44 protein-coding genes and 2 pseudogenes (2 of these 46 cut by a window edge) are annotated in these 57,671 nt (G+C 71.2%); 35 read left to right on the top strand and 11 right to left on the bottom strand.

Annotated elements, in window-relative coordinates; translation table 11 throughout:
- Together IEY86_RS19610 and IEY86_RS19605 are read right to left on the bottom strand one after the other, a co-directional pair.
- On the bottom strand, positions 1-1,317 hold the 5' portion of the coding sequence (locus IEY86_RS19610; RefSeq protein ID WP_189133052.1) for a bifunctional serine/threonine-protein kinase/glutamate ABC transporter substrate-binding protein. It extends 567 nt beyond the left edge of the window; the window shows 1,317 of its 1,884 coding nt (coding positions 1-1,317); it begins with the start codon at positions 1,315-1,317; its stop codon lies beyond the left edge, outside the window.
- 182 nt (positions 1,318-1,499) lie between these two features.
- Entirely contained in the window at positions 1,500-2,531 is a 1,032-nt protein-coding gene (locus IEY86_RS19605) for a TAXI family TRAP transporter solute-binding subunit (protein ID WP_189133051.1), read from the bottom strand.
- Positions 2,532-2,636: 105 nt separating this feature from the next.
- Here IEY86_RS19605 and miaB point away from each other — a divergent pair, with 105 nt between their 5' ends.
- Together miaB and IEY86_RS19595 are read left to right on the top strand one after the other, a co-directional pair.
- Positions 2,637-4,154 (top strand): tRNA (N6-isopentenyl adenosine(37)-C2)-methylthiotransferase MiaB, encoded by a 1,518-nt coding sequence (miaB, locus tag IEY86_RS19600; protein ID WP_189133050.1) that lies wholly within the window; start codon positions 2,637-2,639, stop codon positions 4,152-4,154.
- A 33-nt stretch (positions 4,155-4,187) separates the two neighbouring features.
- Complete coding sequence (locus IEY86_RS19595) at positions 4,188-4,901, top strand: class III extradiol dioxygenase subunit B-like domain-containing protein (protein ID WP_189133049.1); 714 nt, start codon at positions 4,188-4,190, stop codon at positions 4,899-4,901.
- Between the two features lie 155 nt (positions 4,902-5,056).
- On the opposite strand, the gene IEY86_RS19590 is transcribed toward IEY86_RS19595, so the two are convergent.
- Both IEY86_RS19590 and IEY86_RS19585 read right to left on the bottom strand, forming a co-directional pair.
- The gene (locus tag IEY86_RS19590) at positions 5,057-5,257 is read right to left on the bottom strand and encodes an antitoxin (RefSeq protein ID WP_189133048.1); all 201 of its coding nucleotides are present in this window, start codon (positions 5,255-5,257) and stop codon (positions 5,057-5,059) included.
- Positions 5,257-5,565 carry a hypothetical protein gene (locus IEY86_RS19585; protein ID WP_189133047.1) on the bottom strand — a complete coding sequence of 103 codons (309 nt, stop codon included), beginning with the start codon at positions 5,563-5,565 and terminating at the stop codon, positions 5,257-5,259. The genes IEY86_RS19590 and IEY86_RS19585 overlap by 1 nt, the downstream gene beginning before the upstream one ends.
- A 344-nt stretch (positions 5,566-5,909) precedes the next feature.
- On the opposite strand from IEY86_RS19585, the gene miaA reads away from it, so the two are divergent.
- The 6 genes from miaA to hflX all read left to right on the top strand — a co-directional run bounded on the left by miaA (position 5,910) and on the right by hflX (position 14,685).
- Positions 5,910-6,836 carry a tRNA (adenosine(37)-N6)-dimethylallyltransferase MiaA gene (gene miaA / locus IEY86_RS19580; protein WP_373287056.1) on the top strand — a complete coding sequence of 309 codons (927 nt, stop codon included), beginning with the start codon at positions 5,910-5,912 and terminating at the stop codon, positions 6,834-6,836.
- A 128-nt stretch (positions 6,837-6,964) separates the two neighbouring features.
- Complete coding sequence (locus tag IEY86_RS19575) at positions 6,965-7,561, top strand: hypothetical protein (protein ID WP_373287055.1); 597 nt, start codon at positions 6,965-6,967, stop codon at positions 7,559-7,561.
- A gap of 228 nt (positions 7,562-7,789) precedes the next feature.
- Entirely contained in the window at positions 7,790-8,695 is a 906-nt protein-coding gene (gene dapF, locus IEY86_RS19570; RefSeq protein WP_189133044.1) for a diaminopimelate epimerase, read from the top strand.
- A 145-nt stretch (positions 8,696-8,840) separates the two neighbouring features.
- Positions 8,841-11,120, top strand: coding sequence for a RelA/SpoT family protein (locus IEY86_RS19565; RefSeq protein ID WP_189133043.1), 2,280 nt, complete (start codon positions 8,841-8,843; stop codon positions 11,118-11,120).
- Between the two features lie 267 nt (positions 11,121-11,387).
- Complete coding sequence (locus IEY86_RS19560) at positions 11,388-13,004, top strand: M1 family metallopeptidase (protein WP_189133042.1); 1,617 nt, start codon at positions 11,388-11,390, stop codon at positions 13,002-13,004.
- A gap of 160 nt (positions 13,005-13,164) precedes the next feature.
- On the top strand, positions 13,165-14,685 hold the full coding sequence (gene hflX, locus IEY86_RS19555; RefSeq protein ID WP_189133041.1) for a GTPase HflX: 1,521 nt from the start codon (positions 13,165-13,167) through the stop codon (positions 14,683-14,685).
- Between the two features lie 132 nt (positions 14,686-14,817).
- Here hflX and IEY86_RS19550 read toward each other — a convergent pair whose 3' ends face one another.
- Positions 14,818-15,969 (bottom strand): trypsin-like serine peptidase, encoded by a 1,152-nt coding sequence (locus tag IEY86_RS19550; protein WP_189133040.1) that lies wholly within the window; start codon positions 15,967-15,969, stop codon positions 14,818-14,820.
- A 340-nt stretch (positions 15,970-16,309) separates the two neighbouring features.
- Between IEY86_RS19550 and IEY86_RS19545 the strand changes: the two genes are divergently transcribed.
- The 5 genes from IEY86_RS19545 to IEY86_RS19525 are packed head-to-tail and all read left to right on the top strand — an operon-like array spanning position 16,310 to position 23,213.
- A complete protein-coding gene (locus IEY86_RS19545; RefSeq protein ID WP_189133039.1) occupies positions 16,310-16,579 on the top strand; it encodes a hypothetical protein in 270 nt (89 codons plus the stop codon).
- 14 nt (positions 16,580-16,593) lie between these two features.
- The gene (locus IEY86_RS19540) at positions 16,594-18,411 is read left to right on the top strand and encodes an IucA/IucC family protein (protein WP_189133038.1); all 1,818 of its coding nucleotides are present in this window, start codon (positions 16,594-16,596) and stop codon (positions 18,409-18,411) included.
- Positions 18,408-19,205 (top strand): GNAT family N-acetyltransferase, encoded by a 798-nt coding sequence (locus tag IEY86_RS19535; protein WP_189133037.1) that lies wholly within the window; start codon positions 18,408-18,410, stop codon positions 19,203-19,205. Before IEY86_RS19540 ends, IEY86_RS19535 begins: the two co-directional genes overlap by 4 nt.
- A gap of 19 nt (positions 19,206-19,224) precedes the next feature.
- Positions 19,225-21,063, top strand: a complete 1,839-nt coding sequence (locus IEY86_RS19530) for an IucA/IucC family protein (protein WP_373287054.1) — start codon at positions 19,225-19,227, stop codon at positions 21,061-21,063.
- Positions 21,060-23,213 carry an ATP-dependent DNA helicase gene (locus IEY86_RS19525; RefSeq protein WP_189133036.1) on the top strand — a complete coding sequence of 718 codons (2,154 nt, stop codon included), beginning with the start codon at positions 21,060-21,062 and terminating at the stop codon, positions 23,211-23,213. Before IEY86_RS19530 ends, IEY86_RS19525 begins: the two co-directional genes overlap by 4 nt.
- A gap of 127 nt (positions 23,214-23,340) precedes the next feature.
- Here IEY86_RS19525 and lexA read toward each other — a convergent pair whose 3' ends face one another.
- On the bottom strand, positions 23,341-24,132 hold the full coding sequence (gene lexA, locus IEY86_RS19520) for a transcriptional repressor LexA (protein WP_189133035.1): 792 nt from the start codon (positions 24,130-24,132) through the stop codon (positions 23,341-23,343).
- A gap of 704 nt (positions 24,133-24,836) precedes the next feature.
- On the opposite strand from lexA, the gene nrdR reads away from it, so the two are divergent.
- Positions 24,837-25,358, top strand: coding sequence for a transcriptional regulator NrdR (nrdR, locus tag IEY86_RS19515; RefSeq protein ID WP_189133034.1), 522 nt, complete (start codon positions 24,837-24,839; stop codon positions 25,356-25,358).
- A gap of 113 nt (positions 25,359-25,471) precedes the next feature.
- Positions 25,472-28,366 (top strand): vitamin B12-dependent ribonucleotide reductase, encoded by a 2,895-nt coding sequence (locus IEY86_RS19510; RefSeq protein WP_189133033.1) that lies wholly within the window; start codon positions 25,472-25,474, stop codon positions 28,364-28,366.
- 636 nt (positions 28,367-29,002) lie between these two features.
- On the opposite strand, the gene IEY86_RS19505 is transcribed toward IEY86_RS19510, so the two are convergent.
- Together IEY86_RS19505 and IEY86_RS19500 are read right to left on the bottom strand one after the other, a co-directional pair.
- Positions 29,003-29,533 (bottom strand): TerD family protein, encoded by a 531-nt coding sequence (locus tag IEY86_RS19505; RefSeq protein WP_189133032.1) that lies wholly within the window; start codon positions 29,531-29,533, stop codon positions 29,003-29,005.
- Between the two features lie 173 nt (positions 29,534-29,706).
- Entirely contained in the window at positions 29,707-30,609 is a 903-nt protein-coding gene (locus IEY86_RS19500; RefSeq protein WP_229698581.1) for a LysR family transcriptional regulator, read from the bottom strand.
- A 269-nt stretch (positions 30,610-30,878) separates the two neighbouring features.
- On the opposite strand from IEY86_RS19500, the gene IEY86_RS19495 reads away from it, so the two are divergent.
- The 7 genes and pseudogenes from IEY86_RS19495 to IEY86_RS19465 all read left to right on the top strand — a co-directional run bounded on the left by IEY86_RS19495 (position 30,879) and on the right by IEY86_RS19465 (position 37,919).
- Positions 30,879-31,511, top strand: a complete 633-nt coding sequence (locus IEY86_RS19495) for a histidine phosphatase family protein (RefSeq protein WP_189133031.1) — start codon at positions 30,879-30,881, stop codon at positions 31,509-31,511.
- 103 nt (positions 31,512-31,614) lie between these two features.
- Complete coding sequence (locus IEY86_RS19490; protein ID WP_189133095.1) at positions 31,615-32,514, top strand: ADP-ribosylglycohydrolase family protein; 900 nt, start codon at positions 31,615-31,617, stop codon at positions 32,512-32,514.
- 285 nt (positions 32,515-32,799) lie between these two features.
- Positions 32,800-33,078: pseudogene (locus tag IEY86_RS19485) on the top strand (aldehyde dehydrogenase family protein); the annotation flags it as partial.
- A gap of 89 nt (positions 33,079-33,167) precedes the next feature.
- Positions 33,168-34,796 carry an APC family permease gene (locus tag IEY86_RS19480; protein ID WP_189133029.1) on the top strand — a complete coding sequence of 543 codons (1,629 nt, stop codon included), beginning with the start codon at positions 33,168-33,170 and terminating at the stop codon, positions 34,794-34,796.
- A 60-nt stretch (positions 34,797-34,856) separates the two neighbouring features.
- Positions 34,857-36,419 (top strand): GMC family oxidoreductase, encoded by a 1,563-nt coding sequence (locus IEY86_RS19475; RefSeq protein WP_189133028.1) that lies wholly within the window; start codon positions 34,857-34,859, stop codon positions 36,417-36,419.
- Positions 36,420-36,512: 93 nt separating this feature from the next.
- Positions 36,513-37,199, top strand: a complete 687-nt coding sequence (rnhB, locus tag IEY86_RS19470; protein WP_189133027.1) for a ribonuclease HII — start codon at positions 36,513-36,515, stop codon at positions 37,197-37,199.
- Between the two features lie 213 nt (positions 37,200-37,412).
- Entirely contained in the window at positions 37,413-37,919 is a 507-nt protein-coding gene (locus tag IEY86_RS19465) for a hypothetical protein (RefSeq protein ID WP_308425153.1), read from the top strand.
- A 13-nt stretch (positions 37,920-37,932) separates the two neighbouring features.
- On the opposite strand, the gene IEY86_RS19460 is transcribed toward IEY86_RS19465, so the two are convergent.
- On the bottom strand, positions 37,933-38,523 hold the full coding sequence (locus IEY86_RS19460; RefSeq protein ID WP_189133025.1) for a hypothetical protein: 591 nt from the start codon (positions 38,521-38,523) through the stop codon (positions 37,933-37,935).
- A 559-nt stretch (positions 38,524-39,082) separates the two neighbouring features.
- On the opposite strand from IEY86_RS19460, the gene IEY86_RS19455 reads away from it, so the two are divergent.
- Both IEY86_RS19455 and IEY86_RS19450 read left to right on the top strand, forming a co-directional pair.
- A complete protein-coding gene (locus IEY86_RS19455; protein WP_189133024.1) occupies positions 39,083-41,242 on the top strand; it encodes a RecQ family ATP-dependent DNA helicase in 2,160 nt (719 codons plus the stop codon).
- A gap of 300 nt (positions 41,243-41,542) precedes the next feature.
- Complete coding sequence (locus IEY86_RS19450; protein ID WP_189133023.1) at positions 41,543-42,721, top strand: DUF4192 domain-containing protein; 1,179 nt, start codon at positions 41,543-41,545, stop codon at positions 42,719-42,721.
- 13 nt (positions 42,722-42,734) lie between these two features.
- On the opposite strand, the gene IEY86_RS19445 is transcribed toward IEY86_RS19450, so the two are convergent.
- Positions 42,735-44,045 (bottom strand): alpha/beta fold hydrolase, encoded by a 1,311-nt coding sequence (locus tag IEY86_RS19445; protein ID WP_189133022.1) that lies wholly within the window; start codon positions 44,043-44,045, stop codon positions 42,735-42,737.
- Positions 44,046-44,230: 185 nt separating this feature from the next.
- Between IEY86_RS19445 and IEY86_RS19440 the strand changes: the two genes are divergently transcribed.
- The 9 genes from IEY86_RS19440 to IEY86_RS19400 all read left to right on the top strand — a co-directional run bounded on the left by IEY86_RS19440 (position 44,231) and on the right by IEY86_RS19400 (position 53,890).
- Positions 44,231-44,974, top strand: coding sequence for an NUDIX hydrolase (locus IEY86_RS19440; protein ID WP_189133021.1), 744 nt, complete (start codon positions 44,231-44,233; stop codon positions 44,972-44,974).
- Positions 44,975-45,114: 140 nt separating this feature from the next.
- A complete protein-coding gene (locus IEY86_RS19435) occupies positions 45,115-47,010 on the top strand; it encodes an ATP-binding cassette domain-containing protein (protein WP_189133020.1) in 1,896 nt (631 codons plus the stop codon).
- A 151-nt stretch (positions 47,011-47,161) separates the two neighbouring features.
- Positions 47,162-48,028 carry a FadR/GntR family transcriptional regulator gene (locus IEY86_RS19430; RefSeq protein WP_373287058.1) on the top strand — a complete coding sequence of 289 codons (867 nt, stop codon included), beginning with the start codon at positions 47,162-47,164 and terminating at the stop codon, positions 48,026-48,028.
- A 410-nt stretch (positions 48,029-48,438) separates the two neighbouring features.
- Positions 48,439-50,019, top strand: coding sequence for an RNA polymerase sigma factor (locus tag IEY86_RS19425; RefSeq protein WP_189133018.1), 1,581 nt, complete (start codon positions 48,439-48,441; stop codon positions 50,017-50,019).
- Positions 50,020-50,136: 117 nt separating this feature from the next.
- The gene (locus IEY86_RS19420) at positions 50,137-51,033 is read left to right on the top strand and encodes a tyrosine-type recombinase/integrase (protein WP_189133017.1); all 897 of its coding nucleotides are present in this window, start codon (positions 50,137-50,139) and stop codon (positions 51,031-51,033) included.
- Between the two features lie 381 nt (positions 51,034-51,414).
- Positions 51,415-51,693, top strand: a complete 279-nt coding sequence (locus IEY86_RS19415) for a hypothetical protein (protein ID WP_189133016.1) — start codon at positions 51,415-51,417, stop codon at positions 51,691-51,693.
- A 64-nt stretch (positions 51,694-51,757) separates the two neighbouring features.
- Positions 51,758-52,180, top strand: coding sequence for a radical SAM protein (locus IEY86_RS19410; RefSeq protein WP_229698579.1), 423 nt, complete (start codon positions 51,758-51,760; stop codon positions 52,178-52,180).
- A 241-nt stretch (positions 52,181-52,421) separates the two neighbouring features.
- Positions 52,422-53,084, top strand: coding sequence for a radical SAM protein (locus IEY86_RS19405; protein WP_229698578.1), 663 nt, complete (start codon positions 52,422-52,424; stop codon positions 53,082-53,084).
- Between the two features lie 35 nt (positions 53,085-53,119).
- Entirely contained in the window at positions 53,120-53,890 is a 771-nt protein-coding gene (locus tag IEY86_RS19400) for a cupin-like domain-containing protein (RefSeq protein WP_229698577.1), read from the top strand.
- A 60-nt stretch (positions 53,891-53,950) separates the two neighbouring features.
- Here IEY86_RS19400 and aspS read toward each other — a convergent pair whose 3' ends face one another.
- Complete coding sequence (gene aspS, locus IEY86_RS19395) at positions 53,951-55,261, bottom strand: aspartate--tRNA(Asn) ligase (protein ID WP_189133015.1); 1,311 nt, start codon at positions 55,259-55,261, stop codon at positions 53,951-53,953.
- A 460-nt stretch (positions 55,262-55,721) separates the two neighbouring features.
- On the opposite strand from aspS, the pseudogene IEY86_RS38130 reads away from it, so the two are divergent.
- A pseudogene (locus IEY86_RS38130) lies at positions 55,722-55,874 on the top strand (GNAT family N-acetyltransferase); the annotation flags it as partial.
- 188 nt (positions 55,875-56,062) lie between these two features.
- Positions 56,063-57,671, top strand: the beginning of a protein-coding gene (locus IEY86_RS19385) for a DEAD/DEAH box helicase family protein (protein ID WP_189133014.1). The gene runs 1,982 nt beyond the window's last position; the window shows 1,609 of its 3,591 coding nt (coding positions 1-1,609); its start codon is at positions 56,063-56,065; its stop codon lies off the right edge, out of view.

Genomic DNA, 57,671 nt, shown 5'->3' with positions numbered 1-57,671 from the left:
GTATTCACGGCTGGCCGTGTTCACCACCTGGAAGTCGACCTGGTCCTCCCGGAAGCCGAGCCGCTTGGCGATGGCGTGGGCGATATCGATGTCGAAGCCCCGGTAGGTGACCTCCTTGTCGTTGACCACCTCGCTCAGGCCCGGCTGGTCGGACTTGACGCCGATCCGCAGCAGGCCGAGCTGCTTGGCCCGCCGGTAGGTGTCGGACTGGTGCAGGGAGGGGGCGGAGTCGCTGCCGAAGACATTCACGGCTACCCAGCCGGTCCCCGCCAGCAGCGCGACGGCCAGGGCGCCGGCGCCCGCGGCCCGGCGGACCCTGCGGGAGGGACGGCCGACCGCCCGCAGCCGGGAGGTCTCCGACCTCGGGGGGTCCGGTGCGGCGGAGGGGTCGTAGAACTGATGGGGGATCGAGTGCGCCGTGGAGGGGGTCTCCTGGGCGACGTGCTGGAGCAACTCCTCGGCCCGCTCGGCGGAGAGCCGTTTCTCCGGATCCTTGACCAGCAGCCCCTCGATCAGCGGGCGCAACGGGCCCGCGTGCACCATCTCCGGGGGCTCCTCCTCGCGCACCGCCTCCAGGACCTCGAACGGAGTCGGCCCGCGGAACGGCGCCCGCCCCTCGACCATCTCGTACAGCGTCACACCCAGGGACCACAGATCGGAGGCGGGAGTCGCCGTCCTCTGCTCCCTGGTCCACGGCACGGCCAGCTCCGGCGGCAGGTACTGCGGTGTGCCCACCGTCTCATGACGGCGTGTCACCTGTGCCGCGCCCTCGAACGTGGCGATGCCGAAGTCCATCAGCACCGCCCGGCCGTCCTTGCGGAAGAGCACATTGTGCGGTTTCACATCGCGGTGCAGCACCCCGGCGGCGTGCACCGCCCGCAATCCGCGCAGCACTTCGAGACCCACACGGGCGGCGCTGGCCACGGGCAGGCGCTCATGGTCGCGCAGAAGATCCGACAGGGAGCGGGGGTTGACCTGCTCCATGACGATCCACACCTGGCCGTCGTCCTCGATGACGTCGTGCACCGCGACCACGTGCTCGTGCCCGATCCTGGCGATCGCCTGTGCCTCGCGCCTGGCCCGCTCCACCCATTGGGCCTGCGTCTCCGGGTCGACCGCGCCGCGGAAGAGCAGCTCCTTGATCGCCACCTGGCGGTTGAGCCGGGTGTCGAGGGCCTCCCAGACGACGCCCATGCCGCCGCGGCCCAACGGGCGTTGCAGCTCGTAGCGGTTGTCGATGAGGGCATGCGGCGACCCCGTCCCCGTACCGGCGTGCCCGCGCGGATCTCCGCCCGGCGTCGGTCCCACGGTTCGCATGCGCAAGCCCCCTGAAGAATTGTAGGGGTTCAGGTTAGGGGGATCAGTGCTGTCTGAACATGACGGCACTGATCCGTAACCTCACCGTGCCCCCGCGCCAACGGCGCTGAATCATATGGGAATGTCCGTTATCGGCAGCCCCGCGGTGGGTGGCGGGACTTCGGATGTGACCTGAGGTGACCTCAGGGCTTGACCGAGCGGTAGTAGCGGCGGGCGCCCTCGTGGAGCGGCAGCGGATCGGTGTAGACGGCGGTGCGCACGTCCACGAGCTGGGCGGCGTGCACCTGGCGGCCGATGGTGTCCCGGCTGTGGATCACGCTGCGGGTCAGCCGCTCGACCAGCGAGGCCTGGACGCGGTCGGTGGTCACGAGGAGGTTGGACACGGCGATCGTCGAGACCGACTTGCCGTAGGGGTAGGCGTTCGGATAGGCGTCACCGGGCATGGTCGCCTGCCGGTAGTAGATGGCGGCGTCGGTCTCCTCCTCGCGCAGGTGCTTCGCCAGCGGGCCGAGCGGCACCAGCCGGATCGGGAGCTCCTTGGCCAGGTCGCTGACCGCGGCCGTCGGCAGCCCTCCGGACCAGAAGAAGGCGTCCAGCTTCCCCTCGCGCAGCAGCCGCGGCGCCCGGTCGATCCCCGCCTTGACCGGGCGGATCGAGTCCTTGCGGCCGAGACCCGCGGCGTGCAGGAGGCGGTTGGCCAGCAGGTACACCCCGGAGCCCTGCGCGCCCACCCCGACGCGCAGCCCCTTGAGGTCCTGCGGCGAGCTGACCGGGGAGTCGTTGGGGACCACGAGCTGCACGTAGTCGTCGTACAGCCGGGCGCAGGCACGCAGCCGCCCGGCCCCCGGCCCGCTGTAGTCGGCCACAGCGTCCGCCGCCGCGATGGTGAAGGTGTCGCGTCCCTGGGCGACCCGTTGGACGTTGTCGACGGAGCCCGCGCTGGGGTGCAGCGTCATGTGCACCCCGGGCAGATCCCGCTCCACTCGCGGCTTGAGGAGGTCGCCGTACTTGGCGTACACGCCCTTGGAGACGCCGGTGGCGAGGGAGATCGTGCCCTTGCGGTAGGGGGTGGCATCGGAGGGGACGAGCCACCAGGCGAGCATTCCCGTGAGCACCAGTCCGACCACGGCCCAGCGCGCGGCCGGCGAGCGCAGCGGGCGGCGCCACGCGCGCCACTGGAGGCGCCGTCGGCTGCCTGATTCGACCTGGGACATGTGCGGCATCCTGCCAGGCCACCCGGCCCACGGAAAGCGCGGACCGGGCGGGGGCCGGAGTCGGGCGGGCGCCGGTTCGCGCACCGCGTACTCTGGTTGATTGAGATGAGTGCCAGAACTTACGCCGTGCGGACATACGGCTGTCAGATGAACGTCCACGACTCCGAGCGCCTGTCCGGTCTTCTGGAGGGCGCGGGGTATGTACGGGCGTCCGCCGAGGACGACGCCGACATCGTGGTGTTCAACACGTGCGCGGTGCGCGAGAACGCCGACAACCGCCTCTACGGCAACCTCGGCCGGCTCGCCCCGGTCAAGGCCGCGCGCCCGGGCATGCAGATCGCCGTCGGCGGCTGCCTGGCGCAGAAGGACCGCGACACGATCGTGAAGCGCGCCCCCTGGGTGGACGTGGTCTTCGGCACCCACAACATCGGCCACCTGCCGACGCTGCTGGAGCGCGCCCGGGTCCAGGACGAGGCCCAGGTGGAGATCCTGGAGTCCCTGGAGACCTTCCCCTCCACGCTGCCGACCCGCCGCGAGTCCGCCTACGCGGCATGGGTGGCGATCTCCGTCGGCTGCAACAACACCTGCACCTTCTGCATCGTCCCGGCGCTGCGCGGCAAGGAGAAGGACCGCCGCCCCGGCGACATCCTCGCGGAGGTGGAGGCACTCGTCGACGAGGGCGTCATCGAGGTGACCCTGCTCGGGCAGAACGTCAACGCGTACGGCTCCGACATCGGCGACCGCGAGGCGTTCTCCAAGCTCCTGCGCGCCTGCGGCCGTGTCGAGGGCCTGGAGCGGGTCCGCTTCACCTCCCCGCACCCCCGCGATTTCACCGACGACGTCATCGCCGCCATGGCCGAGACGCCGAATGTGATGCACCAGTTGCACATGCCGCTGCAGTCCGGCTCCGACGCGGTGTTGAAGGCCATGCGCCGCTCGTACCGCCAGGACCGCTACCTCGGCATCATCGAGAAGGTCCGCGCCGCCATGCCGGACGCGGCCATCTCCACCGACATCATCGTGGGCTTCCCCGGCGAGACCGAGGAGGACTTCGAGCAGACCCTGCACACGGTCCGCGAGGCACGCTTCGCCCAGGCCTTCACCTTCCAGTACTCCAAGCGCCCCGGCACACCGGCGGCCGAGATGGACGGGCAGATCCCCAAGGAGGTCGTGCAGGCCCGCTACGAGCGCCTGGTCGCCCTCCAGGAGGAGATTTCCTGGGAAGAGAACAAGGGGCAGGTCGGCCGCACCCTCGAGGTGCTCGTCGCCGAGGGCGAGGGACGCAAGGACGAGCGCACCCACCGCCTGTCCGGTCGCGCCCCCGACAACCGCCTCGTCCACTTCGACCCGACTGCGCGCGGCCGCGACGGCCTGCCCGCCGGCGACCCCGGCGGCCGGGTCCGTCCGGGCGACATCGTCACCGTCGAGATCACCTACGCGGCCCCGCACCACCTGCTCGCGGAGGGCCCGGCCCACGCCGTGCGCCGCACCCCCGCCGGTGACGCGTGGGAGAGGCGCACCTCGGCCCCCAAGCCGCAGGGGGTGCTGCTCGGACTGCCGTCCGTCGGCGCTCCCGCCCCTTCCCCGTCTCCGGCTTCGGCCTGCGGGCCGTGCATGGACTGACCGCAGGACCGGCCGCACACTAGGGTTCCCATCATGTTGGTCGCCGCCGCCGTCTGCCCAGCCCCGCCGATGCTCGTCCCCGAGGTCGCCGCGGGCGCCGCTCCCGAGCTCGACTCCCTGCGCGAGGCCTGCGCCGAGGCCGTGGAGGGGCTCGCGGCGTCGGGGGCGGAGCGACTCGTCGTCGTGGGTCCCGTCGAGGAGGACGGGAGCGGGATGCACGACCAGGGCGCCGTGGGCTCCTTCCATGCCTTCGGAGTGGACCTCGAGGTGACGCTCGGCCCGCCCATGGAGACCGCGCCCGCCCGCCCGCTGCCCCCTGCGCTGGCCATCGGGGCGTGGCTGCTGCGCGAGAGCGGCTGGTCGGCCGGGCCCTGCCAGGGGCTCGGCGTCGGGGAGCCGTTCGATCCGTCCGAGTGCGTCCGTGTGGGCCATGACCTCGCCGCCGCCAAGGAGCGGCTGGCCCTGCTCGTCATGGGCGACGGCAGCGCCTGCCGGACGGTGAAGGCACCCGGCTACTTCGACGAGCGGGCCGCCGCGTTCGACGGGACGGTCGCCGCCGCGCTGGCCACCGCCGACACCGCGGCCCTGATCGGGCTGGACGCGCGGCTGGCCTCGGAGCTGATGGCGCTCGGGCGCGCTCCCTGGCAGGTCCTCGCGGGGGCGGCCGAGGGGGCGGGGCTCAAGGGGCGCCTGCTGAGGGAAGAGGCGCCCTACGGGGTCGGCTACTTCGTCGCCCTCTGGAGCTGACGGGCGGACCCCGCCCTTGCGGCGGTGCGACGAGCGCTGTGACCGCACGTGCGGCGGCCGTGGCGCGATGTTCGCCGCCACGGCCGCCGCTTCGTGTCTTCTGTTCACCGGTGTGCGTGCCCGGGGCGTATCCGGGGCACTTCGTCCGCGAGGAGTCAGGCGGGCGTGGAGTCGTCCGGGCCCCGCTCGTCGCCGAGGCCGAGCCTGTCCTTGCCCTTGTCGACGCCGGTGTCGATCCGGGAGCCGTACTTCTCCCCCGTCCGCTCGTCGATCATGTCGCCGGCCTTGTCCATGCCCCGCGACGTCTCGTCCTTGTGGCCGCCGAACATCTCCTTGACCTTGTCCATGAAGCCCATTACCCATCTCCTTCGTCGGAGGGCCCGCGGGTGCTCTCACCGGTGGCGTCCGCCCGCGCGGGCGCCTCTGCCCGCGCCGTCCCGTTGCCTCGGTCCGCCGTCCCCGTCCCGGCTCGCTCAGCGGCCTCCTGTGCGGCCTGAGCGGCCGCGGCGACCGCGCTGTCGACGGCTTCTCCCTCGGCGGCACTCTGCTGCCTCGGGATACCGGAGGCGGCCTCCGCAGCCTCGTCACCGGCCGCGACCGGAGCCTCGGCGTCGGGCGCCGCAACCAAGGTGACGGCCCCGGCGGCCTTGGTCGGCTCAGTCAACTGACGGCGCCGAAACCAGTCCAAAACACCCATATCTCCTCCAGATCGTACGCTCGGTGATGGAAATCCGCGCTGTGTGCGGCCCAGGGCCACGGTCCCGGAACGGGGCCCCGCACAGAACGGGAGACTCCGAGGAACGGAGCCCGCCTTCGGGGACACCGCGGACGGGGACACCGAGGACGGGGACGCCGCGGACCGGAAGCCCCCCAACGGGCAACGACGGCCCGCCCGGCCCGTCACGTCGCTCGTTCGGTTCCGGACCCGCGCGGGGTTGCCGGGGCCGCGGCCGCCGGGCGCGAGCGGCGCGCGACCGGAGGGGTCCGCGCATTTGGGAGACTGGGTTGGTGAGCAGCGCAACCCTCCCTCGTGTCATCGCGGTCGTCGGGCCGACCGCGGCAGGCAAGTCCGACCTCGGCGTGGCCCTGGCGCAGGAGCTGAACGGGGAGGTGGTCAACGCGGACTCCATGCAGCTGTACCGCGGCATGGACATCGGCACCGCGAAACTGAACGACGAGGAGCGCCGCGGCGTGGCGCACCACCTGCTCGACATCTGGGACGTCACCGAGACCGCCAGCGTCGCCGAGTACCAGCGCCTGGCGAGGGTCGAGATCGACCGCCTGCTGGAGGCCGGGCGCACACCGATCCTGGTGGGCGGCTCCGGGCTCTACGTGCGCGGGGCCATCGACGCCCTGGAGTTCCCCGGCACCGACCCTGACGTGCGCGCCCGTCTCGAGGCGGAGCTGGAGGAGGGCGGCTCCGGCGCGCTGCACGCTCGCCTGGCCACCGTGGACCCCGAGGCCGCCAGGGCGATCCTGCCCAGCAACGGCCGCCGGGTGGTGCGCGCCCTGGAGGTCGTGGAGATCACCGGCCGCCCGTTCACGGCGAACCTGCCCGGCCACACCTACGTCTACGACGCCGTCCAGATCGGGGTGGACGTGCCCCGGCCTGAGTTGGACGAGCGCATCACCCTGCGGGTGGACCGCATGTGGGAGGCGGGCCTGGTCGGCGAGGTGCGGGCGCTGGAGCGGGTCGGACTGCGGGCCGGGCGCACCGCCTCGCGGGCGCTGGGCTACCAGCAGGTGCTGGCCCAGTTGGCGGGGGAGTGCTCGCAGGAGGAGGCGCGGGCGGAGACGGTCCGCGCGACGAAGCGGTTCGCCCGCCGCCAGGACTCCTGGTTCCGCCGGGATCCCAGGGTGCACTGGCTGGGGGCCCGTGGGGCGGAACTGTGTGAGCAAGCCATGAAGTTGGTCGAACAGGCGGTCACAGCCTGATCACGTGATGGCCACGGGACGTTCTGCGGCGGCTGCGCGACACCGGAGGCGTGCCATCATCAACTCGGCGAGACGGCCCTTGCGGGGCGCCGCCGGTTCAGCTACGGATGTCGAGGTCGGGAGGGCGCGTGGCAATGGAGGCCGGCCCTCGCGACAGACCGCACGACGGTGAACCGGGACCGTGCGCGATCGAGCCCTCCAGGGACTCCTCTCCGCTGGAAACAGGGCTCGACCCGGTCCTGGAACCAGTCCTCGAGCCGGTACTCGACGAGCCGGTACCCGACCCGGTCCTGGAACCGGGCCTGGAACCGGTCCTCGAGCCGGGCCCGTACGCCGGGCCGGGCGCCGATCCCCTCTCCGCGGACGGCCCCCTCGACGATGTGCCCGGCCCCGACGAGCACGAACTGCGCCCCCAGCGGCGGCTGCGCATCTGGCAGCTCGCGCCGATCGTCGCGCTCGGGGTGCTCGGTTCGCTGATGTTCGCCTTTCCGCTCGCCTTCGAATTCGGTGACGGGGGCGCGGTCGTGGCGATGCTGGGACTGCTCACCAGCGCCGCCACTGCGGGCTGGGGGATCATGGCCGGACGCCGGGTCGGCCATGTCTGGCCCGGACTTCCCGTCCGCGGGTCCGGGGACCGGCCGGACTGGCGCTACATCGTGGGCTACGCCCTGCTCAGCGTGCTGATCGGAGTGCTCGCCATCTGGCGGGTGGCCCGTCTGCGCTGAGTGGCCCCCTCTGAGGTGAGCGGCCCAATCTGAGGTGAGCGGCCCCTCTGTGCGGCGTGGCGGGGCTGCGCCGGGCGGCGGGGCTGTGCCGAGAGGGTGGGCCGAGTGTGCGGGGTGAGTGCGTGGGGTGAGTGCGTGGGGTGAGTGCGTGGGCCGCGCTGAGGCGCGGGGCGGCAGGGGCGGACACCTCGCCGGGGCGGCACGGCGCCGGACGCGTAGGCTTGGCGCGTGACCCGCGCACAGCAGCCCAGCCCCGTGCCGTTCCTCAAGGGACACGGCACCCAGAACGACTTCGTGATCGTCCCCGACCCGGACGGTCTCCTCGACCTGTCCGCCGAGGACGTGGCGCTGCTGTGCGACCGCCGCGCCGGCATCGGCGGGGACGGCCTGCTGAGAGTCGTGCGCTCCGCCGCCCACCCCGAGGCCGAGTCGATGGCCGCGCAGGCCGAGTGGTTCATGGACTACCGCAACGCGGACGGCAGCATCGCCGAGATGTGCGGCAACGGCAGCCGCGTCTTCGCCAGGTATCTCGTGGAGGCCGGATACGCCGACCCGGGTGACCTGGCCATCGCCACCCGCGCCGGGGTCAAGCGCGCCCACGTCGCCAAGGACGCCGCCGACGGCACCCCCGGGGACGTCACCGTGGACATGGGCCGTGCCCTGCTGCCCGACGTCGACGGCATCGTGGTCGCCGTCGGGGACCGCCAATGGCCCGTGCGCAGCGTCAACATGGGCAATCCGCACGCCGTCGCCTTCGTGGACGACCTTGCCCACGCGGGCGATCTGCTGTCCGCCCCGCGGGTGACCCCCGAGGATGCCTATCCGGCCGGCGTCAACGTCGAGTTCGTGGTCGACCGCGGTCCCGGCCATGTGGCCATGCGGGTCCACGAGCGCGGATCCGGCGAGACCCGCTCCTGCGGAACCGGCGCCTGCGCGGTGATGGTGGCCGCCGCCCGGCGCGATGGGCGGGACCCGGCTGCCACCGGCCGTCCGGCGACCTATACCGTGGATCTCCCGGGTGGTCGACTGGTGATCACCGAACGGGTGGACGGCGGCATCGAGATGACCGGGCCCGCCGTCATCGTGGCCCGGGGCGAGATCGACGGCACGTGGCTGACGTCAGGTACGCGCTAACCCCCGGCATTTAACCGCATGTTCGCTCGAACGGGTGATGTGAGTCACTCCGGGCGAGAGCCGAGTCGCCGTGCGTGGTGGGGTCGGTAGCATCAAGCACCGGGCGGTGGCCGCCCATCGCCGGTGATCGCAGCCGGAGGTGCCCATGGGCGTCGTTGACCGCAATGCCGCGGGAGCGCCGGACGCTGCCGCCGCGCCGCCGCCCGAGAGCGCGCAGGAGGGCGTTCCCGCCGACCGCAGGCGCGGTCGCGGCTGGCCGCCGCCCGCGATGTGGGCCCGCCGGGCCGAGTTGCGCAGGCTGGGCCGCGCGGCCGTGCTGGGACCGGCCCGCCCGCCGCGGATGCCCGAGCCGCTGGAGCACATCGTCAAGGTGCACCGCGTCCACCATCCTCGCGCCGACCTCGAAGCCCTCCGCCGCGCCTACCTGTTGGCGGCCTCCTCGCACAGCGGGCAGATGCGCAAGAGCGGTGAGCCGTACATCACGCATCCGCTCGCCGTCACCATGATCCTGGCCGAACTGGGCGCCGAGACCACGACATTGGTCGCCTCCCTGCTCCATGACACCGTCGAGGACACCGAAGTGACCCTCGATCAGGTGCGCGAGCAGTTCGGCGAGGAGGTCCGCTACCTCGTCGACGGCGTCACCAAGTTGGAGAAGGTCGACTACGGCGCGGCGGCCGAGCCGGAGACCTTCCGCAAGATGCTCGTCGCCACCGGCAACGACGTCCGGGTCATGGTGATCAAGCTCGCCGACCGGCTGCACAACATGCGGACCATCCGTCATATGCGGCCCGCCAGCCAGGTGCGCATCGCGAAGGTCACCCGGGATGTGCTCATCCCGCTCGCGGAGCGCCTCGGTATCCAGGTCATCAAGACCGAGCTCGAGGACATCGTCTTCGCGACCCTCCACCCCGAGGAGTACGCCCGCACACGGAAGCTGATCGAACGTCATGAGGCGGGCCCGCGCCCCCTGGAGGCGCTGGCCGAGCGGATGCGTCAGGTGCTGCGCGAGGCCAGGATCGGCGGCGAGGTGACGATCCGCGCCCGGCACTGCGTGTCCGTGCACCGGGTCCGGCTCAAGCGCGGCCGCGGCGGTGAACACGACGGCGGGATCGGCGAGTACGACTTCGGACGGCTGCTCGTCGTGGTCGAGGAGGACGCGGACTGCTACGCGGTGCTCGGCGAGCTGCACACGTGCTTCACTCCCGTCATCGCGGAGTTCAAGGACTTCGTCGCCGCCCCCAAGTTCAACCTGTACCAGTCCCTGCACACCGCCGTCGCCACCCCCGAGGGAGGCGTCGCCGAGGTGCTCGTGCGCACCCGCCGCATGCACCGCGTGGCGCAGACCGGTGTCGTGGCGCTCGGCGACCCCGACCACTCGGCGGCGGGGGCCGACGGCGAATCCGCCGCCGACCTCCTGCGCGCGGACGAGCCCAGAGGCGAAGGGGAGCGCGGCGACCCCACCCGGCCCGGCTGGCTCTCGCGCCTGCTGGACTGGCAGAGCGTCACCCCCGACACCGACGCCTTCTGGTCGGCGCTGCGCGAAGAGCTGGCGGAGGACCGGGAGATCGCGGTGTTCACCACCGACGGCCGCACCGTGGAACTGCCCGCGGGGGCGAGCTGCGTGGACGCCGCCTACGCGATGGGGGAGGCAACCGGCCACCGCTGTATCGGCGTGCGTGTGAACGGCAGCCTGGTCACCCTGGCGACGGTGCTGCGGGCGGGGGACGTCATCCAGCTCCTCGTCTCCTCCGACGAGTCCTCGGGGCCCTCCGCCGACTGGCTGGAGTACGCGCGCACCCCGCTGGCCAGGATCGCCATCGGGCGCTGGTTCGAGACGCACCCCGCGCCCGAGCAGGCCCCCACCTCTGCCTCGGACCCGCCCCGTCCGCGTGGCGGCGCGGCCCGCCGGGGCCGCGCGGTCATCGGCGCCCACCCGCAGACCTCCGGCTCCGGCCCGTCCGTCACTGTCGCCGACCGCCCCGACGCGGTGGTCCGGCTGGCCCGCTGCTGCACCCCGGTACCGCCCGACTCGGTCACCGGCTTCGTCACCCGGGGCGGCACCGTGGCCGTGCACCGGGTCGAGTGCGCGGTCGTACGCGACATGCGGGGGGACGGACGGGACCCCGTGGACGTCGACTGGCTGCGCGGCGAGAGCACCGGCTACCGGGCGACGCTGCTGGCGGAGGCGCTGGGCAGGCCGCGACTGCTGGCGGACCTCACCGAGGCCATCGCGTCGGCCGGCGTGGGCATCGTCTCGGCGGCGGTGGAGCCCCCGCAGGAGCTGCGCGTACGGCACACCTACACCGTCGAACTCCCCGACGCGGACGCCCTGCCCGCGCTGATGAAGGCGATGAGGGACGTCCCCGGCGTCTACGACGTCTACCGCGCCCACCACCGCCCCCACATGACGACCGCCCCCTGAGCGTCCAGCGACGAGGGAGACGAGGGAGCGGACCTCGCGAAAGGGAGCGGGACCCAGCCAAGGGGCGCCGGACCCAGCCAAAGGGCGCCGGACCCAGCCAAAGGGAGCGGGACCGGGTCAAGGGAGTGTCGAGGGGGCGCGACAGAGGGAGCCGGGCCTCGGCGCAGGTCGACGGCGGCTCGCACGGCGTACCCCCGTTCGGGTGATGGCCGGGCCTCGCTGACGCGTCGCGGCTGCCTCGCGCGGCCGCGCTGATAAGCCACCTTTATGCCCACCCGCATCGACTCAGTCCGTGTCATCGCCGCCCGTCTCCTGCCCTCCCGCGGGGCCTCGGTCAGGCGCACCGCCGCCGCCGTCATCGCGCTCGCCGCGTTCGCCCCGGCCGCCTTCGTTCCGGCCGCCTCCGCCGTCACCGCTACCGCCCCTCCCGTCGAGGTCCCCGGCCCCGGCGCCGCCGGGGTCGGGGACCGCCTCTATCCCCAGCTCGGCAACGGCGGCTACGACGTGCGCTCCTACGACATCTCGCTCGACTACCGGGACAAGGACCGCCCGCTCGACGCCGTCACCCGGATCTCCGCGACCGCGACCCGCGCCCTGAACCGGTTCAACCTCGACTTCGCCCGCGGCGAGGTCCGCGACCTGCGCGTCAACGGCCTGCCCGCCGCCTTCCGCAGGGAGGGCGAGGAACTGGAGATCAGCCCCGTCCTGCCCATCGCCAAGGACGGCACCATCCGGATCGAGGTCCACCACACCAGCGACCCCGCCGTCGACGTCCGCCAGGGCGGCTGGCTGCCCACCGGCGACGGACTGGCCATGGCCAACCAGGCCGATGCCGCGCACCGCGTCTTCCCGTGCAGCGACCACCCCTCCGACAAGGCCGTCTTCACCTTCCACGTCACCGCCCCCAGGGCCCTGACCGTCGTCGCCAACGGCACGCGGCGCGACCACGCCTTCGTGGGCGACCGCGCCACCTGGACCTACCGCACCGCCCACCCCATGGCCACCGAGCTCGCCCAGGTCTCCATCGGCGACTCGGCCGTCGTCCGCAGGACCGGCCCACACGGCCTGGAGCTGCGCGACGTCGTGCCCAAGAAGGACGCCGCCGCCCTCGAGCCGCGCCTGGCGATGACCCCCGGCCAGATCGCCTGGATGGAGCGCCGCGTCGGCCGCTTCCCGTTCGAGACCTATGGCGTGCTGTCGGCCGACGCCACCACCGGCTTCGAGCTGGAGACCCAGACCCTGTCCCTCTTCGAGCGGCAGGTCATGCTCATGCGCGAGGAAGTCGTCGCCCCGCTGATGGTGCACGAGCTGGCCCACCAGTGGTTCGGCGACAGCGTCAGCCCCGCCGACTGGTCCGACCTGTGGCTCAACGAGGGCCATGCCACCTGGTACGAGTGGACCTACGCCGCCGACAAGGAGGGCGTCGACCTCACCGCCTTGCTGCGCGCCGCCTACGCCGCCGACCCCAAGCTGCGCCGCCAGGGCGGCCCGCCCGCCGCCCCGCTGGCACCGGGCGCGGACGGCAAGCTGGGGATCTTCCGCGGCAATGTGTACTCCGGTGGCGCCCTCGTCCTGTACGCCCTGCGCCAGCGCATCGGCGTCGCGGCCTTCGAGAAGCTGGAGCGCGCCTGGGTGGCGGACCACCGCGACGGCACCGCCTCGACGGCGGACTTCATCGCGCTGGCCTCGAAGGTCTCGGGCAGCGACCAGAAGGCATTCCTGCGCGACTGGCTCTACGGCACGGACACCCCGCCCATGCCCGGACACCAGGACTGGACCGCGGACAGCGGCGACGCACCGCCGGCCGCGGCCGGGCAGCCGCCCCGCTCGGGTCACCGGAGCGCCCCCGCGGGCCCGGCCGGGTCGGAGGGCAAATCCGAGTGACGCGTGTGCCGCGCCGTGCGACCATCGTCGAGACGGCGCGGCCCGGTCCTCCGGCCCGGAACGCGGACCGCCCAGGGGAATCTCCAGGCCCTCGGCATGGTTGTATTCCTCGGCGGGCAGACCCGTCGACCTGGACGTATCCACTGAGCCAAAGGACACAATGACCTCCGCTTTTCACGACAGCCACAGCAGCAGCAACGACGGCGCAGCAGCCGATGAGCGCCGCGGTCGGCTCCCGGAGGACCTTCGTGCCGAGGCCCTGATGGACGAGGAGCTGGCCTACGCCGACGCGGACGACCGCGACGGCGACCAGTACGACCGGACCGACCGTGCGGCCCTGCGCCGTGTGGCGGGACTGTCCACCGAGCTCGAGGACATCACCGAGGTCGAGTACCGCCGACTCCGCCTGGAGCGTGTGGTGCTCGTGGGTGTGTGGACCTCCGGGACCGCCGAGGAGGCCGAGAACTCCCTCGCGGAGCTCGCCGCCCTCGCCGAGACCGCGGGCTCCGAGGTGCTCGAGGGCGTCATCCAGCGCCGTGACAAGCCGGACCCGGCCACGTACATCGGCTCCGGCAAGGCGCAGGAGCTGCGCGACATCGTCTCCGCCACGGGCGCGGACACCGTCGTGTGCGACGGTGAGCTGACGCCCGGCCAGCTGATCCACCTCGAGGACGTGGTCAAGGTCAAGGTCGTCGACCGGACCGCGCTCATCCTGGACATCTTCGCCCAGCACGCCAAGTCCCGGGAGGGCAAGGCGCAGGTCTCCCTGGCGCAGATGCAGTACATGCTCCCGCGTCTGCGCGGATGGGGTCAGTCCCTGTCCCGCCAGATGGGCGGTGGCGGCTCCGGGTCGTCCGGCGGCGGCATGGCCACCCGTGGTCCCGGTGAGACCAAGATCGAGACGGACCGGCGCCGTATCAACGAGAAGATGGCCCGCCTTCGCAAGGAGATCGCGGCCATGAAGACCGGCCGTGACCTCAAGCGCCAGGAGCGCAAGCGCAACAAGGTGCCCTCGGTGGCCATCGCCGGGTACACCAACGCGGGCAAGTCCTCGCTCCTCAACCGGCTCACCGGCGCGGGCGTGCTGGTGGAGAACGCGCTGTTCGCCACCCTCGACCCGACCGTGCGCCGGGCGCAGACCCCCACGGGGCGGCTGTACACGCTGGCCGACACGGTCGGCTTCGTACGCCATCTGCCCCACCACCTCGTGGAGGCCTTCCGCTCCACGATGGAGGAGGTCGCGGACGCCGACCTCATCCTGCACGTGGTGGACGGGGCGCACGCCGAGCCCGAGGCCCAGCTGGCCGCCGTCCGCGAGGTGTTCCGCGACGTGGGCGCGATCGATGTGCCCGAGATCGTCGTGGTCAACAAGGCGGACGCCGCCGACCCCGAGGTCCTGCGGCGGCTGCTGCGCCAGGAGAGCCACGCCATCGTGGTCTCCGCACGCACCGGCCGGGGCATCGAGGAGCTTCGGGCGCTGATCGACGCCGAGTTGCCGCGCCCGTCGATCCTGGTCGAGGCACTGGTGCCGTTCACCCGGGGCGACCTGGTCTCGAAGCTGCACGCCGACGGCGAGCTGCTCCACGAGGAGCACACGCCGCAGGGCACCCGGATCAAGGCCATGGTGCACGAGCTCCTGGCCGCCGAGCTGGAGCCGTTCACCCTGGCGGTGCAGCGCTAGGCACCGAAGGTCCGGGCTCTGCCCGAAGGCGCGGCAAACCGGTACGTGAAGCGGCCCGCCGCCCCCGTTGTCGAACGGGGGCGGCGGGCCGCTTCCGTCGGCCGGGACCGACGCCGACGAGTTCCGCTGCGCCTACTGGTTGGCGAACTTGTCGCTGAGCGCCTTGAAGACGCTCCGCGCGGTGCTGCCCAGGTAGGGGCCGGCCAGCCAGGTGTTGGTCACCGGGCCGATCGAGGTGTTGCTGACGAGCGCGGGCTTGCCGTCGGTGCCGCGGGTGTACCAGCCACCGCCGCTGGAGCCGCCCGTCATCGTGCAGCCGATCCGCAGCATGGTCGGCGCGGAGGCGTCCATGGACAGGCGGGTGGCGCTGTCGGTGCACTGGTGCATCAGCTGCCCGTCGAACGGGGGAGCGGCGGGGTAACCGTAGGCGCTCACACCCTTCTGGAGCGCGCCGCGCGGGGCGTTGAACCAGACGGGGAGCGCGTTGCCGACCGTCTCCTCGAGGGACTTGCCGCCCCGGAGCGGGGTGACCTTGAGGATGGCGAAGTCGTACGCGGCCGCGGGGCCGCCGGTGTGGCCGCCGCCCTCGATCCACTGCGAGGAGGTCTGCGCCCACTCGGCCCAGTACTCACCGTAGGGCGCGACGTCCTGCTGGGTCGCCGACTCGCCCTTGTTGAGGTCCTTGCCGTTGTCGTTGTACGCGGGCACGAACTGGATGTTGCGGTACCAGCCGCCGTCCTTGCCGCCGTGCACGCAGTGGCCCGCGGTCCACACCAGGTTGCTCTTGCCCGGGTGCGCCGGGTCCTTCACGAGGGTGCCGGAGCAGACCATCGAGCCCCGGGGGGAGTCGAAGAAGATCTTGCCGGGGGGAGCGGCGTGGTCGTGGTAGGGCGTCGGCACCCTCTTGGCCTCGACCGGGCTCGGCTCGGGGTCGGTGACGCCCTGGTCGTCCTGCGGGGCAGCCTTGACCTCCTGGTCGAGCGGCTTGGCCTTCGCCATGCGGGACGCGTCCCACAGGTCCTTGACGAGCGGGTTCTTGAAAGCGCTCTGGGCGTGCTGGTCGGCCCAGTTCTTCCAGTCGTCCCACTTCCAGTTCTTCAGCTGCTGAAGGCTCGTGGGCAGGCCCTCGGGCAGCTTGAAGCCGTCCTTTCCGTCCGCCTTCCCCGCGGAGGCGCTGGGCGTGGGGTCCGAGGCCGCACTGTCGTCGGAAGGCCCGCAGGCCGTCACGACGAGCAGCGCGGTGACCGCGCCACAGGCTGCGGCGAGTCGGCGTATCGATGACATCGGGTCAATTCCCCCTGTTGAGACGTGATCCATTCCCCGGCGTGGGGAAACGCGCCACCACTATGCCGGTGATGCTCTGGACGGTTTCGGTCGGGTCCTCGGTTCCATGACGGTGGCCCCCGGTACATGGACGGTCGCCCCCCCGGTACGCGGGCGCTCGCCCCCCGGTACGTGGAGGGTCCGCCCGTGATCGTGCGGGCCTTCGGTCGTTGGACCTGCGGGGCCACGCCACCACAACTACGGCTCGTCGGCGTAAAGTTGCCGGTGGTAGTTGGAGTAAGGCGACCCTTACTTTTCCCTCGTTCCCCGCTCCGGGGATACCGGCGGTTCAGGAGGCGTCGTGATCGGTTCCGCGGAAGGCGCCGGCCCGGTGCGCGCCCACGGCACGACGGCCGACGGCGCCTTCGGCCCCCACCACCTCGACCGCCCTCGCGGTTCCGGCACGGCATCGGCCGCCGCCGATGACCCCGCCGTGAGCCTGCGCGCGGACCCCGTCGAGTCACCGATGGACGGCCACCTCGTTCACCACACCGGCAACCAGCGGTCCTGCGGCGGCTTCACCGGGCAAGGTTGTACGCAGCGCGGAACGCACTCCCCGAAGAGCAGTTGAGGAATGACGAACGCATGAACACCGCACCTGACGCCACGGCAGTCGGCGTACCCGCACAGCTCCCCCGTGCCGCGGCCCCGACCGCCGACCACGATCCGCTGTGCCACCCGGACGCCTACACCGCGGCCGACGCGGCCGCCACCGAGAGCCTTCTGCGCTGCTGGATCCGCGAGACCGGCGTCGAACGCCCCACGGGCGGCACCCTGCGTCTGCCACTGCCCGCCAGCGGCACCGCGCTGCACGCCCCCGTCCGCCACTGGTCGCCCACCGGAGGCCACCGCTTCGGGCGGATCAGCCTCGAGGGCGGCACCGCCGCCGACGCCGTGACCGTCGCCGCCCTGCTGTCCAGGGAAGCCGCGGCGACCGCCCAACTGCCCCCGGCCCAGCGGGACGGCGCCGACCTCGTGGCACGAGTCGCCGACTCCGTACGCCGCACCGAGTCCTTCCTCGCCTACCGCCGCTCCCGGCCCCGCGCCGATCCCGGCACCCACCCGTTCCTCGACGCCGAGCAGTCCCTCGTCCTCGGCCACCCCCTGCACCCGACGCCCAAGAGCCGCGAAGGGCTCGACCACGACGAGAGTGCCGCCTACTCACCGGAGTTGCGGGGCGGCTTCCCGCTGCACTGGTTCGCCGTCGACCGCTCCGTGCTCCTCGCCGACTCGGCCTTCACCCGCGGCGGCCGCCCCGTCACCGCCGACGCCCTCACCGCCGAACTCGCCGGGCCCGCCCTGACGCTGCCGCCCGGCACCGCCGCCATGCCGGTCCACCCATGGCAGGCCGGGCACCTCTCCCGGCAGCCGGCCGTGCGCGAACTCCTCGACGCCGGGCTCCTCCACGACCTCGGGCCCCTCGGCGAGCCCTGGCACCCCACCTCCTCCGTGCGCACCGTCCACCGCGCCGGGGCGCCCGTCATGCTCAAACTCTCCCTCGCCCTGCGGATCACCAACTCCCGCCGGGAGAACCTCCACAAAGAACTCCAGCGAGGAATCGAGGTGCACCGCCTCCTGCGCGGCGGACTCGCCAAGCAGTGGCACGCGGTCCACCCCCGCTTCGACATCGTCCGCGACCCCGCCTGGCTCGCCGTCGCCGCGCCCGAACCGCTGCCCGGGTTCGACGTGGTGCTGCGCCACAACCCCTTCGGTCCCGCGGACGACGCCGCCTGCGTCGCCGGGCTCACCTGCCCGCGCCCCTGGCCGGGACGGCCCGCCACGGCCCTGCGCTCCCGCCTGGCCGACATCGTGGACAAGCTGGCGGGCCGTACCGGACGCCCTGCCGACGCGGTCGCCGCCGAGTGGTTCCTGCGCTACCTCGACGCCGTGGTGCGGCCCATCCTCTGGCTCGACGGCGAGGCCGGAATCGCCCTGGAGGCCCACCAGCAGAACACCCTGGTGCTGCTCGACGCCGACGGCTGGCCAACCGGCGGCCGCTACCGCGACAACCAGGGCTACTACTTCCGTGCCTCGCGCCGGGCCGAACTGGAGGCGCGGCTGCCCGGGATCGGCTCCGCCAGTGAAACCTTCGTCGCCGACGAGGTGGCCGACGAACGCCTCGCCTACTACCTGGGCATCAACAACGTCCTCGGCCTGATCGGGGCGTTCGGCGCCCAGAGGCTCGCCGACGAACGCGTCCTGCTCGCGGGACTGCGCCGCTTCCTCCAGGGCGCTTCCTCCGGCCGCTCCGCACTGCCCCGCCACTTCCTCGACTCACCCACGCTGCGGTGCAAGGCGAACCTGCTGACGCGGCTGCACGGCATGGACGAACTCGTCGGCCCGGTCGACACCCAGTCCGTCTACGTGACCGTCCCCAACCCCGTCGTCCTGGACGCCTCATGACCCCCGAAGGGCCGCCACCGCCGCGTGACCGCGCCGACGACACCCTCGACCTGCACCTGGGGGCGGAGACCGTCGCCGTACTGCCCCGCGCCCCCGTGGACATGGCAGCCCCACCCGGCGACCTGCTCGACCACGTCGCGGCGTGGGGTCCGGCCGCCACCGACGCGGGCGAGTTCGAGTTCGTCCCCGTCGACCTCGACCGGGACCTCGGCATGCTCGCGCGCTGGATGAACGACCCCGCCGTGGCGCAGTTCTGGGAGCTCGAGGGCCCCGCCGCCGCCACCGAGCGCCATGTGCGGGCCCAACTGGACGGCGACGGCCGCAGTGTGCCCTGCCTCGGCGTCCTCGACGGCGTTCCCATGAGCTACTGGGAGGTCTACCGCGCCGACCTCGATCCGATCGCCCGCTACTACCCGGCAAGGCCCCAGGACACCGGGCTCCACCTGCTGATCGGGGCAGTGCGCGACCGCGGCAGGGGACTGGGCGCCACTTTGCTGAGGGCCGCCGCCGACCTCGTCCTCGACAACCGGCCCGCCGGCACGCGTGTGATCGCCGAACCCGACCTGCGCAACACCCCGTCCGTCGCGGCCTTCCTCACCGCCGGGTTCCGCTTCAGCGCCGAGGTGCGACTGCCCGAGAAGACGGCCGCCCTGATGATCCGCGAGCGCGCCCTGCGCCACCGCCTCGGCCCCCCGGTGAGCCCGCCGACAACCCCCCGGAAAGCGGGGAGCGCACCGCGGAACTCCCCCGCGAGCCCCCCGACCAGCTCCGTCCAGCCCACGCCCAGCAACTGAGCCTTCCGAGGAGAAGCCCGTGCCGTTGTTCCGCCCAGCCCACCTCACCGGTACCGCCTGGCGCACCGCCGGAAGGGGGATGCTCGCCAAAGCCCTCTCCGAGTTCGCCTACGAGGAGCTGCTGACCCCGCGGCCCGCAGGCGGCGGGGAGTACAGGGTGCTCCTGGAGTCAGGCACCGAGTACCGCTTCGGGGCCCGGCGGACCGCCTACGGGAGCTGGCGGATCGACCCCGCGTCCGTGCGCCGGGACGGGGCGGAGGCGGACGACCCGCTCACCTTCCTCCTCGACGCCCGCACCACCTTGGGCATCGGTGACGACACCGCGGGCCACCTCGTGCGTGAGCTGTCCGCCACCCTCACCGCCGACACCCGGCTGCTCGCGGACACCCCCACCGCCGCCCAACTGGCCGAGTACGACTACGCGGACCTCGAGGGCCGGCAGACCGGCCACCCCTGGATCGTCCCCAACAAGGGCCGTATCGGCTTCTCCGCGACCGACGCCGACCGCTGGGCCCCGGAGGCCGCCCGCCCCACCAGCCTCCCGTGGATCGCCGTCCACCGCGATCTCGCCGAGTACCGGGGCGTCCCCGGGCTCGACGCGGAGCGGCTGTACCGGGAGGAGCTGACCCCCCGCACACGGGAGGTGTTCGACACGGCCGTACGGGACCGCGGCGGCCGTCCCGAGGACTACCTCTGGCTGCCCGTCCACCCATGGCAGTGGGCAGAAACGCTCCTGCCGCTGTTCGCCGCCGAGATCGCCGCCGACCGGATCATCCCGCTGCCCGAGGATCCGGACCTGCGCCTGCCGCAGCAGTCGGTCCGCACCTTCCTCAACGTCAGCCACCGGCACCGCCGCACGGTGAAGCTGCCGCTGTCCGTCCTCAACACCCTGGTGTGGCGCGGACTGCCCACCGAACGCACCCTCGCCGCCCCGGCGGTGACCTCCTGGATGCTCTCCCTGCGCGGACGCGACCCGTTCCTGAGCGAGGAGTGCCGGGTGATCCTGCTCGGCGAGACCGCCTCCGTCACCGTCCGCCACCCGGTGCTCGAGGCCATCCCCGCCGTCCCGTACCAGTACCGCGAACTCCTCGGCGCCATCTGGCGCGAGCCCGTCGCAGCCCACCTCGAACCCGGTGAGCGCGCCCGCACCCTGGCCGCGCTCCTGCACACCGACGGGGCGGGCCGCTCGTTCACCGCCGAACTGGTCGAGCGCTCCAAACTCAGCCCGGCCGACTGGCTGCGTGCCCTCTTCCACGCCCTGATGCCGCCGCTTCTGCACTTCCTCTACCGCTACGGCGTGGTGTTCTCCCCGCACGGCGAGAACGCCATCGTGGTCTTCGACGAGTACGACGTCCCCGCGCGCCTGGCGGTCAAGGACTTCGTGGACGACGTGAACGTGAGCGCGGAGCCCGTCCCCGAGCTCGAGGCCATGCCCGAGGACGTCGCCGGCATCCTGCTGCGCGAGCCGCCTCGGTTCCTCACGCAGTTCATCCACTCCGGGCTGTTCGTCGGGGTCTTCCGCTACCTCGCCCCGCTGCTGGAGGAACAGCTCGCTCTGCCGGAGGAGGAGTTCTGGCGGCTGCTGCGCGAGGAGATCACCGCCCACCACGACCGCTTCCCCGAGCTCGCCGACCGCTTCGCCACCTTCGACCTGCTCACCCCGCGCATCGAGCGCCTGTGCCTGAACCGCAACCGGCTCCTGCTCGACGGCTACGGCGACCGGCCCGAACGCCCGCACGCCGCCGTTCACGGCACCGTCGCCAACCCCTTGCACACCCCCGCGGTCGTGGCACCCCGTACGCGAATCCCGAGCGGGACCTCGATGTCGGTGGAGGCACGTAGAGTGAAGGAGCTATGACTCGACCTCCTCTCCCCGACCTCCTCCACGCCGCCGTCACCGCGGTCGGCGGCGTTGAGCGCCCCGGCCAGGTGACCATGGCGCAAGCCGTCGCCGACGCCGTCGACCACGGCGAGCACCTGATCGTCCAGGCGGGCACCGGCACCGGTAAGTCCCTGGCCTACCTGGTCCCGGCCCTGGCCCACGGCGAGCGTGTCGTGGTCGCCACCGCGACCCTCGCGCTTCAGCGTCAGCTCGTCGAGCGGGATCTGCCGCGCACGGTGGAGGCCCTGCATCCGCTGCTGCGGCGGCGTCCGGAATTCGCCATGCTCAAGGGCCGGTCGAACTACCTGTGCCTCCACCGGGTCCACGAGGGCGTGCCCGACGAGGAGGAGGCGGGCCTGTTCGACCCCATGGAGGCCATGGGCGGCCCCAGCAGCAAGCTCGGCAAGGACCTGCTGCGGCTGCGCGACTGGGCCGACGAGAGCGAGACCGGCGACCGAGACGATCTGACTCCCGGAGTCTCCGACAAGGCCTGGGCCCAGGTCTCCGTCACCTCACGCGAGTGCGTGGGCGCCACCAAGTGCGCCTACGGGGCCGAGTGCTTCGCCGAGGCGGCCCGTGAGCGCGCCAAGCTCGCCGATGTCGTGGTGACCAACCACGCGCTGCTCGCCATCGACGCCATCGAGGGCGCCCCCGTCCTGCCCAGCCATGAAGTGCTCATCGTGGACGAGGCACATGAGCTGGTCTCCCGGGTCACCGGGGTGGCCACCGGCGAGCTGACCCCGTTCGCGGTGAACCGCACGGTGAAGCGGGCCGCCCGACTGGTCAATGAGAAGGCGGCGGACGCCCTGCAGAGCGCCTCCGAGGGGTTCGAGCGGATCATGGAGCTCGCCCTGCCCGGTCGGCTCGAGGAGATCCCGGAGGACCTGGGCTACGTTCTGGCCGCCCTGCGGGACGCCTGCCGGCTCTGCATCACCTCGCTCGGGGAGGTGCGCGACAAGTCCGTGACCGATGAGGACGTCGTCCGCAAGCAGGCCCTGGCGTCGATCGAGAGTGTGCACGGCACGGCGGAGCGGATTCTCGAGGAGTCCGAGTACGACGTGGTGTGGTACGAGCGCCACGACCGCTACGGGGCCTCCTTGCGGGTCGCTCCGCTCAATGTCTCCGGGCTGTTGCGGGAGAAGCTCTTCGAGGACCGTTCGGTCGTGCTGACGTCCGCGACCCTCAAGCTCGGCGGCGACTTCACGGGGGTGGCGGCGTCGGTAGGGCTCAGCGCGGAGCACCGCCTGCCGGACGAGCCGGTCCGGGCGGCCGCTTCCGGGGCCGGGGCCGTTGAGGCTGAGGTGGAGGAGGAGGCGGAGTCCGCCGACGGGGAGGGCGCGGAGGGCGACGCGGGAGAGGACGGCGGGGGAGAGGATGCCGGGGGCGGGGACGACGGGGGAGGGGAGCCCCAGTGGCGCGGGATCGATGTCGGCTCGCCGTTCGACTACCCCCGGCAGGGCATCCTCTATGTGGCCAGGCATTTGTCCCAGCCGGGCCGTGACGGCTCACGCAAGGACATGCTGGACGAGCTCGCCGAGCTGATGGAGGCCGCGGGCGGACGCACCCTGGGGCTGTTCTCCTCGATGCGCGCCGCCCAGGCGGCGGCCGAGGAGATGCGCGGGCGTCTGGAGCTGCCCGTCCTCCTCCAGGGAGAGGACACCCTCGGCGAGCTGATCCGGGCCTTCGCCTCGGACAAGGAGACCTGCCTGTTCGGCACCCTGTCACTGTGGCAGGGCGTGGACGTGCCCGGCTCCGCCTGCCAGTTGGTGGTCATGGACCGTATCCCGTTCCCGCGCCCCGACGACCCGCTGATGAGCGCGCGGGCCAAGGATGTCGAGCAGCGCGGGGGCAATGGCTTCATGGCCGTCTCCGCCACGCATGCGGCCCTGCTGATCGCCCAGGGGGCGGGCCGCCTGGTGCGGGCCGCGGACGACCGCGGTGTGGTGGCCGTGCTCGACCCCAGGCTGGCCAACGCCCGTTACGGCAGCTTCCTTCGGGCCTCGATGCCGGACTTCTGGTACACGGTGGACCGCAATCAGGTGCGCCGCTCGCTGGCCGCCATCAATGCCTCGGCGCCGGAGCCCCGCCCCGTGGCATCGCGCACCCTGACCGCTCCGGCCCCCTGATCACCGGGGGCGTACGCCTCGACGCACGGCGGGCCCCAGCCGCTTTCGCGGCTGGGGCCCGCCGTCGGCGTGCGACTCCGATGCCGTCGTAAGGGGGTGCCGTCACGGGGCCATCGGAGGATCGGCGTCAGATGCGCCGCAGAACCGCCACGACCTTGCCGAGGATCGTCGCCTCGTCACCCGGGATGGGCTGGTACGACGCATTGTGCGGCATCAGCCAGATGTGCCCGTTCTCCCTCTTGAACCGCTTCACGGTGGCCTCGCCGTCGAGCATGGCGGCCACGATGTCACCGTTCTCCGCGACCGGCTGGCGCCGCACGGTGACCCAGTCCCCGTCGCAGATCGCGGCCTCCACCATGGAGTCGCCGACCACCTTGAGCACGAACAGGTCGCCGTCACCGACGAGCTGGCGGGGCAGCGGGAAGACGTCCTCGACGGACTCCTCGGCCAGGATCGGACCACCGGCGGCGATCCGGCCGACGAGCGGCACATAGGAGGCCGCGGGCTTGCCCGTCGTGTCGGGGGCCTGGGTGTGCGGCGCGTCGGCGCCCCGGACCTCGTAGGCACGGGGCCGGTGCGGATCCCGGCGCAGGAAGCCCTTGCGCTCCAGCGCCATCAGCTGGTGCGCCACGGACGAGGTGCTGGACAGCCCGACCGCCTGGCCGATCTCCCGCATGCTCGGCGGGTAGCCCCGGCGCTGCACGGAGTCGCGGATGACCTCGATGACCCGGCGCTGCCGGTCCGTGAGCCCCGAACTGTCCGCGCGGATGCCTGGTGGACGCCCCGGCATCGAGCGTGCGGGCTTCATCGAATCGTCGTGCCCCTGGGCGACCTGTTCGTGCGTGCGGTCGTGGGCATCGTGCGCACGGTCGTGGGAATGGTCCTGGACGGTCATGGTGGCGATGTCCGCGGTGGTCATTGCGGCCCCTCTCGAGAAGTTCTCCCGCTCAGACAACGGTAGTTGGTTTCGAAAGGTTGCGCCAAACACACGTTCGAGTGAATTTCCAAAAAGATACTGACTCGATCAAGGTATCGGGTGTATTGATCGAAACGATGTTCGAATATCTCGCGTGGTCCGAGCGTCAGAGCGAGAGGCCCGGTGGCCACCGTATCGGGTGTGCGGCGGCTCGGCGCGCGGTCTCGGAATGTCGTCCGGCGTGCCGTCCTCGGGGCGCCCGGCACGACACCCGGCACGACACCGAGCACGACACCCGGCACGACACTCGACGCGACACCCAGCGTGACATCGCGGCCCCCGCCCGCGAGGGCGCGACACGGTTCGCTAGGCTCTTGCGGGCTCTCGGGCAGACCCTCGGCACGCCGCGGCGCACCCGCGACACGCGCTTGCCGAATATCTCCCCCTCCACCAGATCTAGTGGTTACATAGGCGGCGACAGCCCACAAGTTGTGGTCCCGGAGGGTGTGAGCCCTCCACGATCGCCTATGCTTGGGGGTACCCCGCGAGGGCCGGACACGGCTCCCAGGGGCTGCGCAGCCGTGCCCTCTCCGTGTGCCCGCATGCACACGGAGTGAGGGCTGCCGCGCCCACGTGAAGAAACGCTCACGGACCATCGTGATGCCGATGCCGTACATCCGGCCGTCGGCGGGGAGGAGGGAGAGGTCGTGCACTGCCCCTTCTGCCGGCACTCCGACAGCCGCGTCGTCGACAGCCGCACCACCGACGACGGCACATCGATCCGCAGACGCCGCCAGTGCCCCGACTGCGGCCGCCGCTTCACCACGGTGGAGACGGCCTCGCTGATGGTGATCAAGCGCAGCGGCGTCACCGAACCGTTCAGCCGCGACAAGGTCATCGCCGGAGTGCGCAAGGCCTGCCAGGGCAGACCGGTCACGGAGGACGCCCTCGCCCAGCTCGGCCAGCGGGTCGAGGAGGCGGTGCGGGCCACGGGGAGCGCCGAGCTGTCCACCCACGACGTGGGACTGGCGATACTCGGCCCGCTCCAGGAGCTCGACCTCGTCGCCTACTTGCGCTTCGCGTCCGTCTACAGAGCCTTCGACACGCTCGAGGACTTCGAGGCCGCCATCGCGGAACTGCGTGACGCGCGGCCCACCGGTCAGACGAAGGACCCCGGCGGGGCCGAAGAGGACGCGTCCGTCCTCGCACCCGCCCAAGCCGCGGAGTAGGCCTCCGCGCGCGACAGACGACTTGCCGGGCGGTGGCCCAGTCCCGGCGAAAGACACCGTGCTTCCGGGAAGAACCGTGGCACATCAGGGCGTTTTGCCCAGAGGGAGGCGGCATGACAGAGACGGCGAGCGGTCCGGCACGCGGTTCCAAGGCGCGTGGTTCGAAGACCGCTGGAGCATCCCCCAAGGGGGGCCTGCGGGCGGAGCGGATCCACACGACCCCCGGCGTCCACCCGTACGACGAGGTGGTCTGGGAGCGTCGTGACGTCGTCATGACCAACTGGCGCGACGGCTCGGTCAACTTCGAGCAGCGCGGCGTCGAGTTCCCCGACTTCTGGTCGGTCAACGCGGCCAACATCGTCACGAGCAAGTACTTCCGGGGCGCCGTCGGCAGCCCGCAGCGCGAGAGCAGCCTGCGCCAGCTCATCGACCGCGTGGTCAAGACCTACCGCGCCGCCGGCGAGTCCAACGGCTACTTCGCCTCCCCGGCCGACGCCGAGATCTTCGAGCACGAGCTGGCCCACGCCCTGCTGCACCAGGTCTTCAGCTTCAACTCGCCGGTGTGGTTCAACGTCGGAACCCAGCAGCCGCAGCAGGTCAGCGCCTGCTTCATCCTCTCGGTCGACGACTCCATGGAGTCGATCCTCGACTGGTACAAGGAAGAGGGGATGATCTTCAAGGGCGGCTCGGGAGCGGGCCTGAACCTCTCCCGCATCCGCTCCTCCAAGGAACTGCTCTCCTCCGGCGGCAACGCCTCCGGCCCGGTGTCCTTCATGCGCGGCGCCGACGCCTCCGCCGGGACGATCAAGTCGGGCGGCGCCACCCGCCGCGCGGCCAAGATGGTCGTGCTCGACGTCGACCACCCCGACATCGAGGACTTCATCCAGACCAAGGTCAAGGAGGAGGAGAAGATCCGCGCCCTGCGCGACGCGGGCTTCGACATGGACCTGGGCGGCTCGGACATCACGTCCGTGCAGTACCAGAACGCCAACAACTCCGTCCGGGTGAACGACACGTTCATGAAGGCCGTGGAGAACGGCACCGAGTTCGGCCTCACCGCCCGGATGACCGGTGACGTGATCGAGAAGGTCGACGCCAAGGAGCTCTTCCGCAAGATGGCGGAGGCCGCCTGGGCGTGCGCCGACCCGGGCATCCAGTACGACGACACCATCAACCACTGGCACACCTGCCCGGAGAGCGGCCGCATCACCGCCTCCAACCCGTGCAGCGAGTACATGCACCTGGACAACTCCTCGTGCAACCTGGCCTCGCTGAACCTCATGAAGTTCCTGCGCGACGACGAAGAGGGCAACCAGAGCTTCGACGCCGAGCGCTTCGCCAAGGTCGTCGAGCTGGTCATCACGGCGATGGACATCTCCATCTGCTTCGCCGACTTCCCCACGGAGAAGATCGGCGAGACCACCCGCGCCTTCCGCCAGCTGGGCATCGGCTACGCCAACCTCGGCGCCCTGCTGATGGCCACGGGGCACGCCTACGACTCCGAGGGCGGCCGTGCGCTCGCCGGCGCCATCACCTCCCTGATGACCGGCACCGCCTACAAGCGCTCCGCCGAACTCGCCGGTGTCGTCGGCCCGTACGAGGGCTACGCCCGCAACGCCGAGCCGCACAGGCGCGTCATGCGCCAGCACTCCGACGCCAATGGCACGGCCCGGCGCATGGACGACCTCGACACCCCGGTGTGGGCGGCGGCCACCGAGGCATGGCAGGACGTCATCCGCCTCGGCGGGAAGAACGGCTTCCGCAACGCCCAGGCGTCGGTGCTCGCCCCCACCGGCACCATCGGCCTGATGATGGACTGCGACACCACCGGCGTCGAGCCCGACCTGGCGCTGGTCAAGTTCAAAAAGCTCGTCGGCGGCGGCTCGATGCAGATCGTGAACAACACGGTCCCGCGCGCCCTCAAGCGCCTCGGCTACCAGAACGAGCAGGTCGAGGCGATCGTCGCCCACATCGCCGAGCACGGCAATGTGCTCGACGCCCCCGGGCTGCGTCCCGAGCACTACGAGGTCTTCGACTGCGCGATGGGCGAGCGGTCCATCTCGGCGATGGGCCACGTGCGGATGATGGCGGCCGTCCAGCCGTGGATCTCCGGCGCGATCAGCAAGACCGTCAACATGCCGGAGAACGCCACCGTCGACGAGGTCGAGGAGATCTACTTCGAGGCGTGGAAGCTCGGGGTGAAGGCGCTCGCGATCTACCGCGACAACTGCAAGGTCGGCCAGCCGCTGTCCGCCAAGAAGAAGGAGGAGGCCAGGACCGAGGTGTCCGAGGCCGCCCCGGCGGCGGTGGAGAAGAAGGTCGTCGAGTACCGCCCGGTCCGCAAGCGGCTGCCCAAGGGGCGCCCCGGCATCACCACGTCGTTCACCGTCGGCGGCGCCGAGGGCTACATGACGGCCAACTCCTACCCGGACGACGGCCTCGGTGAGGTCTTCCTCAAGATGTCCAAGCAGGGCTCGACCCTCGCGGGCATGATGGACGCCTTCTCCATCGCCGTCTCCGTCGGCCTGCAGTACGGCGTGCCGCTGGAGACCTACATCTCGAAGTTCACCAATATGCGCTTCGAGCCCGCCGGCCTCACGGACGACCCGGACGTGCGGATGGCGCAGTCGATCGTCGACTACATCTTCCGCCGCCTGGCGCTGGACTTCCTGCCGTTCGAGACCCGTTCGGCGCTGGGCATCCACTCCGCCGAGGAGCGCCAGCGCCACCTGGAGACCGGCTCCTACGAGACGGGCGACGAAGACGTCGACGTCGAGGGCCTGGCCCAGTCGGCCCCGGTGCAGTCCGAGCCCCCGAAGGCGGTCGCCCCCGCGGCCCCGGCCACCTCGGCGGCCCCGAAGCAGGCGCACAACTCCACGGAACTGGTCGAGATCCAGCTCGGCCTGAACGCGGACGCCCCGCTGTGCTTCTCCTGCGGCACCAAGATGCGCCGTGCCGGCAGCTGCTACCTCTGCGAAGGCTGCGGCTCAACCAGCGGCTGCAGCTGACGCCGGGCGCGACCACTCCGGACGAGGTGTCCGGCGTGGTCCGCGGACGCGGCTGACACTCGGCTGAGCGAGGAGGGGATCGACCACTGGCCGATCCCCTCCTCGCTTGTCCCTCCGTTCCTGGCCGCGGCGGCTGCTGGGGCGGCCGGGGCCACGGGGGTTACACGGGCTGACCTATGGGGCGGATGATCACATTGTCCACGTCGACGCCGGTCGGTTGCCGCCCCGATGCCGCTGCCGCCGCCGGGATCAGGGTGACAGGAGAATCCGTCATCGCGTACCCCGTGAATCGTGTGATGAAGTCGGCGGCCCTGTTCCGCCGGGACCACCGCCCTTGCCATGGCGGGGATCTCATCACTTGGAGCGCACTCGATGTCAATGGGCGGCTTGTGCGTCAGCCGTACGTGCCGGCCAGCGGTCTCGCCCGTCAGGAGTCCGGGGCCTGTCAGGAGTCCATGCCCGTCAGGAGTCCATGCCCGTCAGGAGTCGGAGGCCCGTCAAGGAGTCCAGACCCGTCAGGAGTCCATGCCCGTCAGGAGTCGGAGGCCCGTCAAGGAGTCCAGACCCGTCAGGATGCCGAGGCCCGCCAGGAGTCCTTGCCGGTCCGGAGTCCGTGCCCATCAGGAGCCTTGAAGGTCAGGAGTACCGCCCGCCCATCACCTGGGCGAAAGCGACCGGATCGGCGTCGAAGCCGCGAAACGCCTTGCGCATGGCCCATTCCCCGGAATCGTCGCGAACGAATTCCGCGACGGTCGCCGCCGTGGCTCCGGCGACCGCGGCGAAGTCGTCCTTCGCCAACTCCACATAACCCTCGACAATCCTGAATCCGCTGTTCGCCACCTCGCCGAAGGTCTTGCGTACTTCCCGCTGCTGTATGACGACACCGACGACCACACGGGCGTACTCGGAAGCTAACCGGTCGAGCTCCAGGGTCATGACCTCGTCGTAGCCGAGGCCCTGACCCGTCCTGCTGTCCCGGTTCAGATTGATGGTGCCGTCCGGCGAGCGGCTGTCGAAGTGGACGAGATACCTGGGCTCGCCGTACGGATCGGCCGCCGAGTAGGTCGCGGCGACGATGTCGAGATCGTTGGCCGGTGCGCCAAGGGGACTGGGGTCCCACCTGACCATCACCTGGACCTTCTCGAGCCCCTTGCTGAGACTGCTCACCAGACTTCCCCTCCTTGGACATCGAGCCCCCGGTGGAACGGGCCCCAATGGCCTCAACGGGCCTCAACCCAAGATCATGTACGTGACTACCAGGAGCTCCACATGGGTTACCCATGGTGCCATGCCGGGCATGCCCCGCAGGTGAAGTGCCGTGTGCGCCCGTCTCTTCGGCATCAGGTACCCGGCCGCCCCGGGGCGCGTTCGCGCATTGCGGCGGCCGCTTCCACGAGGAACGGCACAAACCCCTCGACGGACGCCGACGCCGCAACGCCCGGAGCGGTGGCCGTGTAGACGGCCCGAATCGGCGCGTCGTCCGGATGGAGGGCGGCGAGGACGATGTCGGGGCGCACGGCGCTCGAGGCCAGTGACGGCACAAGCGTGATCGCCAGACCCGCGGCGACGAAGCCCTGCTTGGCGGTCCACTCGCGGGCCACGTAGTCGATGCGTGGCCGGAAGCCCTTGCGCAGGCAGGCGCTCAGCAAGGTCTCCTCGGCGGTGTCGCCGTCGGCGATCCAGGTCTCCTCGGCGAGTTCACCCAGCCCGAGCACCCCTCGATGGGCCAGCGGATGCCTCTGGGGGGGCGCCACCAGGATCGGGTCGTCCAGCAGATGGCGCAGAGCGAGGGGCGGAAGCTCGGCCACCCGGTCGGGGTGGGCGGTGATCACCGCGAGGTCGATCTCCCCCGTGCGGAGGAGCCCGACGAGTTCATGCGTCGGCCCCTCGGTGACGCCGACCGACACAGCGGGGTGGGCGGTGCGGAACGCCGCCGTGGCCCGGGGGACGAGTTCGGTCTCGGCGGTGGGGAAGGCGCCCATGCGCAGACGCCCGGCGGCCAGGCCGCGCAGTGCCGCGATGTCACGGCGGGCGGCGTCGAGCCGCTCCAGCGCCGCCTCCGCGTGGACGAGCGCTGCCCTGCCCTCCTCGGTGAGCCGCACCCCGCGCGGGAGCCGGTCGAACAGGCGGGTACCGAGTTCGTCCTCCAGCGCCGAGACCTGCCGGGAGACCGCGGACTGCGTGAAGCCGAGCGCCTGCCCTCCCGCGGTGAACGAGCCGCGACGGGCCACCTCACGGAGCACTTCCAGCCATCCGGTGTCCAGCCGGGCCTCCCGAACGCGAAGCCGAGGAGATATGCGCGGCCCGCATGCCAACCATGCCAGACATTCGTATGCCGCGTACCTGCGGTGGGCCTGGCACGGAGCCGCCGCCGACCGCGCCGACCGACGGCGCCGACCGACCTGGGGACGCGCGATGGCGAAGTGGCGGCCGCGCTGTGACGAGGGCGACAGGGGGCCCGGCCCCCGGACCTCGTCCGAGGGCCGGGCCTGGACCTCGTTAAGGTGAAAGCATGGCGCGGCCTCAACGCATTGTGCTGGTGCGGCACGGGGAGTCCCAGGGCAATGTCGACGAGACGATCTACGAGCGGGTGCCCGACCACGCTCTGGGGCTGACCGAGCGGGGACTGGAGCAGTCCCATGAGCTCGGAGGGCAGCTGAGAGGGCTCTTCGGGCGGGAGCGGGTGCAGGTCTTCCTCTCCCCCTACCGCCGTACCCGGCAGACGTTCGAGGCCCTGGGACTCGACCCCCGGTTGTGCAAGGTGCAGGAGGAGCCCCGGCTGCGCGAGCAGGACTGGGGCAATCTGCAGAACGTCGAGGACATCCGGGCGCAGCGCAAGGCACGGGACGCGTACGGGCACTTCTACTACCGGTTCACCCAGGGGGAGTCGGGGGCGGACGTGTACGACCGGGTGGGAGCGTTTTTCGAGACGCTCCACCGGGACTTCGCCGAGTGGGACTTCCCCCCGAACGCGCTCCTGGTGACCCACGGCCTGATGATGCGGCTGTTCTGCATGCGCTGGTTCCACTGGACGGTCGAGGAGTTCGAGGCGCTGCGCAACCCGGCGAACGGCGAGATGCGGGCCCTGCTGCTCGGGCCCAACGGGCGGTACCGGCTCGATCGCCCGTTCGAGGGCTCGCGATGACCCCGGAATCGGTGCCACCCTCGCCCTGACCTGGGACTGAAGGGGGTGAGGTTGAGCACAGGACGATTGACCGCGATGAGCGGTGATGTCAGAGTTCGTCGCGATGACCGCCGACGACCACCGACTCCGTCATGCCCGCGCCTCGCTGCGGGGCCTCGCCGTAGGGGATGCCCTCGGCTCCCAGTTCTTCGTACCCGCGAACCGGCAGGCGCTGCTCGAGCGCACCCTTCCACCCGGTCGGTGGCGGTGGACGGACGACGCGCAGATGGCCGCGTCGGTGGCGGCGGAGTTGGTCGGGCACGGCAGGATCGACCAGGACTCGCTGGCCGCCTCGTTCGCGCGGCGCCATGACTTCGACCGCGGATACGGCCCGGCGGTGAACCGCATGCTGCGGCTCGTGCGCGAGGGCGGCGACTGGCGCGAGCTCGCGGCCGAGCTCTTCAACGGGCAGGGGTCCTGGGGCAATGGGGCGCCCATGCGGGTCGCTCCGCTGGGGGCCTGGTTCGCGGGTGAGGCGGAGAGCGCGGCCGAGCAGGCGGAGCTGTCGGCGACGGTCACCCACACCCACCGCGAGGCGGTCGCGGGCACGATAGCCGTCGCCGTCGCGGCCTCGCTGGTCGCGGCCTCCACCGGGCCGCTGGACCCGTCGGCGCTTTTCGGGGACGTCCTGGAGTTCGTCCCGCGCAGCGCCGTGCACATGGGCATACGGCGGGCCAGGGACATGCTGGACTACGGCGACGTGGGCACGGTCGCCGCCGTCCTCGGCTGCGGCAGGCGCACCAGCGCGCAGGACACCGTCCCCTTCGCCCTGTGGGCCGCCGCCCGCAACCTGGGGGACTTCACGGAGGCCTTCTGGACCACCGCCCGCGCGGGCGGCGACGTGGACACCACCTGCGCGATCGTCGGCGGCATAGTGGCCGTGGGCCCCGGCGGCCGTCCCCCGGCGCAGTGGGACGAACACACCGAACCCCTCCCGGAGTGGGCTTTCTCCCCGGACGAGTGACCGCCACGCGGCCCGCCGCCGTCACCCTTTCCACGGCGCCGCGGACGTCGGAAGGCCGAGCCGTGCGACGGGAACGGCGCCGCCGGTGTGCCGAGGAGACCCCGCGGGGCCCAGCTCTGGCCCCGCACGGGGGACGGGCTCCACCGCTGCGCGAATGCGCGTCCTCTGCCCGCCGCCCCCCAAGCGTTCTCCGGCGCCCCTCCCCGCGCCCGCCGCACTCTGAATTCGCGGGCGCGGCCCAGCAGTGGTGTGCTGGATCAACGGGCATCTCCCGCGCCTGCGCGCGCCGGGAGCGGCGCGCGCGTCCCAGCGCGCCCCGACCCGCACATCCGCTCCAGCCGCTCGACACCGACGGAGGACGCGATGGACATGGCCTCGTTCACCGGGGGCCTGGTCACCGGCCGCGCCGTCATGGCGGCCTGTGCCTCCATGGTGAACAGGATCGCCGTGGAACTCGGCGGCAAGAACCCCGACACCGTCTTCGCCGCCGCCGACTCCGGGACCGCCGCCGACCACGCCCTCCTGGCGGTCTTCCTCCATTCGGGCCAGGTCCGCTCCGCGGGTCCGGCTGAGTACCGCGAGCCCGAACACATCTGGCGCACCGTGAACCCGAAGCCTCAAGGCTGGTTCGACCCGGCCGGAGGTGGCATCGCGTGACCTCTGGCAGCGCCCCCGAGAAGAGCGGGACGCCCCGGGCCCCGGGCGCGGACGACGCCGAGCTGAACGAGTTCGGCTACAAACAGGAGCTCAAGCGCTCGCTCGGGAACTTCCACACCTTCGCCGCCGGGATCAGCTACATCTCCATCCTCACCGGCACCTTCCAGCTGTTCTACTTCGGCTACGGACACGGCGGCCCCTCCTACTGGTGGTCCTGGCCGATGGTCTTCTGCGGGCAGCTGATGGTCGCCCTGTGCTTCTGCGAGCTGGCCGCCCGCTACCCGGTCGCGGGCTCGATCTACAACTGGTCCAAGCGCCTGAGCAATCCCCACATCGCCTGGCTCGCCGGCTGGATCATGCTGGTCGCCACGATCGTGACCCTGGCCGCCGTGGTGCTCGCCTACCAGATCACGCTGCCGAGGATCTCCAGCGTCTTTCAGGTGGTCGGCAGCGGCCAGGGCAAGAACGACTTCGCGGCCAACGCCGTTCTCCTCGGCGCCGTACTCATCGCCTTCTCCACCCTCGTGAACGCCTTCGGCGTCAAGCTCATGGCGCGCATCAACAGCGCGGGTGTCCTCGTCGAACTGATCGCGGCCTGCGTCCTCATCGGGCTGCTCGCCGCGCACGTCACCCGGGGCCCCGGTGTGCTCACCGACACCAATGGGACAGGTGAGGGCTGGTACATGGGCTACTTCGGGGCCTTCCTGGTCGCTTCCCTCGCCTCCGCTTATGTCCTGTACGGCTTTGACACCGCGTCCTCCCTCGGCGAGGAGTCGAAGGACCCGGGCCGCAACGCCCCGCGCGCCATCCTCCGGGCGCTGTGCGCCTCGTTCGTGATCGGCGGGCTTATCCTGCTGTTCGCGATCCTGTCGGTGGAGGACACCAAGGCCAAGCAGCTCAGCACCGAGGGCCTGCAGTACGTGGTGATCAGCGTGCTCGGGGACACCCTCGGCAAGGCGCTGCTGTGGTGCGTGGTGATCGCGGTGACCGTGTGCGTGCTCGCCGTGCACACGGCCGGCGTCCGGATGGCGTTCGCGATGGCCCGCGACAACAACCTGCCGGGCAGCTCGGTGATGGCGCGGGTCAGCCCGAGGTTCGGCACTCCGTTGCTTCCCGCCGTGCTCATCGGTGTCCTCGCGGTCGGCATCCTGGTGATCAACATCAACCAGCCGCAGATCTTCTCCATCGTCACCTCCCTCGCCATCGTGATGATCTACATGGCGTATCTGCTGGTCACCGGGCCCATGCTGGTCGCCCGCATCCGGGGCCGGTGGTCGTCGGCCGACGCGCTGCCGGGGAGGTTCTCCCTGGGCCGATTCGGGTTCGCGGTGAACCTCCTGGCCGTGCTGTGGGGCTTCGGTATGACGGTGAACCTCGCCTGGCCCCGCCGGGAGGTCTACAACGCCACGGAGCCGCACCACTGGTACCTGCAGTGGGGCGCGATCCTGTTCATCGGCATCGTCGGCGTGGGCGGGTTCGCGTACTACTGGTTCGTCCAGCGCCACCGCACCGGTGTCCTCGCCGAGCACGCGGCGCCCGTGGCCGGGCCCGAGCCCAGCGGCCGGCACCGCCGAGGCCCGGGTACGGCCCCCGGTAACGCGGCCCCCGACTCCAGCAGCGACTGAGCCCGACCCGAGCACCTGAGCCCCGGCCCCGGCCCCGGCCCCGACGGAAGGGGAGAGCACGTGGAAGAGTTCGACTACGTAGTGGTCGGCGGGGGCACCGCGGGGGCGGTGGTGGCGGCGCGGCTCACCGAGGACCCGGCGGTGACGGTGTGCCTGCTGGAGGCCGGGCCGGTGGACGTGGCACTGGAGGAGGTGCTGCACCTCGACCAGTGGATGGGCCTGCTGGAGTCCGGCTTCGACTGGGACTACCCCGTCGAGCCGCAGGAGAACGGCAACTCCTTCCTGCGGCACGCCCGGGCCCGCGTCCTCGGCGGCTGTTCCTCGCACAACTCGTGCATCGCTTTCTGGGCGCCCGCCGAGGACCTCGACGAGTGGGCGGCCATGGGATGCGCCGGCTGGAGCCGGCTGAGCACCTTCCCGCTGTTCGAGCGGCTGGAGGACAACGACGCCCCCGGCGACCACCACGGCCGCTCGGGGCCGGTGCGGATCCGCACCATCCAGCCCCGGGACCCCTGCGGGATGCGGCTGCTCGAGGCGTGCGAGAGCATCGGCATCCCCAGGGTCCCCTTCAACGGCGGGGCGACCGTCGTCCGCGGCGCCAACTGGTTCCAGATCAACGCCGACGAGAACAACATCCGCTCGTCCTCCTCGGTCGCCTACCTGCACCCCGTCATGGCCACCCGGCGAAACCTGCGCGTGCTCACCGACGTGCGCGCCAAGCGGCTACTGATCGACGGGGAGCGGCGCTGCACCGGCGTGGAGTACCTCGCCCCCGACGGCATCCACAGCCACAAGGCGGGCGCTCGCCGCGAGGTCGTCGTCTCCTGCGGAGCCCTCGACAGCCCGAAGCTGCTCATGCTCTCCGGGATCGGACCGGCGGAGCATCTGCGGGAGGTCGGGGTCGAGGTCGTCCTCGACGCCCCGGGAGTGGGGGAGAACCTCCAGGACCATCCCGAGGGGCTGGTCATGTGGGACGCCAAGCAGCCCATGGTCACCCGCTCCACGCAATGGTGGGAGATCGGGATCTTCGCCGCGACGCGGGACGGTCTCGACCGGGCCGACCTGATGTTCCACTACGGCTCGGTGCCCTTCGACATGAACACGCTGCGGCACGGCTACCCGACCACCGAGAACGGCTTCTGCCTCACCCCGAACGTCACCCGCGCCCGCTCCAGAGGGACTGTCCGGCTGCGGACCAGGGACTTCCGGGACAAGCCGAAGGTGGACCCCCGCTATTTCACCGATGAGTACGACGTGCGGGTGATGACCTACGGGCTGCGGCTCGCGCGGGAGATCGCCGGGCAGCCGGAGATGGAGGAGTGGGCGGGCGCGGAGCTGGCACCGGGGCGGGACGTCCGCACCGACGATGAGCTCGCCGCCTACATCCGCAGGACGCACAACACCGTCTACCACCCGTCCTCGACGGTGGCGATGGGCGCGGACGACGACGCCTCGGCCCCCCTCGACTCGCGGCTGCGGGTCAAGGGCATCCGCGGACTGCGGGTCGCCGACGCCTCCGTGATGCCCTTCCTCGTAGCGGTCAACCCGTGCATCACGACGATGATGATCGGGGAGAAGTGCTCGGACATGATCAAGGAGGACGCCTGCTCCTCCCCCGCTTAGCCGCCCGCCTCCTGGCTGCCGCCTCCCGGCCGCCGCCTCGAGCGGGTCGGGGGCGGGGCGGATCCGTTCATCCGCCCCGCGTAGGGTGGTGCCATGCCCTGTGAACCCCCCACCCACAGCGTCGAACGGTCCCTTCGCCGGGCCGGGGCAATGGTCGTGGCGGGGGTCGACGAGGTCGGCCGGGGCGCGTGGGCCGGGCCTGTCACGGTCTGCGCGGCGGTCACGGGACTGCGCAGGGCGCCCGAGGGGCTGACCGACTCCAAACTCCTCCCGCCCAGGCGCCGACTGGAACTCCACGTCGAGCTGCGGAGCTGGGTGCGCTCCCACGCCCTGGGCCACGCCTGGCCCGAGGAGATCGACCGGCTGGGGATGACGGCGGCGCTGCGACTTGCCGCCGAGCGTGCGCTGGAGGCGCTGCCCGTCCGGCCGGACGCGGTGATCCTCGACGGCAAGCACGACTACCTGGGCATGCCCTGGAACGTCCGCACGGTCATCAAGGGCGACCAGTCCTGTGTCGCGGTGGCCGCCGCGTCCGTGCTCGCGAAGGTCGAGCGAGACGCGCTGATGGCCCAACTCTCACCGGAGCACCCCCGGTTCGCCTTCGAGGACAACGCCGGCTACCCCTCGCCCGTGCACCGCGGCGCCCTCACCGAACTCGGGCCCACCCCGTACCACCGGGTGTCGTGGGTGTTCATGGACTCCCTTCCGCAGTGGCGCCATCTGAAGAAGATCCGAACTCTCGTTCAGGAAGAGGCGGGACAGCTCGAACTGGGGTTCTGACCATTTTTGACGGTTGGGATGGCGCTTAAGGGAGGGGCGCCGCTGCGCCGCCGCGCGCCATTTGATAGACATCCGCTTATGCCTCTCATGCCTGAGGAGCCGCAGATTCGCGAGAGTGTCCCGGGGCCTCGCACCGGATCGGCCAACGGCCGTACCGCGCAGGCCCCTCGCCCCGTTCCGGCCCCTGGTCCCCGTCCCGCCGCGCCTCGTCCGGTGCCCGCGCGCACCGCGAGCCGCGCCACCCATCCCGGCCCCGGCCGTCCGGGCGCCTCGCGCTCCGCCGCGCCCGCGCAGCCCCGGGCCCCCCGTGAGACCGCGAGGATCGAACTGATCCCCGCCTCCACGCAGACCGCGCTCGACGCCGCCGACGAGGTGGTGGACAGGCTCCTGGACGCCGGACGCACGCCCGGCGACATCCTGGTCCTGGCCACGGGCGACCCCCATCCGTGGGAGAGCCACGAGCTGTCCTTCGGCGAGGAGTCGTACTGGCGCCAGCACGACGAGGGCGGCGATGTGTTCTACGCCCGGGCGGGCGCCGAGCGTGCCTCCCGGCGTGCCGTCGTCGTGCTCGCGGTCAACGGCGGCACCGACGAAGCGGCCGCACAGGCCCTGCCCTCGGCGCTCGAGCGCGCGGCCGCCGAACTCATCGTCGTCGGCGACCCGGAGCGTCTGCGCGCCCTGGTGCAGCCGCGGCGAACGCCCGGCGGCGAACGTCACTGATCGCCGCTGAACGTCAGCGGGCCGCGGTGCGGCGCAGTGCCTCGGGGGCTCCGGCCACCGGGCGCAGCGCCGCGCCGTCGGCCGCCTCCCGCGCCCACGAACCCGAGTGGGGGCTGCGCCCTCGGCGGCCGTCGCCGAGCACATGCCACCCGTCCGCGGTCAGCGTGATGTAGGAGCCGCAGCGCAGCCCGTGCAGGGTGCAGGCGTCACGCAGTCCCCACATCCACGCTCCGTCCGAGCCCGTCCACTCCGGATCGCCGTCCCGGCAGAGCAGGAGCACTCCGGTGCGCACCGGCGCTCGCAGGCGCAGATCGTGGGGGACTATTCGGCGCAGGTGCCACAGCAGCGCGTTGCGGTGCTCCCAGCCGTCGGTGTTGTCCTTGCGCTGGGTGAAGGAGGCACTGGCGGCGAGGCGGTGCTCCCGGTCGAGGACGGCGACCACCGCGGTGGACGCGGACGGCAGATGCCTGCTGTGCAACTCCTTGACCAGCGCCCGTGGATCGCGCAGCAGGGGCGCGCCGACGACGGTCCAGTCCTCCGGCTCGAGGGAGCGGCCCATTGGGCCCGTGGCATCGTTCTGGGCGGGGGCGAAACCAATGGTCAACGGACCTCCCTTCCTGCGCGCGGCCCGACGTGGTCGGGCGCACGGCGATGCCGCGGGCTCGAGGAGCCAGAAAGCGGGTACAGACCAATTCTTCCTGCCCCGACCGCCGGCGGCAATGACCAATTGGATGACCCGTCTGGTATCGGCCGGTGCGTCGGTTGGATCACCCTCCCGGCCGCGGGCACGTCTCTGCCTCCCTGCCTACCTCTATGCCCTCGAATCCCTCTCGATCACCCCCGCTCCCCCTCTGTTCCCTGCCGGCCTCGTCCCCGGAACTCCTCCGAACCTCCCCCGAACTCCACCGGACTGCACCGAACCCTCAGCCCTGTGCGGCCGGCACGAGCGGCAGGACCCCGGTCCGCGAGCACCCGCGCGACCGCGTCGGCGACTTCGTCCCGAACCGGTCCGTCCGCCGCGTCCGGCGCGAACCTCGGGCGCAGCCGCCCTCGGGCAGCTCGGCCGCCGGCATGGTGCGCAGGCGCAGGTGGACCGGTCACGAGCTGTTTGTCACGCTGGGTGAAGTGGCCGATTGTCCTTGCCATCGGGTTGCATGGGGGACATGGACGATCTGGAGCTCCGCACTGAAGCCGATGCCATCCTCGCCGAGCTCGTCGGTGCCCCGGGGGGTTCGGCGCGGTTGCGGGAGGACCAGTGGCAGGCGGTGGCGGCTCTGGTCGAGGAGCGTCGGCGCGCCCTGGTGGTGCAGCGCACCGGCTGGGGCAAGTCGGCGGTGTACTTCGTTGCCACCGCCCTGCTGCGCCGACGTGGATCGGGCCCCACAGTGATCGTCTCGCCGCTGCTGGCCCTGATGCGCAACCAGGTCGAGTCTGCGGCGCGGGCCGGGATCCGGGCGCGCACCATCAACTCGGCCAACCCGGAGGAGTGGGACACCATCTACGAGGAGGTCGAGCGGGGCGGGACCGACGTTCTCCTCGTAAGTCCGGAACGACTCAACTCTGTGGATTTTCGCGATCAGGTGCTGCCCAAGCTTGCGGCCACGACCGGTCTGTTGGTGGTCGACGAGGCGCACTGCATTTCCGACTGGGGCCATGACTTCCGCCCGGACTACCGGCGGTTGCGCACGATGCTGGCCGAGTTGCCGACGGGTGTGCCGGTGCTGGCCACGACGGCGACGGCGAACGCGAGGGTGACCGCGGATGTGGCCGAGCAGTTGGGGACGGGGGGCGAGGGTGCCCTGGTTCTGCGGGGGCCGCTGGACCGGGAGAGCCTGCGGTTGGGGGTGCTGGAGTTGCCGGATGCGGCGCATCGGCTGGCGTGGCTGAGCGAGCGTTTGGGGGATCTGCCGGGTTCGGGGATCATCTACACGCTGACGGTGGCGGCGGCCGAGGAGGTCGCGGCGTTCCTGCGGCGGCGCGGGTATCCGGTGGCCTCTTATACGGGGAGGACGGAGAACGCCGATCGGTTGCAGGCGGAGGAGGATCTGCTGGCGAACCGGGTGAAGGCGCTGGTGGCGACCTCGGCGCTGGGGATGGGTTTCGACAAGCCGGACCTGGGGTTCGTGGTGCACCTGGGGTCGCCTTCGTCCCCGATCGCCTACTACCAGCAGGTGGGGCGTGCGGGGCGCGGGGTGGACCATGCGGATGTGCTGCTGCTGCCGGGGCGGGAGGACGAGGCGATCTGGGCGTACTTCGCTTCGGTGGGTTTCCCGCCCGAGGAGCAGGTGCGGCGGACGCTGGCGGTTCTGGAGCAGGCGGGTCGTCCGTTGTCGCTGCCGGCCCTGGAGCCGTTGGTGGATCTTCGGCGTTCGCGGCTGGAGACGATGCTGAAGGTCCTGGACGTGGACGGGGCGGTCGAGCGCGTGAAGGGGGGCTGGACCGCCACGGGGCAGCCGTGGGCGTACGACGCTCAGCGGTATGCGTGGGTGGCCCGGCAGCGGGAGGCGGAGCAGCAGGCCATGCGGGACTACGTGGCGACCACGGGATGCCGGATGGAGTATTTGCAGAGGCAGCTCGATGACGAGAAGGCGGCCCCGTGCGGTCGCTGCGACTCCTGCGCCGGGCCCTGGCTCGATCCCGCCGTCTCGCCCGGGGCCCTCGCGGCAGCCACCGGCGAGCTGGACCGTCCGGGAGTCGAGGTCGAGCCGCGCCGTATGTGGCCGTCGGGCATGCCCGCGGTCGGGGTCGACCTCAAGGGCCGTATCCCCGCGGGCCAGCAGGCGGCCACCGGGCGTGCGCTGGGAAGGCTGTCGGACATCGGCTGGGGCAACCGCCTGCGTCCTCTCCTGTCGGCGCAGGCCGCGGACGGACCGGTTCCGGACGACGTGCTGGCCGCCGTCGTGACGGTGGTGGCCGACTGGGCGCGCTCGCCGCGCGGCTGGGCCAGCGGTGACCCTGACGCGGTGGCGCGGCCGGTGGGGATCGTCGCCATGCCCTCCCGCACCCGTCCGCAACTGGTGGCCTCACTGGCCGGGGGCCTGGCCCGGGTCGGCAGGCTCCCGCTGCTGGGCAGCCTGGCCTACGCCGCGCGGGCGGGCGAGTATGCGGCGCACCGCAGCAACTCCGCCCAGCGGCTGCGTGCCCTGGCCGCCTCGTTCACCGTGCCCGACGAACTCGCCGCAGCCCTGGCCGACACCCCCGGCCCGGTCCTGCTCGTCGACGACTACACCGACTCCGGCTGGACCCTGGCCGTGGGCGCACGCGTCCTGCGCGGGACCGGCGCGGACCAGGTGCTCCCACTCGTCCTCGCCCTGGCCGGGTGAGCGAGCCTCGCCGACCCCAGCGGTCGAACGCGTGGGCCACCGGTCCGCATCCGACAGGCGCCCGGGGCGAGGAACGCGGTCGCCTTTTCAGGGTCCGCGGCTCAGGGTCCGCGGCTCAGCGTCTGCGGCGCGTTGACGGCCACGGTGCGGCGCACGAGGAGCCCCGGGGGAGGGGCCTTCCTGTGGACAAGTTCGGCCGTTTCACCCGTACGGTATTCGTCATTCTTGTGACTTTGCCGGGTTGTCCACAGATTCGTTCTCGGCGCTCCACGGCCCTCGGTCACGAGGGATCTTCGAGGCATGACACAGAACGACACCGCACCCGGTATCCCCTTCTCCCGCGTTCCCGAGGAGCCCGGCGTCACGCTGCGGACCCCCGGCGAGCTGGTCGACGCGCTGCCCTATCTCCTGGGCTTCCATCCGGACGACAGCATCGTGATGGTGGCACTGCACACCTCCCGCAGCCGGTTCGGCGCCCGGCTGCGCCTGGACATCCCCGCGGACCCCGCCGACTGGCCGGACACCGCGAGGGAGCTGGCCCGGCATCTGGTGCTCGGCAGCGAGCGCCGATCGGGCAGGCCGGACGGCGTGCTGGTCTTCCTCTGCCGGGACCCCGCCGAGGGGCAGGAGGGGCAGACGGTCATGGAGGCCCTGCGTCCCCTGGCCCAGGGGCTGCGCACCGCCTGCGGGGATCTGGACGTCCCGGTGTACGAGGCGGTCTGCATCGGCGGCGGCCGGTGGTGGTCCTATGTGTGCGCGAATCCCGAGTGCTGCCCCGCCACCGGCACACCCGTGGACCGGTCGGGCACCTCGGTCATGGCCGCGGCGGCGGCGTACGCGGGGATCCAGGTCCGCGGCAGCCTGAGCGAGATGACCGCCCGCTTCGCCCCACTCGAGGGCACCCGCGCCGAGGCTCAGGAGCGGGCACTGGACGAGGCGTCGGCGGATGTGGTGCCGCGCATCCTCGACCCCGGCACGGTCGCGCGGGTCCGCGAGGAGACCGCCGTCCTGCTCGAGGCCGCCCTCGACCGCTTCCGCCGCACCCCCTCCTCCCGGGTCCGCGCGCAGACACCGTGCGAACTCGACCGCGCCGACGACGCGATCCTCGGTGACGCGGAGGCGGCGACCATCATCGTGGGCCTTCAGGACAAGGTCGCCCGGGACCGGGCGGCCGAGTGGATGGAGCTCCCCGACGCGGAGCCCGCGCTGCGGCTGTGGCGCGCGCTCGCCAGGCGCTGCGTGGGGCCGTTCCACGAGCACGCCGCCGCCCCCATCACCCTGGCGGGGTGGGTCGCCTGGTCCAGCGGGGACGACGGCGAGGCGAGGATCGCCTTCCAGCGGGCCCTCGCCGTCGACCCGGACTACACCTTCGCCCAGCTCCTCCATGAGGCCTGCGGCGGCGGCCTGGACCCGGAGCCCCTGCGCCGCTGCCTGCGCGACGAGCGCCGGGCCCGCCCGGTCCCGGGCGGTGAGGCGTGAACCGCCGAAGCGGTCAGACCTGGCCGCGGACCAGGGCGATCAGCCGGTCGAGCACCTTGCCCCCGCCGACCCGCAGCCCGTCGTGCTCGTACTCGTTGGTCACCCAGGTCCGCATGCCCCGTACCGCCCGCGCCGTCTCCACGGAGTCGGCGGTGTCCACATACATGTCGTCGTGGTAGATCGCCGCCGCCACCGGGACCTCGTTCACGGCCAGCCGCCTCGGGTCGTACAGGTCGGGCCAGTCCTCACGCAGCGCGAGAAGCCGCGCGGTCTCGGCCAGGGGCGCCAGCGCCGGGTCGGTGGAGAACATCCAGGGGTAGATCATCTCGCCGGTGAAGAGCACGGGCGCGTCCGTCGCCAGCGCCGCCGAGGCGTCGCAGCGGGGGAAGTCAGCACGCACCGCCTCCGCCGCCCATCCCGTGCAGGCGGGGGAGACCGAGCGCTGTCCGTAGATGGACTCGTGCATCACCGCGTACAGCGGGCCCCCGGAGAAGGACAGGTGCGCCTGCGCGCCGGTCAGGAAGGTGTCGGACAGCTCAGGGCCCGCCACGCCCTCGACGAAGGCCTCCTCCACCAGGTAGTGCAGCGAGTGGGGGCCGGCGGCCGAGCCCAGCAGGGTGCCCAGGGCCTGGAACGCCTCCACGGTCAGCCGACCGCCCGCCGGAAGGCGCACCTCGTTCTCCGCCAGGTGACGGGCGATCCGGCGTACCACCGCCACATCCTGCGGATATCGCTCGTAGTAGGCGTCGTTCTTGCGCTCCACACGGGGATAGGCGGCGCGGTAGACGTCCTCGGCGCTCGAGCGCAGGCCCGCAAGGCCGCCGGTGATGAACGCCTCGTTCAGCCCCTCGGGCGCGAACGACAGGTAGGTGAGCGTGCAGAAGCCGCCGAAGCTCTGGCCGAGGACGCTCCACTTGTTCCCCTTGCCGAGGAGTTCGTTCCGGATCAGCTCGGCGTCGCGCACGATCGAGTCGGCCCGGAAGTGCGCCAGGTACTCGGCCTGTGCCTTGGCGTCGCCGCGCACCGGGAGGGTCTGGCGGTTGGCGGGAGCGGACCGCCCGGTCCCGCGCTGGTCGAGGAGGAGCACCCGGTAGTCGTCCAGCGCCCGGTTCAGCCAGGAGTCCCGGCCCATGGGGCGTCCCGCCTTGCCACCGGGACCGCCCTGGAGGAACAGCAGCCAAGGGAGGTCGTCCCGCTCGCGCCCCGCCGCCACCACCTCACGGGCGTACACCTCGATCCGCTCCCCGGCCGGATCGTCGTGGTCCAGCGGCACGCTGAACGTGTGGTCGGTGAGCACGGTGCCGGGCTGGCGGAAAACACTCATGGTCGTCCCTGGTCGATGGCCGGTGCGGCCGCACTGCCGCCCGGCCACCCTACGACCTGCCCGCGAGGGGGCCACGGGGCCGGGACGCCCATGGGATCCGGCGCTTTTCGGCCCCCTTCCGAGCTGGTGGCCGAGTCTGTCCGCGCCCCCCTTTTTATCGTCAGGCAGACGACTATGATCACGCCATGCCCTACGACCCGTCAGCCTTTCCGCCCTTCGCCGTCACCGTGGACCTGGTCGTGCTCACCGTTCGCGACCACGCGCTGTCCGCACTGGTGGTGCGCCGGGGAGAGCCGCCCTACCAGGGGCGCTGGGCGCTGCCCGGCGGCTTCGTCCGTGCCGACGAGGGACTCGCCGAGGCGGCGGCGCGCGAGTTGGCGGAGGAGACCGGGCTGCGGGCCCAGCAGCCGAGCGGGCCGGGCGCGGGGCTGGGTGCCCATTTGGAGCAACTGGCCACCTACGGTGACCCGCAGCGCGATCCGCGTATGCGGGTGGTCAGCGTCGCCCATCTCGTGCTCGCTCCCGACCTGCCCGCCCCCCGCGCCGGCGGCGACGCCCGCAGCGTCCGCTGGGCACACGTCGGGGAACTGCTCGGGCGCACGGCGGACAGCGCCACCTCGCTGGCGTTCGACCACGCCCGGATCCTCGCCGACGGTGTCGAGCGGGCCCGCTCCAAGATCGAGTACTCCTCCCTCGCCACCGCCTTCTGCCCTCCCGAGTTCACGGTCGGAGAGCTGCGCCGGGTCTACGAGGCGGTGTGGGGCGTCGCCCTGGACCCGCGCAACTTCCATCGCAAGGTCACCGGCACGCCCGGCTTCCTGGTTCCGACCGGTGGCACGACGACCCGTCAGGGCGGCAGGCCCGCCCAGCTCTTCCGAGCCGGTGGCGCCACCGTGCTCAACCCGCCGATGCTGCGCCCCGAGGTCTGAACCGGCGCCGGGCGGGGACGGCCCGGCGCGACCCAGGACACGCGTGGAGGCATCCGCCGCACACTGTCTGATAATTCCTCAATGTCAGGATATCGTGCTCGCGAGCGCAGCTGTGTCCTCTCGTCCCCAGGAGGAGCACGATGATCCAGGCGATCGGTCTGACCAGCGTCCACCGCCGTACGGGCGGGACAGCCGTCGACGACCTGACCTTCGAGGCGCGCTCCGGCAGTGTCACCGGCCTCCTGGGGGCGGCCGGTTCGGGGAAGTCCGCCGCGCTGAGGCTCATGCTCGAACTCGAGCCCGGACTCGGCCTCACCCTCTTCGACGGCCGGCCCATGCACCGGCTCAAGCAGCCCGCCCGAGAGGTCGGGGTCCTCCTCGGCGACCTGCACGGCCACCCCGGCCGGACCGCGAGAAGCCATCTGCGGATGCTCGCGGCCGCCGCAGGGGTGCCCGCGGCCCGCGCGGACGAGGTGCTGGAGCTCGTCGGGCTCACCGCGGTGGCCCGTCGGCGGCTGGACACTTTCTCCCTCGGAATGGAACGCCGCCTCGGGCTCGCCGCGGCGCTTCTCGGCGACCCCGATGCCCTCGTCCTCGACGAGCCCAGCGCCGGCCTCTCGCCGCGCGAGGCCGCCTGGGTGAAGTCCCTGCTGCGTACGTTCGCGCTCCAGGGCGGCACCGTCCTCGTGGCCGGGGACGACGCCATGGAGATGTCCGCACTCGCCGATCATGTCGTCTCCATCGACCGGGGACGGCTGGTGGCCGACCAGTCCGTACAGGAGTTCGCCCGCACTCGTCTGCGTCCCCGGGTCGTGGTCCGCAGTCCCCAGGCGCACGAGCTCGCACACCTGCTCGCCGAGCAGGGCGCCGAGGTGTCCAGGGAAGGCAGCGCGTGCGTGGCACTGCTCGGGGTGGGCCGCACCCAGGTCGGCGAGACCGCCCACCGCAACGGGATCCTGCTGCACGAACTCGCCGACCAGGTCATCGACGCGGGCCCGCCCATCACACAGGATCGGCGCCCCGCGTCCGGACAGGACCGGTACGTACAGGGCCCGCACCGGCAGGACCCGCACCGACAGGGGCCCCGCCAGGATGAGGCGTTGGGAAGGGAGGTTTTCGGACAGGAGAGGAGCGGGCAGGAGAAGAGCGGGCAGGAGAGGGACGGCCTGCGTCCCCAACCGCGCCCCCGTCCGAAACGGGGATCCGTCCTCTCGCCCGGGGGCGGACCCCCGCCCGAGGACAGACCCGCCCCCGCGCTGCCCGGGCCGAGTTGGCTGCTGCGATACGAGTGGCGCCGCCTCGCCGGTATCCGCTCCACCTGGCTGACCGTCGCCGCGGTGCTCGCCGCCGACCTGGTGATCACCCTGCTCCTCGGGCGCACCGCCTTCGCGGGCAGCCGCCACGAGAGCCTCAACCGCCTGCTCACGGCCTGGGCTCCCGGACTTCCGCTGCCTCCGGCGGCGATGGGCGCGGGTGTGCTGGGAGCCCTGGCCTTCGGACAGGAGTTCCGTTTCCCCGCGCTGGCACCCGCCCAGGTCGCGGTCAGGCGCAGGATGCGCCTGCTGCTCGCGAAGCTCACCATGTGCGCGGTCGGAGGCATTCTGCTCGCCGCCCTCGCGTTCGTCCTCAACTGGGCCGTGGTGAGCGGGGAGCTGGAAGCCGGAGGCGAGACGCTTCCCGAGGACGTCCTCCCGCTGTTCGTGTGGTGGGCGGTGCTCGTCATGGGCTCGGGCTGGGTGGGGCTGCTGACCGCGGGGGTTTTCCGCTCCTCGGTCGTGGGCACTCTGGGTGTGCTCGCCGTCCCGGTGCTCGTCGAGCCGCTCGTGGGTCGGCTGATGGGGCCCGGGTCATCCGAAGCGGCGCGGACCCCGGCCGGTCACATCGTGTCCGCGACCGCGGACGGCGGCTCGGACCCGCTCCAGCGCTTCGCCGACGCCGTGCAACCCGTGGCCGCGGGCCCCGGTGAATACGCCCTGATCATTTCTGTCGCGGGACTGCTCTGCGCCTATGCGCTCCTGACAGCCCGTCGACGCTGAGGGGATGATTTGAGGGATAGCCCGTTTCCTACTGATAAGGCGTCAATTATCACGTGATGGGCGATCACCCTTTCGTGTGCTTTTCTGCAAAGCCCTCAAGGGGTCCGGGGGCGTCGCCGACAAATGATGCGTGAGTACCCTTGCGCACACCATGATGACCGCGGCTCGCCCCGCCGATCCCAGCCTGTCCGGCTCGGGCGAGCTCGACCGTTTCCCGATCGCCGACGCTCCGCACCACGAGCGCACCGGCCCCGCCGCCTGGGACGGCGTGGACTCGGAGATGGGCCGGGTCGGCCGCAGGGCGGGCGGCAGCCGTGGCCGCGGCCTGCACGGCCAGCTCGTCCAGCAACTCGGGCAGATGATCGTCTCCGGCGACCTGGGTGCCGACCGCCCCCTGGTGCCCGAGGAGATCGGGCAGCGTTTCGAGGTCTCCCGCACCGTGGTGCGCGAGTCCCTGCGCGTGCTGGAGGCCAAGGGCCTCGTCAGCGCCCGCCCCAACGTTGGCACCCGGGTCCGCCCCGTCAGCGACTGGAACCTCCTCGACCCGGACATCATCGAGTGGCGTGCCTTCGGCCCGCAGCGAGAGGATCAGCGCCGCGAGCTGTTCGAGCTGCGCTGGTCGATCGAGCCCCTCGCCGCCCGCCTGGCCGCCGGCCACGGCCGCGACGACGTACAGCAGCGCCTGATCGACATGGTGGAGATCATGGGCCACGCGGCCGGGCAGGGCGACGCCATCACGTTCTCGCGCGCCGACGCCGAGTTCCACGCCCTGCTCCTCCAGCTCGCCGGAAACCGCATGCTCGAGCACCTGTCCGGCATCGTCGTCGCCGCCCTCCAGGTCTCCGGCGGCCCGGCCACCGGCTGCGAGCGCCCCTCGGAGTCCTCGGTCGGCATCCACGCCCGCCTCGTCGAGGCCCTCGGTTCCGGCGACGGGGCCGCCGCCGAGAGCGCCACGCGGTCCCTCCTCACCGTCCAGCCCGAGGTGGACCACGTCGTCCCCGCTCCCCGAGAGCACTGACTGCCCAGCGGCCCCCGCCAACGCCGCTGCCGGGTTCCCAGGGACCGGGCAGCGGCGTTTGTGCGGTCATTTGTCCAATGGGCAATGTTTTGGGGGTAAAAGGGGTGTGACCCGAGCCACTTGGGGCAGGCGTAACACTTGTCCGTAGAGCGCGATGACGTAAGAGGTGGTAGTCGCTCCAGGAATACAGGTGAGTGTCACAATGCTGTGTTGCTATGCGGCTCCACCCGTGCCAGTGGTGCGCCAGTGTGCCGCGGGCAAGTCCAAGACCGGCCGTTCCCGGACGCGACGACATGTGGTGTCAGCGGGGGGAAGCTCATCGAGGTCGTTCGCATGCCGGGTGCACCGGTCGCGAACGGCTGCCACAGAGTGCAAGTGAGGTCGGATGTCGTTCCCATCGTTCCGAGAGGTTGTTCGTGTCGGCCAGCACATCCCGTACGCTCCCGCCGGAGATCGCCGAGTCCGTGCATCTGCAGGCTCTCATCGAGCGGGGCAAGGCGCAGGGCCAGATCGCCGGCGATGACGTGCGCCAGGCCTTCGAAGCGGACCAGATCCCGGCAACCCAGTGGAAGAACGTTCTGCGCAGCCTCAACCAGGTCCTCGACGAGGAGGGTGTGACGCTGATGGTCAGTGCCGCGGATTCGGCGGCTCCGAAGCGCACCCGTAAGAGCGTCGCAGCCAAGAGCCCGGCGAAGCGCACCGCCACCAAGACAGTTGCCGCGAAGACCGCCGCGACCAAGAAGACCGCGGCCGCGAAGACCGTGGCCGCTCCGAAGACCGCTGTCGTCGAGGCACCGGTCGACACCGAGGCGGAGGAGACCGCCGCGCCCGAGGCGCCGGTCAAGGCCGCCGCTGCTGCGAAGAAGACCGCCGTGAAGAAGACCGCGGCCAAGAAGACCGCCAAAAAGGCCACCGCCAAGAAGGGCGAGGAGCCCGTCGAGGGCGAGGAGGCGCTCGAGGAGGCCGCCGCGCCGGGCAAGCCCGGTGAGGAGGGTCAGCCGGAGGGCCCCGAGTCCGAGGGTTTCGTGCTGTCCGACGAGGACGAGGACGACGCCCCCGCGCAGCAGGTCGCCGCGGCCGGCGCCACCGCCGACCCGGTGAAGGACTACCTCAAGCAGATCGGCAAGGTCCCGCTGCTCAACGCCGAGCAGGAGGTGGAGCTCGCCAAGCGCATCGAGGCAGGCCTGTTCGCTGAGGACAAGCTCTCCAGTGCCGACAAGCTCGCCCCCAAGCTCAAGCGTGAGCTGGAGATCATCGCCGAGGACGGCCGCCGCGCCAAGAACCACCTGCTGGAGGCCAACCTCCGGCTTGTGGTCTCCCTGGCCAAGCGCTACACCGGCCGCGGCATGCTCTTCCTGGACCTGATCCAGGAGGGCAACCTCGGCCTGATCCGCGCGGTGGAGAAGTTCGACTACACCAAGGGCTACAAGTTCTCCACGTACGCCACGTGGTGGATCCGCCAGGCGATCACCCGCGCCATGGCCGACCAGGCCCGCACCATCCGTATTCCGGTGCACATGGTCGAGGTCATCAACAAGCTGGCCCGCGTCCAGCGCCAGATGCTCCAGGACCTGGGCCGCGAGCCCACCCCGGAGGAACTGGCCAAGGAGCTCGACATGACCCCGGAGAAGGTCATCGAGGTCCAGAAGTACGGCCGCGAGCCGATTTCGCTGCACACCCCGCTCGGCGAGGACGGCGACAGCGAGTTCGGCGACCTGATCGAGGACTCCGAGGCGGTCGTCCCGGCCGACGCGGTGAGCTTCACGCTCCTTCAGGAGCAGCTGCACTCGGTGCTCGACACCCTCTCCGAGCGTGAGGCGGGCGTGGTCTCCATGCGCTTCGGCCTCACCGACGGCCAGCCGAAGACACTGGACGAGATCGGCAAGGTCTACGGGGTCACCCGCGAGCGGATCCGCCAGATCGAGTCCAAGACCATGTCGAAGCTGCGCCACCCCTCCCGGTCGCAGGTTCTGCGCGACTACCTGGATTAAGTCAAACCTCTACCGACGCCCCTGACCTGCGAACCTTGCGGGTCGGGGGCGTTTCTGTTGCCTGCACAGCGCTCCTAGTCGAGATATTTCATTCGACCGTGGGTACCCTCGGGCGATATGAATGGATATTCGGATATATATGCGCTTCTGGACTCCTGGACTCTGCACTTGGCAGCCGAGCGAAAGAGCGCCCAGACGCTCAAGACCTATGGCGACGGTGTCCGCGCCTTCCTGCGCTGGTGCGAGGCGACCGGCACTGCACCCACCCTCGACCGGCCTACGGTGAACGCCTTCGTATCTGCACTGCTGGACAGCGGGGCCGAGCCCGCGACGGGCAGGTCACGCCAGCTCGCCGTCCGTCGGTTCTCGGCATGGCTGGCCGAGGAGGGCGAGACCGACAACGATGAACTCGTCGGTCTCAAGCCGCCGAAGCTGGACGTGAAGGTGATCAACGAGCTGGACGACGACCAGCTCCGGGCTCTGATCAAGGCGTGCGGCGGGAAGGACTTCCGCGACCGGCGGGACGAGGCGCTCGTCCGGCTCATGATCGAGACCGGGGCACGTGCCGGAGAGGTCGTGGCGATGGCCGTGGCCGACGTGGATCTGAGGGCGGGCGCCGCGGTCATCCGGAAGGGCAAGGGCGGCAATGGGCGCACGGTGCCTTTCGGCGCGCAGACCGGCCGCGCCATCGACCGGTACCTCAGGCTCCGGCGTTCGCACCAACTCGCCGCCACGCCCGCCCTGTGGCTCGGCGACCGGGGCAAGGGCTTCAGCTATGACGGCCTGTACGTCGCCCTGAAGGGCCGGGCGGAGCGGGCCGGTATCGATGGCTTTCACCCTCACCGGATGCGCCACACGGCGGCGTCCAGGTGGCTGGCGGCCGGCGGCAGCGAGGGCGGGCTAATGGCCGTTGCCGGATGGACGCGGCGCGACATGCTGGACAGGTACACCCGTGCGTCGTCTGAGCGCCGGGCTGTCGAAGAGGCACGGCGGTTGAACCTGGGGGACCTGTGATGGAACCCGTTGTCCTGTGCACTATTTGGTGCGGCGAGTGCACCGCCGAGGGACTTTCCCGCCCCAATAAGCTCGGTCGCCTGGAGCGCACCGAACCGGGGTCGGTCCGGTGGGTTGTGACCGACCGGCGCGGCGGCAGGAGGCTGGGACGCGACCGCAAAGATCTCGGCGGGGTATACCTCACGCACCGGACCCGCTCCGCCGTGGACGTGCCTGACACGCTCCGGGCGCTATGCGAGATACACGGCTGGGGGCGCGTGACCACTGCCGATGTTCAAGAGGCGCTTCGTGGTAGGGTCAACAACGCTGTGCTTTCTATGATCGCCACGACGTAGCGTCGAACTTCCGGTAAGGGCATACCGGGTAGCCAGGAGGCTGCCCGTGACCCCCGAACAGCGACGTATCCGTGCGACACTCGGCGCGCATTCCCTCTGGTCCAAGGTCGACGACCCCACTGCGCACACCTGCCCGGCCCGCACGGCCTTCCTGAGCCGCTTCGAGCGCGAGGTGGACCCGGACGGCGTACTTACCCCTGGCGAGCGCTCACGCCGCGCAGAACACGCACGGAAGGCGTACTTCCAGCGCCTCGCCCTGGCCTCCAGCAAGGCCCGCGCCGCCAAAGCTGCCGACCGGAACGGCGGTGGTTGCGGTGCCGCATAACAGCAGCGACCCCCGGGACGCGAATACCGGGGGCCACCAAGAGAACTTCGACATCAGTCTAACCATGTTTGATGGTGAAGCCGCCCTAGTCGTCCAGCCGACCATCCCCGACTCCGCCCTGGACCGCGCGTTCCAGGGCCTCGACACTCGGCGGCCGATGCTGTTCGACCACATGCAGGGCGACCGCAGCCTGAACGCCGCCCTGCTGCCTGGCAATCGGGTCAGCCTGTGCGACATCAACTTCACCGAGCCGACGTTCCTGCACACTCTCGACGAGTTGCGGGCCAATCCCGGCCTCCTGGCCAGCGTGGCGAAGAGGGTTGCACCCATCCCCGAGTGCGGGAACTGCCCGGCACTCGCCATCTGCGGCGGGCCGTCCCGCAACGAGCAGGTCCTCATCGGCGGCAGCACCCCGGATCCGGAGATGTGCGCGTTCTACACGAGCACCGTGGAGATCGCGGTGTGGGACAACACGGGAGTGCAATGAACACCCATGTACGCACCGCGCTGGTGTCCACGGCCGGGCACTGCAAGGTGGCCTGCGGGTTCTGCTTCCGAGCCGACCGCGCTCACGGCTTCCTGGATACCGCGACCTACGCCCGCCTCCTGTCGCGGCTGAAGGAGGCGGGGGGGGGGAGGGGGTGTGCCTGACTGGCGGCGAGCCGACCCATCACCCGCAGCTCCGGCAACTCATCCGACTGGCCCACCAGTTCGGCATATCGGTGTCGATGGTGACCTCAGCCCGCACCGTCGCGGAGGTCGTCGCCCTCTCCGAGGTGGCGCATCTGCTGGCCAACGTGACCGTCTCTGCCGACTCGCAAGGCGCGATGCTGCTGGGCCGCACCACTCGCACCGCGACCTCGGGCCTCGACACGCTGAGCGCCATCGGCACCGAGACGAAGATCCTTCACGTCACCTGTTGGGGCCTGCGCGATGGCGAGTGTCAGGAGCTGGCCGGCCTCGTGTCCGAGGCCGGGGTGGAGGTCCAGTTCAGCCCCGTCGTCCTCGACGAGCGCGACCTACGCCGCGAGGGCAAGTCGGTCCAGGACTACCTGATGCAGCACCACCTCGACGCCGATCGGCTGGACCGCTACTTCAACCTGTCCGACCGATACAGCACCTACCTCGGCGAGCTTAAGGACCTTCAGTCCCCATCGGATGGGGGAGAGCGGTGGCCATGCCGTTCGGCGACCGCGTACGTATCCGCAGACGGCTCCATACGGCGCTGCCCCTACGGCCAGGCATCCGTCAGCGTCCACGCTCCCCGGGCCGCGATCAGACATTTCCTGACCGCCCCGGCACAGGACCGGGTGACCCCGGACTGCGCTGCCATCTGCCGCCCCTCCACCACATCCGACGACCGCAGTGCTTCGTGTACCGCACCGGCATGAAGCGGCCCAGCGCACACGACCCCATGGACCGATCTATGACGATCACGACACCCGAAGACTTCACCCAGCGGTGGCGGCAGCCGCCGAACTTCCCGATGGAGGCCGGCTTCGACTACACGTTCCTGCCCGCCATCGACATCCTCGACCACATCCGTAGCGATGAGGAGGTCCGGTTCACGATCCTCGGGGACGACGACTGGCAGGTGCGCATGGATCGCACCGCTGCCCTCCGCACCGCGCCGATCGAGGAGGTCGTCACCTGGCCGTTCCGGCTGGTGCACTTCAACCTCAGCCGCTTCTACGACGACCTTCTGCACGGCTTCCAGGAAGAGGTCATGATCCCCTGGCGCACCCACCTGTCCGCCCAGGGCTTCGCCTGGCAGCGCCTGGCGCCGATCCTGTTCCTGTCCACCGAGGGTGCCGCCTCGACCTACCACAACGACAACTCGCACGGCTTTGTCTGGCAGGTCCACGGCACCAAGACCTTCCACGGCTACCTCGACCCCGACAAGCACCTGCCGGCCGAAGCGGCGGTCATCGGCGAGACCACTGGCGAGGACCCGCCCGAGCACGATGCGGGCGACCGCCAGTCCGTCACCATGCAGCCCGGGGACCAGCTCTGGAGCCACGCGCTGACACCCCACTGGGTCACCACCGAGTCGACTCTCGCCATGAGCGTCACCCTCTCCCACGGTGGCCTGTGCCACCAGGGCGGCTTCTCCGAGCGGGAGCTGGCGCTGCGGGCCTACTGGGATAGGAACCCCGCCGAGGCGTGGACGCATGACCTGCGCAATGTCCGCTACTGAGGCTGCGTCCCACGACACGAGGCACTGGCCCGTGTCGTGGGACGCAGCCCGCGCGGCCGGTTACGGGGTGAGCCGGTTCGGCCCGCGGAAGAGGAAGGTGGCCTCGCGGATGGAGTCCAGGCCGAGCATCACCATCAGCACCCGGCCGAGGCCCATGCCGAGCCCACCGTGCGGCGGGCACCCGTATCGGAACGCGTTCAGGTAGTCCTGCAGCGGCTCGGTGCTCATGTCCTTCTCGGCGGCCTGCTTCAGCAGCACGTCGTACCGGTGCTCACGCTGGGCGCCGGTGGTTACCTCCAGCCCCTTCCACAGCAGGTCGAAGCTCAAGGTCACGCTCGGGTCATCGGCTGGCCGCATGTGATAGAAGGGCCGGATGCCGACCGGGTAGTGCGTGATGAACACGAACTCGTGGCCGGTGGCCTCCTTGATGTGAGCCGAGATACTCCGCTCGCCCTCCGGGTCCAGGTCCTCCTTCACCCCCTCCGGGTCCCAGCCGCCCTTGCACAGGATCTCGTGCGCCTCGGCCATCGTGATGCGAGGGAAGGACGTCGTGGGGACGGTGACCTCGACGCCGAAGTGCTCACGGATTGCCTCGCCGTGCGCGTCGGTGACCTTGGCGATCGCATGGGCGAGCATCTGCTCCTCGAACGCCATCACGTCCTCGACGCCGCCGATCCAGGCCAACTCCACGTCGACGCCGGTGAATTCGGTGGCGTGCCGGGAGGTGAACGACGGTTCGGCGCGGAAGACGGGGCCGATCTCGAAGACCTTCTCGATCCCGGCCGAGATCGCCATCTGCTTGTAGAACTGAGGCGACTGCGCCAGATAGGCGCTGCGGTCGAAGTAGCCCAGCTCGAAGACCTCCGCGCCGGATTCCGAGGCGGTACCCATCAGCTTGGGAGTGTGCATCTCCGTGGCGCGCTGCGCATAGGCGTACTCGCGCATTCCCTGCTCCAGGGTGGTCTGCACGGCGAACATCAGCTGGGTGGCGGGACGGCGGCGCACGTCCAGGAACCGCCAGTCCAGCCGCTGCTCCAGGCCGGTGTGCTCGTCGATCGGCAGCGGCGAAGCGGCCAGGTTCAAGACCTCAACCGCCTCGGGGACGATCTCCAGGCCGCCGAGTTTGACCTGAGCGGCGTCGACGACACGGCCGGTGATCTTGACTGCGGACTCGGGAGTGAGGGATTCGAGCTGAGCCTCCAACGGCCCGTAGTCACGCTTATGGGTCACCTGCACCATGCCGGTGTTGTCCCGAACGATGACGAACTGCATCTTGCGCTGCAGGCGGAGTGTGTTCACCCACCCGCAGACAGAAACGGTACGGCCGACGTGTTCTCGCAGGTCGGAGACGTGTACGCGGCTGTGGATCATTTCGGTCCTCCGAAGGACGTCGTCATGATCCCTTGGGAGTGCGGGCGAGAAGGGCAACTCGCGGTACCACCGCACTTTCGCCGCCACATGGTGGCGGCCTCATTCGGGCCCGGTGACGGGGGCCAGCCGGCAGGGCATTGGACCACCAGGCGGGGTCGTTCCTCCCCGCGCTCAGGAGGGTCTTCGCCTCGGGACGCGAGACCGCCTTCCCAGCTTCCGGCGGCTCTCTCGGCTCGCGTGTTCCGTGGCTACTCGTCTCCGTCAACGCGTTGCCCAGCAGAATACGGAGCGTGTGGTGACTGTGGCAATCAAGAAACTCATTCGTCGATGGGAGACCCTGCCGTGAGTGGCCCGCGACCGGCGGTGGTCGTGGCCAATGCCGCGTCACGCCAAGCTGCTGACGCGGAGGGCTTCTTCTGCCCCGGCTGTCAGGCCATGACATCGGCAGCCGTTCACCGGCGAGATCAACCCGGCCGCCACCGATCCGCGGTTCCGCTGCCGTGAATATGGGCGCGCAGCCGTAGGGGCCCTCGTGCGTTGGATGGTCTCGCGGGAGTGGTACCGCATCAGCCTGACGTCCAGCTCCGAAAGGCGAGCCCAAAGATGTGCATGAGGACCCGACGGAGTGCCCTTTGCAGTGCTACTCGGTCGTGCTGACACATGCCCGATGAGTCTCCTTCCAGGACGCACTGAACCCGCCGAACACGCTGCATCGCCTAACGTCCTTGTCAGCGCTGCCTGTTCATGTCATCCTGTAAGGCTTTGCACTGACATATCGACCAGCACTTTGAGGGGAAACGCATGGTGACGGCGGCGGTTGGCCCGTTCGGTGGGGACGACGAGCAGGTCGCGCGGTTGGCCGCGGGATCGTCCAACTTTGGCCACCTGCTCGGCCACGAGCCATTACTGGTGACGCTGGGCTGCGCAGCGGAGTCGTACGTCCACACCGATCCTCATGCGGCCATGGTGAAGGCTCGCCTCTTCGGCGAGATCATGGCAAAGCACCTCGTCACCCTGGTCAATGTCACCGTTCCCGGCAACAGGCAGGTTGACCGCATCAATGCCCTGACCGGGGCGGATGTTCTCGTTCCCCAGGTGCGTGCGTGGTTCGAGGGGATCCGCACGACGGGCAACCGGGCGGTCCACGAGTACTACGCCAACGTGCGCGCCGCGCTCCAGGCTGTGGAGGCGTGCTTCCGACTCGGCGACTGGTTGCACCGCTCCCTCGACCAGTCCGACACCATGCACCGCGTCTTCCTGGCGCCCGCGCCCCCGTCCGCCTTGCCCGACCCCGAGACGGCCGCCGACGCACAGGAGTTGGAGCAGCTTCGCGCCGAACTCGATGCCTACCGCCAGAAGCTGGAGGTGGCCCGGCTCCGTTACGACGGCAAGCAGAGCCGGCTGGAGCGCGAGCAGGCCGCCCGCGCTCAGGCCGAGGCGGAACTGGCTCGTGCCGAGGCAGAGCGGGCTGCTCTGCGCGACGTGATCGCTGAACTGAGCGACAAAATCACCGAGTTGACCGCCCCGGTCCTGGACTCGCGTACCACCGCCCGGCCGCTGGACGGAGCGTCGCAGCGCGACGAGTTCATCGCCTACGCGCAGAAGGCGGCCCGTCCGCCGATGAGCGAGGCGCAGGTCCGTACCGAGCTGGACCGCATCCTGGAGAAGGCGGGCTGGGCCGTCCAGGACGACAGCGCCAAGAACCTCTTCGCGGAGGAGCGCGGCGTCGCCGTCCGGGAGGTCTCCACAGCCGTCGGCCGCGCCGACTACCTGCTCTACGTAGACCAGCGCCTGGTCGGGGTCATAGAGGCCAAGCGGGAGGGCGCCGACCTCGAGGCCGCCATGCAGCAGGCCGCGCGCTATGCCACGGGGCTGACCCGCAGCCAGCAGCTCAGCGCCTGGCGTGCCAGCCTGCCCTTCCGATACGTGGCCGACGGCAACACCGTCCGCTTCCACAACGCGCTCGACCCCTCTCCGCGCACGCGTGAAGTGTTCGCCGTGCACCGGCCGGAGACGATCGCCCGCTGGATCGACGAGGCTGAGGCCGACCCCGCCGCGCCGACCCTGCGCGCCCGGATGCGCCGCCTGCCGCAGACCTTCCTCGACCCGGACCCGCTGCGCCCGGCTCAGAGGACGGCTATCACCGGCCTGGAGCGCTCCCTGGCCAAGGACGACCCGCGCGCCCTGATCCAGATGGCAACCGGCGCCGGGAAGACGTACACGGTGGTTAGCGAGAGCTACCGGCTGCTCAAGCACGCGGGCGCAAAGCGTGTGCTGTTCCTCGTCGACCGCAACAACTTGGGCAGCCAGGCCGCCACCGAGTTCGAGAACTTCGACACTCCGGACGACGGCCGGAAGTTCACCGAGCTATACGTCGTGCAGCGCCTCGCTGGCGACACCGTCCTCGGTT

Origin of the sequence: Wenjunlia tyrosinilytica, from assembly GCF_014646055.1 — a bacterium.
Classification (GTDB): Bacteria; Actinomycetota; Actinomycetes; order Streptomycetales; family Streptomycetaceae; genus Wenjunlia; species Wenjunlia tyrosinilytica.
This window is presented reverse-complemented; position numbering and strand designations above follow the sequence as displayed.

What these genes read in the sequence shown, in the direction of transcription:
- IEY86_RS19495 (WP_189133031.1), top strand. Translation starts at nt 30,879, where the DNA reads ATGGCGCGGCCTCAACGCATTGTGCTGGTGCGGCACGGGGAGTCCCAG.
- IEY86_RS19540 (WP_189133038.1), top strand. Translation starts at nt 16,594, where the DNA reads ATGAACACCGCACCTGACGCCACGGCAGTCGGCGTACCCGCACAGCTC.
- IEY86_RS19450 (WP_189133023.1), top strand. Translation starts at nt 41,543, where the DNA reads ATGACACAGAACGACACCGCACCCGGTATCCCCTTCTCCCGCGTTCCC.
- IEY86_RS19550 (WP_189133040.1), bottom strand. Translation starts at nt 15,969, where the DNA reads ATGTCATCGATACGCCGACTCGCCGCAGCCTGTGGCGCGGTCACCGCG.
- IEY86_RS19605 (WP_189133051.1), bottom strand. Translation starts at nt 2,531, where the DNA reads ATGTCCCAGGTCGAATCAGGCAGCCGACGGCGCCTCCAGTGGCGCGCG.
- IEY86_RS19595 (WP_189133049.1), top strand. Translation starts at nt 4,188, where the DNA reads ATGTTGGTCGCCGCCGCCGTCTGCCCAGCCCCGCCGATGCTCGTCCCC.
- IEY86_RS19565 (WP_189133043.1), top strand. Translation starts at nt 8,841, where the DNA reads ATGGGCGTCGTTGACCGCAATGCCGCGGGAGCGCCGGACGCTGCCGCC.
- IEY86_RS19510 (WP_189133033.1), top strand. Translation starts at nt 25,472, where the DNA reads ATGACAGAGACGGCGAGCGGTCCGGCACGCGGTTCCAAGGCGCGTGGT.
- miaB (WP_189133050.1), top strand. Translation starts at nt 2,637, where the DNA reads ATGAGTGCCAGAACTTACGCCGTGCGGACATACGGCTGTCAGATGAAC.
- IEY86_RS19455 (WP_189133024.1), top strand. Translation starts at nt 39,083, where the DNA reads ATGGACGATCTGGAGCTCCGCACTGAAGCCGATGCCATCCTCGCCGAG.
- IEY86_RS19410 (WP_229698579.1), top strand. Translation starts at nt 51,758, where the DNA reads ATGTTTGATGGTGAAGCCGCCCTAGTCGTCCAGCCGACCATCCCCGAC.
- IEY86_RS19435 (WP_189133020.1), top strand. Translation starts at nt 45,115, where the DNA reads ATGATCCAGGCGATCGGTCTGACCAGCGTCCACCGCCGTACGGGCGGG.
- IEY86_RS19440 (WP_189133021.1), top strand. Translation starts at nt 44,231, where the DNA reads ATGCCCTACGACCCGTCAGCCTTTCCGCCCTTCGCCGTCACCGTGGAC.
- IEY86_RS19400 (WP_229698577.1), top strand. Translation starts at nt 53,120, where the DNA reads ATGACGATCACGACACCCGAAGACTTCACCCAGCGGTGGCGGCAGCCG.
- IEY86_RS19490 (WP_189133095.1), top strand. Translation starts at nt 31,615, where the DNA reads ATGACCGCCGACGACCACCGACTCCGTCATGCCCGCGCCTCGCTGCGG.
- IEY86_RS19445 (WP_189133022.1), bottom strand. Translation starts at nt 44,045, where the DNA reads ATGAGTGTTTTCCGCCAGCCCGGCACCGTGCTCACCGACCACACGTTC.
- IEY86_RS19525 (WP_189133036.1), top strand. Translation starts at nt 21,060, where the DNA reads ATGACTCGACCTCCTCTCCCCGACCTCCTCCACGCCGCCGTCACCGCG.
- rnhB (WP_189133027.1), top strand. Translation starts at nt 36,513, where the DNA reads ATGCCCTGTGAACCCCCCACCCACAGCGTCGAACGGTCCCTTCGCCGG.
- lexA (WP_189133035.1), bottom strand. Translation starts at nt 24,132, where the DNA reads ATGACCACCGCGGACATCGCCACCATGACCGTCCAGGACCATTCCCAC.
- aspS (WP_189133015.1), bottom strand. Translation starts at nt 55,261, where the DNA reads ATGATCCACAGCCGCGTACACGTCTCCGACCTGCGAGAACACGTCGGC.
- IEY86_RS19405 (WP_229698578.1), top strand. Translation starts at nt 52,422, where the DNA reads ATGGTGACCTCAGCCCGCACCGTCGCGGAGGTCGTCGCCCTCTCCGAG.
- IEY86_RS19535 (WP_189133037.1), top strand. Translation starts at nt 18,408, where the DNA reads ATGACCCCCGAAGGGCCGCCACCGCCGCGTGACCGCGCCGACGACACC.
- hflX (WP_189133041.1), top strand. Translation starts at nt 13,165, where the DNA reads ATGACCTCCGCTTTTCACGACAGCCACAGCAGCAGCAACGACGGCGCA.
- IEY86_RS19430 (WP_373287058.1), top strand. Translation starts at nt 47,162, where the DNA reads ATGATGACCGCGGCTCGCCCCGCCGATCCCAGCCTGTCCGGCTCGGGC.
- IEY86_RS19420 (WP_189133017.1), top strand. Translation starts at nt 50,137, where the DNA reads ATGAATGGATATTCGGATATATATGCGCTTCTGGACTCCTGGACTCTG.
- IEY86_RS19590 (WP_189133048.1), bottom strand. Translation starts at nt 5,257, where the DNA reads ATGGGCTTCATGGACAAGGTCAAGGAGATGTTCGGCGGCCACAAGGAC.
- IEY86_RS19560 (WP_189133042.1), top strand. Translation starts at nt 11,388, where the DNA reads ATGCCCACCCGCATCGACTCAGTCCGTGTCATCGCCGCCCGTCTCCTG.